54 protein-coding genes, 1 tRNA gene and 1 pseudogene (1 of these 56 running past the window's edge) are annotated in these 57,671 nt (G+C 33.4%); 47 read left to right on the forward strand and 9 right to left on the reverse strand.

Features of this window, described 5'->3' with window-relative positions:
- From ACTG3Y_RS04685 to ACTG3Y_RS04720, 8 genes are all read left to right on the forward strand, one after another.
- Positions 1–118 (forward strand): Maf family protein (locus tag ACTG3Y_RS04685; RefSeq protein ID WP_439151826.1); only part of this gene is annotated, 118 nt, incomplete at its 5' end.
- Between the two features lie 28 nt (positions 119–146).
- Positions 147–1,079 (forward strand): septum formation inhibitor Maf, encoded by a 933-nt coding sequence (locus tag ACTG3Y_RS04690; protein WP_439151764.1) that lies wholly within the window; start codon positions 147–149, stop codon positions 1,077–1,079.
- A gap of 45 nt (positions 1,080–1,124) precedes the next feature.
- A complete protein-coding gene (locus tag ACTG3Y_RS04695) occupies positions 1,125–1,658 on the forward strand; it encodes a mechanosensitive ion channel domain-containing protein (protein WP_439151765.1) in 534 nt (177 codons plus the stop codon).
- 2 nt (positions 1,659–1,660) lie between these two features.
- The gene (corA, locus tag ACTG3Y_RS04700; RefSeq protein WP_439151766.1) at positions 1,661–2,740 is read left to right on the forward strand and encodes a magnesium/cobalt transporter CorA; all 1,080 of its coding nucleotides are present in this window, start codon (positions 1,661–1,663) and stop codon (positions 2,738–2,740) included.
- A 28-nt stretch (positions 2,741–2,768) separates the two neighbouring features.
- Positions 2,769–3,443, forward strand: a complete 675-nt coding sequence (locus ACTG3Y_RS04705; protein WP_439151767.1) for a hypothetical protein — start codon at positions 2,769–2,771, stop codon at positions 3,441–3,443.
- Between the two features lie 93 nt (positions 3,444–3,536).
- Complete coding sequence (locus tag ACTG3Y_RS04710) at positions 3,537–6,062, forward strand: PIG-L family deacetylase (protein WP_439151768.1); 2,526 nt, start codon at positions 3,537–3,539, stop codon at positions 6,060–6,062.
- A gap of 128 nt (positions 6,063–6,190) precedes the next feature.
- On the forward strand, positions 6,191–8,029 hold the full coding sequence (locus ACTG3Y_RS04715) for a sodium:solute symporter (RefSeq protein WP_439151769.1): 1,839 nt from the start codon (positions 6,191–6,193) through the stop codon (positions 8,027–8,029).
- The gene (locus ACTG3Y_RS04720) at positions 8,019–8,993 is read left to right on the forward strand and encodes a Gfo/Idh/MocA family protein (protein WP_439151770.1); all 975 of its coding nucleotides are present in this window, start codon (positions 8,019–8,021) and stop codon (positions 8,991–8,993) included. Before ACTG3Y_RS04715 ends, ACTG3Y_RS04720 begins: the two co-directional genes overlap by 11 nt.
- 54 nt (positions 8,994–9,047) lie before the next feature.
- Here the strand turns inward: ACTG3Y_RS04720 and ACTG3Y_RS04725 are convergent, their stop codons facing one another.
- Complete coding sequence (locus tag ACTG3Y_RS04725; protein ID WP_439151771.1) at positions 9,048–9,893, reverse strand: DUF2911 domain-containing protein; 846 nt, start codon at positions 9,891–9,893, stop codon at positions 9,048–9,050.
- Positions 9,894–10,064: 171 nt separating this feature from the next.
- Between ACTG3Y_RS04725 and ACTG3Y_RS04730 the strand changes: the two genes are divergently transcribed.
- The 23 genes from ACTG3Y_RS04730 to ACTG3Y_RS04840 all read left to right on the forward strand — a co-directional run bounded on the left by ACTG3Y_RS04730 (position 10,065) and on the right by ACTG3Y_RS04840 (position 28,158).
- On the forward strand, positions 10,065–10,394 hold the full coding sequence (locus ACTG3Y_RS04730) for an ArsR/SmtB family transcription factor (RefSeq protein ID WP_439151772.1): 330 nt from the start codon (positions 10,065–10,067) through the stop codon (positions 10,392–10,394).
- A 35-nt stretch (positions 10,395–10,429) separates the two neighbouring features.
- Positions 10,430–11,317: an arsenite methyltransferase gene (locus ACTG3Y_RS04735; RefSeq protein WP_439151773.1), complete on the forward strand. Its 888-nt coding sequence runs from the start codon at positions 10,430–10,432 to the stop codon at positions 11,315–11,317.
- Positions 11,318–11,336: 19 nt separating this feature from the next.
- Positions 11,337–11,954 carry a low molecular weight phosphatase family protein gene (locus tag ACTG3Y_RS04740; protein WP_439151774.1) on the forward strand — a complete coding sequence of 206 codons (618 nt, stop codon included), beginning with the start codon at positions 11,337–11,339 and terminating at the stop codon, positions 11,952–11,954.
- A gap of 86 nt (positions 11,955–12,040) precedes the next feature.
- The gene (gene arsB / locus ACTG3Y_RS04745; RefSeq protein WP_439151775.1) at positions 12,041–13,069 is read left to right on the forward strand and encodes an ACR3 family arsenite efflux transporter; all 1,029 of its coding nucleotides are present in this window, start codon (positions 12,041–12,043) and stop codon (positions 13,067–13,069) included.
- Positions 13,070–13,161: 92 nt separating this feature from the next.
- Complete coding sequence (locus ACTG3Y_RS04750) at positions 13,162–13,818, forward strand: TetR family transcriptional regulator C-terminal domain-containing protein (protein WP_439151776.1); 657 nt, start codon at positions 13,162–13,164, stop codon at positions 13,816–13,818.
- Positions 13,819–15,138, forward strand: a complete 1,320-nt coding sequence (locus ACTG3Y_RS04755; RefSeq protein WP_439151777.1) for an ABC1 kinase family protein — start codon at positions 13,819–13,821, stop codon at positions 15,136–15,138.
- Positions 15,131–15,763, forward strand: coding sequence for a flavin reductase family protein (locus tag ACTG3Y_RS04760; protein ID WP_439151778.1), 633 nt, complete (start codon positions 15,131–15,133; stop codon positions 15,761–15,763). The genes ACTG3Y_RS04755 and ACTG3Y_RS04760 overlap by 8 nt, the downstream gene beginning before the upstream one ends.
- A gap of 97 nt (positions 15,764–15,860) precedes the next feature.
- The gene (locus ACTG3Y_RS04765; protein ID WP_439151779.1) at positions 15,861–17,282 is read left to right on the forward strand and encodes an SDR family oxidoreductase; all 1,422 of its coding nucleotides are present in this window, start codon (positions 15,861–15,863) and stop codon (positions 17,280–17,282) included.
- A complete protein-coding gene (locus ACTG3Y_RS04770; protein ID WP_439151780.1) occupies positions 17,279–17,416 on the forward strand; it encodes a DUF2256 domain-containing protein in 138 nt (45 codons plus the stop codon). Before ACTG3Y_RS04765 ends, ACTG3Y_RS04770 begins: the two co-directional genes overlap by 4 nt.
- On the forward strand, positions 17,398–18,702 hold the full coding sequence (locus ACTG3Y_RS04775; RefSeq protein ID WP_439151781.1) for a DASH family cryptochrome: 1,305 nt from the start codon (positions 17,398–17,400) through the stop codon (positions 18,700–18,702). The genes ACTG3Y_RS04770 and ACTG3Y_RS04775 overlap by 19 nt, the downstream gene beginning before the upstream one ends.
- Before the next feature lie 600 nt (positions 18,703–19,302).
- Positions 19,303–19,662, forward strand: a complete 360-nt coding sequence (locus ACTG3Y_RS04780; RefSeq protein WP_439151782.1) for a hypothetical protein — start codon at positions 19,303–19,305, stop codon at positions 19,660–19,662.
- A gap of 2 nt (positions 19,663–19,664) precedes the next feature.
- Positions 19,665–21,137, forward strand: coding sequence for a cryptochrome/photolyase family protein (locus ACTG3Y_RS04785; RefSeq protein WP_439151783.1), 1,473 nt, complete (start codon positions 19,665–19,667; stop codon positions 21,135–21,137).
- Positions 21,138–22,628, forward strand: a complete 1,491-nt coding sequence (locus ACTG3Y_RS04790; RefSeq protein WP_439151784.1) for a deoxyribodipyrimidine photo-lyase/cryptochrome family protein — start codon at positions 21,138–21,140, stop codon at positions 22,626–22,628.
- Positions 22,629–22,730: 102 nt separating this feature from the next.
- Positions 22,731–23,162 carry a hypothetical protein gene (locus ACTG3Y_RS04795; RefSeq protein WP_439151785.1) on the forward strand — a complete coding sequence of 144 codons (432 nt, stop codon included), beginning with the start codon at positions 22,731–22,733 and terminating at the stop codon, positions 23,160–23,162.
- Positions 23,159–23,431: a TIGR03643 family protein gene (locus tag ACTG3Y_RS04800; RefSeq protein ID WP_439151786.1), complete on the forward strand. Its 273-nt coding sequence runs from the start codon at positions 23,159–23,161 to the stop codon at positions 23,429–23,431. The genes ACTG3Y_RS04795 and ACTG3Y_RS04800 overlap by 4 nt, the downstream gene beginning before the upstream one ends.
- 55 nt (positions 23,432–23,486) lie before the next feature.
- On the forward strand, positions 23,487–24,179 hold the full coding sequence (gene folE, locus ACTG3Y_RS04805) for a GTP cyclohydrolase I FolE (RefSeq protein ID WP_439151787.1): 693 nt from the start codon (positions 23,487–23,489) through the stop codon (positions 24,177–24,179).
- A 10-nt stretch (positions 24,180–24,189) separates the two neighbouring features.
- On the forward strand, positions 24,190–24,420 hold the full coding sequence (locus tag ACTG3Y_RS04810) for a hypothetical protein (RefSeq protein WP_439151788.1): 231 nt from the start codon (positions 24,190–24,192) through the stop codon (positions 24,418–24,420).
- Between the two features lie 43 nt (positions 24,421–24,463).
- On the forward strand, positions 24,464–25,147 hold the full coding sequence (locus tag ACTG3Y_RS04815) for an SDR family NAD(P)-dependent oxidoreductase (protein WP_439151789.1): 684 nt from the start codon (positions 24,464–24,466) through the stop codon (positions 25,145–25,147).
- 5 nt (positions 25,148–25,152) lie between these two features.
- Entirely contained in the window at positions 25,153–25,692 is a 540-nt protein-coding gene (locus ACTG3Y_RS04820; protein ID WP_439151790.1) for a glutathione peroxidase, read from the forward strand.
- A gap of 6 nt (positions 25,693–25,698) precedes the next feature.
- A complete protein-coding gene (locus ACTG3Y_RS04825) occupies positions 25,699–25,866 on the forward strand; it encodes a Lacal_2735 family protein (protein ID WP_439151791.1) in 168 nt (55 codons plus the stop codon).
- A 24-nt stretch (positions 25,867–25,890) separates the two neighbouring features.
- Entirely contained in the window at positions 25,891–26,337 is a 447-nt protein-coding gene (locus tag ACTG3Y_RS04830; RefSeq protein ID WP_439151792.1) for a TspO/MBR family protein, read from the forward strand.
- 9 nt (positions 26,338–26,346) lie between these two features.
- Positions 26,347–26,820, forward strand: a complete 474-nt coding sequence (locus tag ACTG3Y_RS04835) for an SRPBCC family protein (protein ID WP_439151793.1) — start codon at positions 26,347–26,349, stop codon at positions 26,818–26,820.
- 33 nt (positions 26,821–26,853) lie between these two features.
- The gene (locus tag ACTG3Y_RS04840; RefSeq protein WP_439151794.1) at positions 26,854–28,158 is read left to right on the forward strand and encodes a cryptochrome/photolyase family protein; all 1,305 of its coding nucleotides are present in this window, start codon (positions 26,854–26,856) and stop codon (positions 28,156–28,158) included.
- Between the two features lie 220 nt (positions 28,159–28,378).
- Here ACTG3Y_RS04840 and murA read toward each other — a convergent pair whose 3' ends face one another.
- The 3 genes from murA to ACTG3Y_RS04855 all read right to left on the reverse strand — a co-directional run bounded on the left by murA (position 28,379) and on the right by ACTG3Y_RS04855 (position 30,730).
- Positions 28,379–29,695 carry a UDP-N-acetylglucosamine 1-carboxyvinyltransferase gene (murA, locus tag ACTG3Y_RS04845; protein ID WP_439151795.1) on the reverse strand — a complete coding sequence of 439 codons (1,317 nt, stop codon included), beginning with the start codon at positions 29,693–29,695 and terminating at the stop codon, positions 28,379–28,381.
- A 6-nt stretch (positions 29,696–29,701) separates the two neighbouring features.
- Positions 29,702–30,346, reverse strand: coding sequence for a DUF4290 domain-containing protein (locus ACTG3Y_RS04850; RefSeq protein ID WP_439151796.1), 645 nt, complete (start codon positions 30,344–30,346; stop codon positions 29,702–29,704).
- A gap of 90 nt (positions 30,347–30,436) precedes the next feature.
- Positions 30,437–30,730 carry a DUF493 family protein gene (locus ACTG3Y_RS04855; RefSeq protein ID WP_439151797.1) on the reverse strand — a complete coding sequence of 98 codons (294 nt, stop codon included), beginning with the start codon at positions 30,728–30,730 and terminating at the stop codon, positions 30,437–30,439.
- A gap of 91 nt (positions 30,731–30,821) precedes the next feature.
- Here ACTG3Y_RS04855 and ACTG3Y_RS04860 point away from each other — a divergent pair, with 91 nt between their 5' ends.
- The 5 genes from ACTG3Y_RS04860 (at position 30,822) to ACTG3Y_RS04880 (ending at position 35,371) form a co-directional block, all read left to right on the forward strand.
- Positions 30,822–31,361: an AAA family ATPase gene (locus ACTG3Y_RS04860; protein WP_439151798.1), complete on the forward strand. Its 540-nt coding sequence runs from the start codon at positions 30,822–30,824 to the stop codon at positions 31,359–31,361.
- Between the two features lie 2 nt (positions 31,362–31,363).
- Positions 31,364–33,259, forward strand: coding sequence for a RecQ family ATP-dependent DNA helicase (locus ACTG3Y_RS04865; RefSeq protein WP_439151799.1), 1,896 nt, complete (start codon positions 31,364–31,366; stop codon positions 33,257–33,259).
- Positions 33,256–34,215, forward strand: a complete 960-nt coding sequence (gene fmt / locus ACTG3Y_RS04870) for a methionyl-tRNA formyltransferase (RefSeq protein ID WP_439151800.1) — start codon at positions 33,256–33,258, stop codon at positions 34,213–34,215. Before ACTG3Y_RS04865 ends, fmt begins: the two co-directional genes overlap by 4 nt.
- Positions 34,216–34,413: 198 nt before the next feature.
- Positions 34,414–34,686 carry an HU family DNA-binding protein gene (locus ACTG3Y_RS04875; RefSeq protein WP_155089579.1) on the forward strand — a complete coding sequence of 91 codons (273 nt, stop codon included), beginning with the start codon at positions 34,414–34,416 and terminating at the stop codon, positions 34,684–34,686.
- Positions 34,687–34,816: 130 nt separating this feature from the next.
- Complete coding sequence (locus tag ACTG3Y_RS04880; protein ID WP_439151801.1) at positions 34,817–35,371, forward strand: YqgE/AlgH family protein; 555 nt, start codon at positions 34,817–34,819, stop codon at positions 35,369–35,371.
- Here ACTG3Y_RS04880 and ACTG3Y_RS04885 read toward each other — a convergent pair.
- A complete protein-coding gene (locus ACTG3Y_RS04885; protein WP_439151802.1) occupies positions 35,362–36,219 on the reverse strand; it encodes an aminotransferase class IV in 858 nt (285 codons plus the stop codon). The genes ACTG3Y_RS04880 and ACTG3Y_RS04885 overlap by 10 nt on opposite strands.
- A 66-nt stretch (positions 36,220–36,285) precedes the next feature.
- Positions 36,286–36,678 (reverse strand): START-like domain-containing protein, encoded by a 393-nt coding sequence (locus ACTG3Y_RS04890; protein ID WP_439151803.1) that lies wholly within the window; start codon positions 36,676–36,678, stop codon positions 36,286–36,288.
- A 130-nt stretch (positions 36,679–36,808) separates the two neighbouring features.
- On the opposite strand from ACTG3Y_RS04890, the gene ACTG3Y_RS04895 reads away from it, so the two are divergent.
- Positions 36,809–36,882, forward strand: a tRNA-Met gene (locus ACTG3Y_RS04895).
- 258 nt (positions 36,883–37,140) lie between these two features.
- Here ACTG3Y_RS04895 and ACTG3Y_RS04900 read toward each other — a convergent pair.
- Positions 37,141–38,580, reverse strand: coding sequence for an OmpP1/FadL family transporter (locus ACTG3Y_RS04900; protein WP_439151804.1), 1,440 nt, complete (start codon positions 38,578–38,580; stop codon positions 37,141–37,143).
- A 331-nt stretch (positions 38,581–38,911) separates the two neighbouring features.
- Here ACTG3Y_RS04900 and sqr point away from each other — a divergent pair, with 331 nt between their 5' ends.
- From sqr to ACTG3Y_RS04945, 9 genes and pseudogenes are all read left to right on the forward strand, one after another.
- Positions 38,912–40,156, forward strand: coding sequence for a type III sulfide quinone reductase, selenoprotein subtype (sqr, locus tag ACTG3Y_RS04905; RefSeq protein WP_439151805.1), 1,245 nt, complete (start codon positions 38,912–38,914; stop codon positions 40,154–40,156).
- A gap of 19 nt (positions 40,157–40,175) precedes the next feature.
- Positions 40,176–40,484, forward strand: coding sequence for a TusE/DsrC/DsvC family sulfur relay protein (locus tag ACTG3Y_RS04910; protein ID WP_439151806.1), 309 nt, complete (start codon positions 40,176–40,178; stop codon positions 40,482–40,484).
- Between the two features lie 36 nt (positions 40,485–40,520).
- Positions 40,521–40,994 carry a DsrE/DsrF/DrsH-like family protein gene (locus ACTG3Y_RS04915; RefSeq protein ID WP_439151807.1) on the forward strand — a complete coding sequence of 158 codons (474 nt, stop codon included), beginning with the start codon at positions 40,521–40,523 and terminating at the stop codon, positions 40,992–40,994.
- Between the two features lie 177 nt (positions 40,995–41,171).
- Positions 41,172–44,567, forward strand: coding sequence for an amidohydrolase family protein (locus tag ACTG3Y_RS04920; protein ID WP_439151808.1), 3,396 nt, complete (start codon positions 41,172–41,174; stop codon positions 44,565–44,567).
- Positions 44,568–44,672: 105 nt separating this feature from the next.
- Positions 44,673–45,074 carry a DUF2452 domain-containing protein gene (locus ACTG3Y_RS04925; RefSeq protein WP_439151809.1) on the forward strand — a complete coding sequence of 134 codons (402 nt, stop codon included), beginning with the start codon at positions 44,673–44,675 and terminating at the stop codon, positions 45,072–45,074.
- A gap of 261 nt (positions 45,075–45,335) precedes the next feature.
- The gene (locus tag ACTG3Y_RS04930) at positions 45,336–46,154 is read left to right on the forward strand and encodes a GEVED domain-containing protein (protein ID WP_439151810.1); all 819 of its coding nucleotides are present in this window, start codon (positions 45,336–45,338) and stop codon (positions 46,152–46,154) included.
- A 528-nt stretch (positions 46,155–46,682) separates the two neighbouring features.
- A pseudogene (locus tag ACTG3Y_RS04935) lies at positions 46,683–47,534 on the forward strand (M14 family zinc carboxypeptidase); the annotation flags it as partial.
- Positions 47,535–47,858: 324 nt separating this feature from the next.
- Positions 47,859–48,833 carry a GEVED domain-containing protein gene (locus ACTG3Y_RS04940; protein WP_439151827.1) on the forward strand — a complete coding sequence of 325 codons (975 nt, stop codon included), beginning with the start codon at positions 47,859–47,861 and terminating at the stop codon, positions 48,831–48,833.
- Between the two features lie 199 nt (positions 48,834–49,032).
- A complete protein-coding gene (locus tag ACTG3Y_RS04945) occupies positions 49,033–54,519 on the forward strand; it encodes a LamG-like jellyroll fold domain-containing protein (protein WP_439151811.1) in 5,487 nt (1,828 codons plus the stop codon).
- An 84-nt stretch (positions 54,520–54,603) separates the two neighbouring features.
- On the opposite strand, the gene hisS is transcribed toward ACTG3Y_RS04945, so the two are convergent.
- Positions 54,604–55,986: a histidine--tRNA ligase gene (gene hisS, locus ACTG3Y_RS04950; protein WP_439151812.1), complete on the reverse strand. Its 1,383-nt coding sequence runs from the start codon at positions 55,984–55,986 to the stop codon at positions 54,604–54,606.
- A 131-nt stretch (positions 55,987–56,117) separates the two neighbouring features.
- Here hisS and ACTG3Y_RS04955 point away from each other — a divergent pair, with 131 nt between their 5' ends.
- Positions 56,118–57,359, forward strand: coding sequence for an ABC transporter permease (locus ACTG3Y_RS04955; protein ID WP_439151813.1), 1,242 nt, complete (start codon positions 56,118–56,120; stop codon positions 57,357–57,359).
- 1 nt (position 57,360) lies between these two features.
- Here ACTG3Y_RS04955 and ACTG3Y_RS04960 read toward each other — a convergent pair whose 3' ends face one another.
- Positions 57,361–57,671, reverse strand: partial view of a DUF6495 family protein gene (locus ACTG3Y_RS04960; protein ID WP_439151814.1) — the 3' portion only. The gene runs 166 nt beyond the window's last position; only the last 311 of its 477 coding nucleotides appear in the window; its start codon lies off the right edge, out of view; it ends in the stop codon at positions 57,361–57,363.

Raw genomic sequence — 57,671 nt, forward strand, 5'->3', positions numbered from 1 at the left:
ACAAGAATGGATAGGCGCCATTGGTATTACAAACATAGAAGGGTCTTACAATACTGTCGTTGGTTTACCAACGCATTTACTTTACGAAACGTTAAATGCCATTGCAGAAGAATCATAGCAATGTAACTTTGTAAAAATGACCTTTTATGAAGACCCTACAATTCACTTCAATCCTTTTAATTTTTGTTTTTTTTAATTCTTGTAAAGAAGTTGTCTCTGAAACCTCTGAAACCGCAGCATTAGTAACAGAAACTAAGAAAACAGAATATAACCAATCCGCTCAAACATTATCAAAAGAATTTAAGGACTACTGGTACGCTGGTAAAGCCGAAATTACCTCTTATAAATTAAAGCAAGCACGTTATGGTGAAATTAGAAATGGTAAATCCGTTTTAGTATTTGTAACAGAAGATTTTCTTCCTGAAAAGCAAGTAAAAGCTAACAATTCTAATGAATACAATATACCTGTTTTAAAACTGAATGCCACTAAAAATTTCAATACAGGTATATATCCATATTCTATAATGCAAAGCACGTTCTATCCCGTTGCAAATAATAAACATGCATTAAAAGTCTCTTCTTCTATTCAAGAATGGTGTGGACATGTTTACACACAATTAAATAATCGTGACACTTTCGAAATTAAGTCACATTCATATTTTCAGGGAGAAGCCGATCAATCATTTAAATTAGACAAAACGTGGACAGAAAATGAATTATGGAATAAGCTAAGAATAGATCCAAAACGTCTTCCGCAAGGAGAAATAGAAATTATACCATCGCTAGAATATCTCAACTTAAGGCATAAATCTAAAAAAGCCTATAAAGCCTATGCAACTTTAGAAAATGGTTCTTATACACTATCTTATTCAAAATTGAATAGAATTTTAAAAATAGACTTTAAGACTGAATTCCCATATGTTATTCAGGGTTGGGAAGAAACAACTACAAGTGGTTTTGGCGATTCTGCAGAAACACTAACCACCAAAGCGAGTTTACTTAAAACTATAAAGTCATCATATTGGAATAAAAACACAAATTCCGACGAAGTTCTGCGACAAACTTTAGAATTAGAATAAACTTAGAAGAATCTGGCTATATTTGTTAGAGACAAATAACTTATAATGTCAGGATTTTTTAAAACTTATCAAACCGAAATCGTTTATTCGATTATTCTACTGGTTGTATTATTTATAATTAGAACCATTATTGTCATTACCGTAAAAAAAACAGGAAAGAAAAGTGGTACTACAGTAGCTAGAGCAGCACTAATAGGTCGTTACGTTACAGTAATATTTGTTTTAATTGCATTACTCATAGAAGCTTTTATACTTGGTGCAAATACACAAGACGTTACCTTAGTATTTTCTTCTGTGTTTGCTGTTATAGGTATCGCTTTGTTCGCTATTTGGTCAATATTAAGCAATGTTACTTCCGGAGTTATTATGTTTTTCTCCTTTCCTTATAAAGTTGGTGATAAAATAAAGATTCATGACAAAGATTACCCAGTAGAAGCTATAATAGAAGATATTAGAGCGTTCCAGTTAATTTTGAGAGAAGATGGTGGTGATCTAGTAACCTACCCGAATAATCTTATTCTTCAAAAAGCAGTAACTTTAATTGAAAAAGACGCTTTAGATGATAGCAGTATCCTTTAATCATGATAAAGAAAAGAGCTAAAAAACGTACGCAAGAATACAAGAAACATGTCGGACAAGTTCCTGGTACATTAGTCTATACAGGAAAAAAGTCTGATAAAGAATTTCAAGTAGAGTGTTTTGACTACACCAAGGAATCTGCAGAAGAAACCATTCTCCTCAATATCGAAGAAGCAGCAAGTTACAAAGAAACAGACTCAGTGACATGGATTAATATTGATGGTTTAAAACATACTAAAAAAATTGAATCTATTGGTAAACAATATGATTTACACCCACTTGTTTTAGAAGATATCGTAAACACATCGCAACGCCCTAAAATTGATGAATACGAAGATTATCTATTTGTGGTATTAAAAATGCTCTATTACGATAAGGATGAAAAAATAGTTGTTGAGCAAGTAAGTATTGTACTAGGTAAAAATTATGTGCTTACATTTCAAGAATCAGAAGATGATGTCTTTAGTATTATTAGAGAACGTATTCGGCTGGGCAATGGCAGAATTAGAGGGCTAAAATCTGATTATTTAATGTATGCCCTTATAGATGCTGTAGTAGATCACTATTTTCATATTATTGAAACTTTAGGAAACAAAATTGAAGATTTAGAAACCGAATTATTTGCCGGAAATGCTAGAGACAATATCAATATAGAAGTACAACAGCTAAAACGAGAAATTTTAAAAGTACGTCGTGCTATATTTCCATTACGAGAAATAATAAATAGAATAGAAAAAGGTGAACACCAATTAATATTTAAACGCACAATAACCTATTATAGAGATATTTATGATCATTTAATTCAAGTATCAGAAAACATAGATATTTATCGTGAAATGATCTGGAGTTTAATGGATATGTATATGACTACCATTAGTAATAGAATGAATGAAGTAATGAAAGTTCTCACTATTATGTCTTCAATTTTTATACCCTTATCCTTCTTAGCAGGACTCTATGGTATGAATTTTAAATACATGCCAGAACTAGAATATCGCTATGGCTATTTTGTGCTATTAGGAGTGATGCTAATTCTATTCATTAGCCTCTTATTTTATTTTAAAAGAAAAAAATGGATTTAGACCAAACAACTAATATTATAATTTATCTATGACTAGACAAGAACACCTAAAACTCTGCAAATCCTGCATCAACAGAGATATGGATTTAAAAGCAGGATTAGTATGTAAGCTAACTGGAAAAATTGCAGATTTTGACACCGAGTGTCCTTCATATAAACTAGACGAAAACCACGTTGCGCAATTAGACAATGAAAATGCAATAGAACGTCATCAAATAGTAGGTAGATTATCTAAAAAAAATCTAGAAAAACTCAAAACAGAACAAAGTTTACCCGCAGCTATTTTTGCTGGTTCTTTTATCGGTGTAGTCGCTGCAGCAATTTGGGCAGCAGTAACTGTTTCTACTAACATGAAAATAGGTTTAGTTGCTATTGCCATAGGTGCATTAGTTGGGTTAGGTATGCGATTTATCGGTAAAGGCATCGACCCAATTTTTGGAATTTGCGGTGGTATTATTGCCTTTTTGAGTTGCGTTTTGGGAGACTTTTTTAGTATTATAGGTTTTGTAGCAGAAGCAGAGAATCTAAACTATTTCGAAACTTTTCTTTATTTCGATTATTCTCTAACATTTGAGATTTTAAAGGAAACTGCAAGTCCAATGGATTTAATTTTTTACGCTATTGCGGCAGCCGAAGGTTATAAGTTCTCATTTAGAAAATTAACTGAAAAAGAATTGTACAATTTAGAGCATAAAAAAGACTAATTCGGCTAAATTTAAAGCGTTAAACAAAACCTAAAACCAAGGTCGCAAGGCGCTAACTTTTATATATTTGATAAGCAACTAACTAATAACCTCATGCGCCAGATTAAACTCTGCCTATTACTAATTATAGGCACCATAGTCTCATTAAATGCTCAGCAACCTAAAAAACTCAATTCTTCAGAAATTTATGAAGCCGTTCAAAAACTCAATGTTTTAGGATCTGTACTTTATATTGCTGCACACCCAGATGATGAAAATACCAGATTAATTTCTTATATGTCTAACCACGTAAAGGCACGTACAGCTTACTTATCCTTAACTCGTGGTGATGGTGGTCAGAATTTAATTGGGCCAGAAATTAGAGAATTATTAGGTGTTATTAGAACACAAGAGCTTCTCGCTGCAAGAAGAATTGATGGAGGCGAACAACGCTTTACAAGAGCAAATGACTTTGGCTACTCTAAACATCCTGATGAAACTCTGAAAATCTGGAATAAAGATGAAGTTTTATCTGATGTGGTATGGGCAATTCGTGAATTTAAACCAGATGTTATCATTAATCGATTTGATCATAGAAGAGGTGGTCAAACCCATGGTCATCATACAAGTTCAGCGCTATTAAGTATGGAGGCTTTTGATTTAGCTAATGACGCCTCTAAATACACGTCTCAATTAGACTTTACAGAAACTTGGCAGCCAAAACGCTTATTTTACAATACATCTTGGTGGCGCTATGGTAGCCGTGAAGCATTTGATAAGATAGATAAAAGTAATATGCTTAAATTTGATATTGGAGTGTATTATCCAACAAAAGGTTTATCTAATAATGAAGTTGCTTCGTTGGCAAGTAGCCAACATTTATGCCAGGGATTTGGTAGATTAACCTCAAGGGGAACACAAGACGAATATATAGAATTTTTAAAAGGTGAACCTTTAGATGGTAGCGATAATGTCTTCGCAGGTATAGATACGTCATGGAACCGTGTTGAAGGTGGGTCTGCAATTGGAAATATCTTAGATGACTTAGAAGGTAATTTCAATTTTGTTAATCCTGCTACTCATCTACCTCAACTCTTAGAAGCTTACAAGTTAATTCAAAATATAAAAGATGAACATTGGAGAACTATAAAAACAAAAGAGATCAAATCTATAATTGAATCTTGTGCCGGCTTATATCTAGAAGTATCATCAAATACACCAAATGCCTCACCAAACTCAACTGTGTCACTAAGAATAGAAGCCTTAAACCGTAGTAATGCTCAAATAGATTTAGTATCTTATAATCTCTCTACCCTTAAAGTAGGAACTTCTAAGACTATGGAGATGCCGGAAAATCAACGTTTAAATTTTGAAGAGGGCATTACAATACCTATTGATATAAATTATACAACTCCTTATTGGTTGAATACACAAAGTACATTAGGCATGTACCATGTAGATAATCAAGAACTCATAGGTTTACCTGAAACTCCAAGAGCAGTATTTGTAGATTTCAATTTAATAATAGCAGGTACTCCAATTACAATAACTAAACCTGTAGTGTATCGTTACTCAAAACCAGATAAAGGTGAATTATACAGACCATTTGAAATCATTCCTGAAGTTTCAGCAAGTTTAGAAGATAAGGTCTACATTTTTGAAAATAATCAACAAAAAGAAATTGAAGTCTTAGTAAAGGCAGGTCGTGATGCTATTGAAGGCTATGTAAGAATGGCCTATCCAAATGATTGGAGTGTCTATCCGCAAAAACAAAAAATTGAAATAGCAAATAAGGGAGACATTCAAAAAGTAGTCTTTACAGTAGTTCCGCCTAAAGGTCAAAGTGAAGGCTTAATTACTCCGATAGTTAATATAAATGATGAATATTACACAAATGAGTTAATTGAAATAGATTATGCACATATTCCATTTCAAACCGTATTGATGCCAAGTGTAAGTAAAGTGGTTAGATTAGATATTAAAAAGAAAGGTGAAAATATTGGATATATCGAAGGTGCTGGTGATGTAGTTCCTGAAAGTTTAAGACAGATTGGTTATAATGTCACTATAATTAAACCAGAACAAATCGCACCAGAAAACCTTGCAAATTTTGATGCCATTGTCGTAGGAATAAGAGCCTATAATATTTTAGATGCAATGAAATTTAAGCAGAAATTTCTACTTGATTATGTAAAGGTAGGCGGCAATTTAATTGTACAATATAATACGAGTAGGCGCTTAAAAACAGATAATTTAGCACCTTATACTCTCAAACTTTCAAGAGACCGTGTTACGGATGAAAACGCGCTGGTAAGAATATTAGATCCTAATCATCCAGTTCTTAATTTTCCTAATAAAATTACAATTAAAGATTTTGATGGTTGGGTTCAGGAACGTGGTTTATATTTTCCAGATGAATGGTCAGAAGAATTTACTCCACTACTAGCCATGAATGATAAGGGTGAATCTTCAAAAGAAGGAAGTTTACTAGTTGCCCAATACGGAAAAGGGAATTATATCTATACAGGTCTAAGTTTCTTTAGAGAATTTCCCGCAGGAGTATCTGGTGCCTACAAACTATTTGTTAACTTGTTATCGGCAGGAAAAGAAAGCCAATCGACACAAAAAACTAACAACTAACCATAATGAACGACCAAAACCAACCACAACCTAAACAAAAATGGGACAAAATGTATACGATTGTATTAATAGCTAATGCTTTATACATCGTTCTCTTCTACTTTATAACGGCTTCATTCGCTTAAGATATGCAGCAAACTTTAGATTGGATTGACTGGACAGTTTTAATCGCCACTTTAGTCACCATTGTTGGCTATGGTACATGGAAAACTAGAGGCAGTAAAAATGTACAGGATTATGTAAAAGGTGGAAATACATCAAAATGGTGGACCATAGGTTTGTCTGTAATGGCAACTCAAGCTAGTGCTATCACTTTTCTTTCTACTACTGGCCAGGCTTTTTCCGATGGTATGGGCTTCGTTCAGTTTTATTTTGGACTTCCCATTGCCATGGTGATTATTTGCCTGGTTTTTATTCCACTCTATCACCGACTAAAAGTTTACACCGCTTATGAATTCCTAGAGAATCGATTCGATTTAAAAACTAGAAGTCTTACTGCAATTCTATTTCTTATACAACGTGGTCTTGCTGCTGGTATCACCATATTTGCACCAGCCATAATATTGTCTGTGGTCTTAGGATGGAATATAGTAACACTAAATATCATTATCGGAGTATTAGTAATCATATATACAGTTTCTGGTGGTACCAAGGCGGTAACTGTAACACAAAAACAACAAATGTTTGTCATTTTTGCTGGTATGTTAGCTGCACTTTTTGTGGTTATTGATTTAATACCAGATGAAGTCTCATTTGTAGAAGCCATTGATATTGCTGGTGCGACAGGAAAAATGCAAGTACTAGACTTTTCATTTGACTTAGAAAACCGTTATACCGTTTGGACAGGATTAATTGGTGGAACCTTTTTAATGCTTTCTTATTTTGGGACAGACCAAAGTCAAGTACAGCGATATCTTTCCGGTAAATCTATGAAAGAAATGCAAATGGGTTTATTGTTTAATGGCTTACTAAAAGTACCAATGCAATTCTTTATACTTCTTGTTGGCGTTATGGTATTTGTATTTTATCAATTTAATCCCTCACCACTTAACTTTATAGACGCCTCTACAGAAACTGTCTTAGCATCAGAGTACGGAAATGAATACCGTCAACTTCAAGAACAACAAGAAGATCTTTTTGAGTTAAAACAAAAAGTGTCTTTAGAATTAGCGAATAACCCAACGGACAATGAGGCTTCAAGAAAAAAGCTTGCAGCGCTTGATATTGTAGAAAAATCATATCGTTCACAATCTAAATTTCTTATAAAAAAAGCTGTAGATCCTGAATACACAAAAGAATATAATGCCTTAAAAAATAAAGTTAATCTATTAACTTCTAATCCTGAAAGTCCAGAATATATTGAGAAATCTAACGCCCTAGAAAACTTATATAAAGAAGCCGCAAGAGATACACAGACCAATGATAGGGATTACATGTTTATCCGATTTATCCTTAACCATTTACCAACTGGTTTAATAGGTCTTTTACTTGCTGTAATTTTATCGGCTGCTATGTCTTCTACCGCATCAGAAATTAATGCACTTGCAACGATAACATCAATTGATCTATACGGTAGAAATCTTAAGGAGAACAAAGATGAAGAACACATGGTAAAAATGACCAAATGGTTCACATTTGGTTGGGGAATAGTAGCAATAATTATTGCTTGTTTTGCGGATTTAGCTGAAAATCTCATTCAATTAGTAAACATCATTGGATCTATTTTTTACGGTAATGTTTTAGGTATATTCCTGTTAGCTTTCTTTTTTAAACATATTAAAGGAAACGCAGTTTTTATTGGAGCGTTGATAACACAAATTATCATCATCACATTATACCTGTTAGATAATGAAGGAATTATAAATTTACCGTATTTATGGTTAAATCTAATTGGTTGTGTTATCGTAATTATAATTGCTAATATCCTACAGGCAAGTGCAAAAAACAAGTCTTTGAGTGAAGCCTAAAGTTATTAATTGGGGAATTATTGGCGCTGGCAAAATAGCCAGTGAATTTGCTAAAGATATTCTTGAAGTGCCAAACTCAAAATTAAGTGCTATCGCATCAAGAAACCCTGATAAAGCTGAAAGATTTGCAATAAAATATAATTTCAAAAAAGCATACGGTAGCTATAATGAACTTGTTTTAGATGATAATTTAGACGCTATTTATATTGCCACTCCCCATGCATACCACAAGGAACATACACTTCTTTGTTTAAAAAATAGAAAGCCTGTCCTTTGCGAAAAACCATTGGCTATGAACTTAGAAGAAGTTGACGAAATGATTCGACTTGCTAAAACAAAAAACGTTTTATTAATGGAAGCGTTATGGACCGCATTTCTGCCACATTTTGTATATGTACGAGACTTAATTCAAAATGAAAAATTCGGAAAAATAATTCAATTAGAAGCTGATTTTGGATTTCAGCCTCCATATAATGAAAACTCTAGACTATTTAACAAATCACTTGGTGGTGGTAGCTTATTAGACATTGGCATATATCCAATATTTTTAGCACTTTCAACGCTTGGTAAACCAAATTCAATTAAAGCAGATGCAAAATTCTTTGAAACGGGAGTTGATTCAGAATGTTTAATTGAATTCAATTATGAAAATTCTAAAGCATTATTAAAAAGCACCTTTAAAGAAGAAACAAAAACTGAAGCTATTTTTAAATGTGAACATGGAGATATCATAATCAACGGCAGGTTTCATCAACCAACATCGGTAACATTAATTAATACATTAGGTGAGCGAACATTAAAGCAATTTGATTACACCACGATTGGCTATAATTATGAAATTGAACACTTCAATAATCTATTAATAAATGGCATAACAGAAAGTAATATTATGTCTTTTGAATTTAGTAGAACTCTAATCACGACACTCGATAGCATAAGAACTAAAATAAATTTAACGTATTAAAAAACGCAACCTAAAAGGCTGCGTTCTTTATATAAGTTAGTATGAGTGCACCTATTACATTGCGCCCCACTCCTTTAGTGAATCTTTATTCATTTTAACGTAATCAGCATTTCCTGCTTTTTCTGCACCTTCTAAAGATTTTTTTGCTGTTGCTATGGCATTTTTCTTATCGCCCATTTTAGCATATAATAAAGACTGTTGCCTTAATTGCCAGTACCTAGGATTTTCAACCATAGACATTGCTTTATCCATCCATTCTTTGGCTTGTTTTAAATCTTTTCCTTCAGATAAATTATAAACAGCTGCAGCATAGTAATCATTTGCAGACGGTCCGGCCATAGTCCTTTCGATAGCTGATGATACTTTTTGATCAGTTGGCACTTCAATATTAACGCCCACATATGTGTTCTCCCACATAAAACCAATTTCAGCAGAATTACTTGTTAAATTGTAAAAACCTATTGTCCAAGTTTCTATATCCATCGGTAATTCCATAGTATCAGCAGTTACTTTAGCTACTACTTTAGCCTCATCCCACTCTGCTGGTGTTCCCCAATTTTCAGTATCTGTGTAAAATACGACATCCCATGACTTCTCATTTGGCGTGATAAAAATTGAATAAGATCCAGACTTTAATGTATTACCATCAATAACAACATCATCACTGAATGTTACCATAGTGTTTTTATTTGCTCCTGCTCGCCACATTTTACCGTAAGGCACAAGGTTACCAAAAACTTCACGACCTTTCATACTTGGTCTAGAATATTCTAGTGTAACATCTGTTAATCCTACTTTCTGTTCTAGTTTACTAAACGGACTTGGTTGCGGAGTTTCAATTTGTGCATTTACTGAAAACATTAATGTTAAAGCAAATGCAAAAAGTACTAATTTTTTCATTTTGTATGGTGTTAAGTGTTTATTTTATAGAGTTGTAAAGTTACTACTAAACAAAAAGGTTAATTGTTAAGGAATACTTAAAAAGATAATCTAAGTATTTCTATTATTGAATAATTGTTTGTTCAGTTATTTTATTAATCGTAATATTGCAATATAAAAATATTACTGATTATGGGTTTAACTAAAAGTGAGATTTTTACTGATAAACAAAATGAAATTGCTAGTATCGCAAAGGTCTTTGGACATCCTGCCAGAGTGGCTATACTTCAACAATTATTTAAGGCTAACGCATGTATTTGTGGAGATCTCGTAGATGAAATCGGATTAGCACAACCCACAATTTCACAGCACCTTAAGGAACTTAAAAATATCGGAATAATAAAAGGTAACATAGAAGGTACCAGTGTATGTTATTGCATCAACGAAGACAAATGGAATATTATAAAAGATCTTTTCAATCAATTTCTAGATTATAAATTTCAAAAAACAGAGTGCTGCTAAAAAATTAGATTATTACAACATTAAAAAATATTTAAATGAAAACTGAACAGGAATTAAAAGAGATCGTAAAAACAAGATACGCCAAAATTGCAGAACAGGGTAAAGCGGAAAATGCCTCGTCTTGTTGTGGCGCTACTGCACCATCAAATAAAGTCTATAATATTATGATGGATGACTACTCAGACACAGAAGGTTATGTGAGCGATGCCGATTTAGGTTTAGGTTGCGGATTGCCCACAGAATTTGCGCAAATTCAAAAAGGAGATACGGTTATTGACTTAGGCTCCGGCGCCGGAAACGATTGTTTTGTTGCCAGACATGAAACTGGTGTAGAAGGAAAAGTTATTGGTATTGACTTTACGCCAATAATGGTAAAAAAAGCCCGCATTAATGCCGAAAAACTTGGGTTCAACAACGTTGAATTTAGAGAAGGAGATATTGACAATATGCCTGTAAGTGATGATGTTGCTGATGTCATTGTAAGTAATTGCGTCCTTAACCTAGTACCAAACAAACAAAAAGTTATCAAAGAAATTTACAGAGTATTAAAACCTGGTGGGCATTTTAGTATTTCAGATATTGTTTTAGTCGGTAATTTACCTGAGGCTTTAAGAGAAGATGCAGAAATGTATGCTGGTTGTGTTGCTGGAGCCATCCAAAAAACGGATTACCTTCAACATATTTCGGATACTGGATTTAGAAATGTAACCATTCAGAAAGAAAAGCCAATTACCATTCCAGATGATATTCTCATTAAATATTTAAGTGAAGAAAAAATCAACAAATTTAATTCTGGTGACATCGGTATTTTCAGTATTACAGTTTATGCAGAAAAACCTGGAACAAAACTTACAAAACCCAAACTCAAACTAGAAAACATCTCTGACGAACCTTGCTGCACACCTGACGGAAATTGTTGCTAAATAAACCACAACACTACACATGTTATATTATCAAATTAAAGCACAAGTAGAACAATTAGATGTTAATTCTATTTCTGCTGACCGTAAAGAGATTTTGCAACCATTGATAGACTTTATTCAAGAGAAAGTGACTCAAAATCAAATTATCAACCTTAATTTTATTTGCACGCACAATTCACGTCGTAGTCATTTATCTCAGGTTTGGGCACAGACTCTAGCCAGTTATTTTAATATCAAAAATGTGTTTTGCTATTCTGGAGGAACTGAAGCCACTGCCCTATTTCCCTCAGCTGCTCAGGCATTACAAAGCTCTGGTTTTAAAATTTCAAAATTATCAGTAGAATCGAATCCGGTTTATGCTATAAAATATTCAGAAACTGTACATCCAGTGATTGGATTTTCTAAAACCTTTGATAACGATTTTAATCCGACTTCAGAGTTTGCCGCCATAATGACTTGTTCTAGTGCAGATAAAGGCTGTCCGTTTATTGCTGGTGCAGAAAAACGTATTCCTATGACTTATGAAGATCCAAAGGCATTTGACAATACACCTCAACAGGCTGAAAAGTATAAAGAACGTAGTTTACAAATTGCGAATGAATTAAAATATGTGTTTTCAAATATTAAAGTAAAATGAAACATCCATTATTAGTTTTTAATAACACAGCGAAAATGATAATTAGGATGTTCCATGTGACCTTTAAAAACAATAAATAATACCACATGAAAAAGAAGTTAAGCTTTCTAGATAGCTATTTAACCTTATGGATATTCATAGCCATGGCAATTGGTGTTGGTATTGGCTATTTTATCCCAAACTTTCCAAAGTACTTAGATACTTTTAGTAGCGGAACCACAAATATTCCAATAGCTATAGGTTTAATATTAATGATGTATCCACCTCTGGCAAAAGTTAATTATGCGTTGTTACCAAAGGTGTTTAAAAATATAAAAATACTGTCTATCTCTTTAGTTTTAAACTGGATTATAGGACCTGTGTTAATGTTCGTTTTAGCCCTGTCTTTTTTACAAGAATATCCAGAATATATGGTAGGCCTAATACTTATAGGTTTAGCACGATGCATTGCCATGGTCTTAGTATGGAATGATTTGGCGGAAGGTAGCAGCGAATACGGTGCTGGTTTGGTGGCTCTGAATAGTGTTTTTCAGGTGTTCGCATATAGTTTTTACGCTTGGTTATTTATAACCGTACTTCCTCCCTATTTCGGTTTTGAAGGTGCTATTGTAGATATTTCTATTGCAACAATAGCCGAAAGCGTGATGATTTATTTAGGTATTCCGTTTTTATTAGGAATATTAAGTCGTTTAATTTTAGTGAAATTAAAGGGTGAAGAATGGTATACTAAGACATTTATTCCCAAAATTTCTCCCATCACACTAATTGCATTATTATTCACAATTATTGTAATGTTCTCTTTAAAAGGTGAGTTAATTGTTGAAATACCTATGGATGTTTTGATAATTGCTGTGCCCTTATTAATATATTTTGCTCTAATGTTTTTAATCGGATTTTTTGTGAGTAAAGCTATGGGAGCTACTTACGATAAAAATGCAGCGATTGCCTTTACAGCTGCTGGTAATAATTTTGAATTGGCTATTGCTGTAGCCATTGCTGTATTTGGTTTAAACTCAGGTCAGGCATTTGCTGGTGTTATTGGTCCCTTAGTAGAAGTTCCTGCGTTAATTTTATTAGTAAGAGTGGCGTTTTGGCTTCGAAAAAAATATTACTAAAAAGTATATTTCTATAATCCATGTTAAACTTTGTTTAACTTTTATAACAAATAGTTAGACATTCTGTATCTTTACATTGTAAATCAAGTACAATGGCAAAGAAAAAATCAATCACTGAATCAAACATCATCGAGTTTTACATGGATTATGTGTTAACTCACAATGAACAACCCAAATCTGTATATGCCTTCGCAAAGCATAATAAATTTGAAGAACAAAAATTCTATGAATTTTTCGGCACGTTTGATGCCTTAGAACAAAGTATCTTTAAAGTCTTTTTCGAAAATGCGCATTCAGTATTAGAAAAAAGTGAAGACTATACACATTTTGATGCAAGAAATAAGTTATTAAGTTTCTACTATACCTTCTTTGAGATTTTAACGGCTAATAGAAGTTATGTGGTACATGCGCTAGAGCATAACAAAAATCAATTAAAGTCTCTTAAAACCCTAGCCAAATTAAAGCAACAATTCTCTAATTACATAGAGCATCTTAATATTCAGACATTAGATTTAAAACAAGAGCAATTAGAAAGATTGCAAAAAAGAGGTTTAAAAGAGACAGCTTGGTTACAATTACTTGTTACCATGAAGTTCTGGCTAGATGACAGTTCATCTTCTTTTGAAAAAACAGATTTGTTTATTGAGAAATCGGTAAGGGCAAGTTTTGATCTTATTGACACAACACCATTAAAGAGTTTAATAGATCTTGGTAAATTCTTATATAAAGAAAAAATGCACACTAACTAGATGAAAACAATCGATAGTATACCAATGACCAAGATTTCCAGAGCAAGTAAATTAGTTTCTACCGGTGCTAAAGTAGGTGTAAACTACTTGAAATATTATGGTGATAAAATGGTAAATTCTAAAGACGATGCCAAAGAGCGTCTTAATCAGAATAACGCAGACGATATTTACGATAGTCTTAAAAAATTAAAAGGTAGTGCGCTAAAAGTAGCTCAAATGCTGAGTATGGAAAAAAGCATATTACCACAGGCATATGTTGAGAAATTCTCTTTATCACAGTTTTCTGTACCACCACTATCTCCACCATTAGTTATAAAAACATTTAAAAAATATTTCGGTAAACATCCTGAAGAACTATTTGATACTTTCAACGCAACTTCAGTCAATGCTGCCAGTATAGGACAAGTCCATATTGCAGAAAAGGATGGGAAAAAATTTGCTGTGAAAATCCAATATCCTGGAGTTGCTGAGAGTATCGCTTCTGATTTGGCCCTGGTAAAACCAATAGCCATTAAGATGTTTAATATAAAAGGCAAAGATTCGGATAAATACTTCAAGGAAGTAGAAAATAAGCTTACAGAAGAAACCAATTACAATCTTGAGATTGCACAAAGTAAAGCGGTTGTAGAAGCTTGTAAGCATATACCACATTTAAAATTTCCGAATTATTATGAGGAATTTTCTTCAGAGCGTATTATAGCCATGGATTATATGGAAGGTGAACATCTTTCTGAATTCGTGGCTTATAATACAGACCAAAATAAATCAAATCAATTAGGACAGGCACTTTGGGATTTTTACATGTATCAAATCCATATATTGAAAAAGGTACACGCAGACCCACATCCTGGTAATTTTTTAATTTCAAAGGAAAATGAGCTAATCGCATTAGATTTTGGGTGTATGAAAGTAATTCCTGAAGAATTCTACGTACCTTATTTTGAATTAGCTAAGAAAGAAAGTCTTGAAGACCCAAAGATATTCATGGAAAAGATGTACCAACTTGAGATTTTAAGAAAGGACGATTCGGAACAAGAAATAGAATTCTTTTCAGCCATGTTTCATGAACTTCTAAGCTTGTTTACACAACCATTTCAAAATGAATTATTCGATTTTTCAGATCCTTCGTTCTTTAATCAAGTCGCCGAAATGGGTCAGAAATATGCAAAAAGTACAGAACTAAGAAAGGTTAATGGTAATAGAGGTTCTAAACATTTCATTTACATTAATAGAACCTTTTTTGGCCTTTATAATTTAATGTTCGATCTGAAAGCAGAAAATATTAAAATAAACAATTTTACAAATTTAAAAGATGTCTGAATTTAGTTTAGAAGACATTAATCAAATGCACCATCTTTACCGCATCAACTTAATTAATAGTTGTTCTGGTTATAAATCCGCAAATCTTATTGGCACTAAAGATGAAACTGGAACTAGTAACGTTGCTGTATTTAGTTCTATTACACATTTGGGTTCTAATCCAGGTTTGTTAGGTTTCTTTTTACGTCCAACAACGGTAATTAGAAATACCTACGACAACATTAAAAATTCTGGAAAATATACCTTAAATCATATTCATGATGGTATTTTAGAAGATGCTCATCATACGTCTGCCAAGTACGATCCGGCGATATCAGAGTTCGACGCCACATCATTAGAGGAAGAATATAAAGACGATTTTCTGGCACCCTTTGTAAAAGGATGTCCAATTCAACTCGCAATGAGTTATGTTGAAGAGTATCCCATTAAAGCAAATAACACTATCTTACTAATTGGTAAAATTGAAAAACTCTACGTCCCAGATGAATTATTAGAAAAGGACGGGTTTATAAATCTATCTAAAGGAAAAGTAGCCACTATAAACGGATTAGATGGTTATGCTGTACCAGAGTTAAAGAAACGCTTAGACTACCAACGACCAAAGGCTGAGTTTGTCAAACAATAATATGCTATGTCATTTCGAACGTAGGAGAGAAAATCTTAATAAATATATTGATGATTTATTACATTCAAAATGACAATAAATAAATTTAAAATATCACGTGAAAATACTCATAACAGGCACAACTGGCTATATTGCCAAAAGACTAGCACTTCAGCTGCTAGAAGATAAGCACGAGCTTATTTGTTGTGTACGTGATATGAATCGAATTCCGGATGAAATTGAAGAACATCCATTGTGTTCCTTCATTAAAATGGATTTTTTAAATCCAGAGCCCAATAAAATTCCTAAAAATATTGATGTCGCTTATTACCTCATCCACTCAATGGCAACAGATGCTGATGATTTTGAAGACCTGGAGCGCCAATGTGCTCATAACTTCAAAAATCTGGTTGAAGCCACACAATGTAAACAAGTTATTTATCTCAGTGGTATTGTCAATGATGACTCTTTATCCAAGCATTTAAAATCACGTTTACAAGTTGAAGAAACTTTGAAGTCAGAAAAATATGCCTTAACCACCTTTAGAGCAGGCATTATTGTCGGTAGTGGTAGTGCCTCATTTGAAATCATTAGAGACATAGTGGAAAAATTACCGCTTATGGTGACACCTAAGTGGTTAAATACAAAAACACAACCACTAGGCATTAGAGATGTACTCACTTATTTATCTGGTGCATTAGGAAAAGAGGCGCTTTTTAATAAATCTTATGACATATTTGGACCAGAAATTCTCACCTATAAAGAAATGCTTTTACAATTTGCAGAAGTACGCGGTCTAAAACGTCATATACGGACATTACCTATATTGTCACCTAAACTATCCTCATATTGGTTATATTTTGTAACCTCAACATCATTTCAACTAGCACAAGCCTTAGTAAATAGCATGAAAGTCGAAGTCATTGGCAGACCCAGTGATATTAATGATCACATTAAGATTGAGCCAATGAGTTATAAAACCGCTGTTGAGTTAGCCTTTCAGCGTATTGAACAAAATTCTGTAATCTCCAGCTGGAAAGATGCTGTAAGCAGTGGCCGATTCAAAGATCAACTATCAAAACATATTGAGTTACCACAATTCGGTTGTTTTAAAGATGTTCGTTCAAAAACTATTATAGATGAAGAATTTACACTCAATCAAATTTGGGGTATTGGCGGACGCAACGGTTGGTACAGTTTTAATGGTTTATGGAAACTAAGAGGCTATGTAGATAAATTGTTTGGTGGTGTTGGCTTGCGCAGAGGACGCACACATGACACGTATTTAGAACCAGGTGATCCCTTAGATTTTTGGCGTGTTTTATTTGCTGATAAAAAAGAAAAAAGACTTTTGTTATTTGCTGAAATGAAATTACCAGGAGAAGCTTGGTTAGAATTTAAGATTGTAAAAGATAAATTATATCAACGCGCAGTTTTTAGACCAAAAGGCGTTTGGGGAAGATTGTACTGGTATATGGTTTTACCCTTTCATGCTTTTGTTTTTAAAGGAATGATTAATGCCCTTGTAGAACCAAAATGAAAGGTGTGAAAAAACAACATTTACCAGAAAAAATATGTCTGGTCTGTGGCCGTCCTTTCAAATGGCGCAAAAAATGGGCAAAAGATTGGGAAAATGTAAAGTATTGTAGCGAAAAATGCAAAAGACAGAAATGAAAAACTTAGTTTGGTTTAGAAATGATCTCAGAACAACGGATAATACCGTTTTACATGAAGCGTGTAAAACCGGTAATAAGATTATTGGAGTTTATTGTTTTGACCCAAGACATTTTGAAATTGATAAATTCGGTTTTAAAAAGACTGAAAAGTTCAGAGCCAAATTCTTTATTGAAACTATTCACGATTTAAAAGAGCAACTACACCAACTAAATATTGATCTTTTAGTATTTCAAGATTTACCAGAAACCGTTATTCCTAAAATTTGTGAAGAACACCATATAACTGACATTTACCTTCAAAAGGAATGGACGAAGGAAGAGGTAGACAGCGAAAAATTAGTTAAGTCAAAAACAGAGCATTTAAACTGGCATCACATTAATAACCAATTATTATTTCATCCTGAGGATATCAACTTTGAGATTGCAAAAACACCACAGGTTTTTACGATGTTTAGAAAGAAATTAGAGAAATATGTTGATGTAAGACAAGAGTTAATAACCGAAAAGCAGGTAGAGGATAATAGAATTGAGAATAATACAATAATACCAAAATTAGCAGATTTAGGTTTTAAAGATTTTGAAATGCATCCGCATTCAGCGTTCCCTTTTAAAGGTGGTGAAACTGAAGGTTTGAGTCGATTGAATGATTATTTCTTCAATACTAAGAAACTTGGTTTTTACAAAAAAACACGAAATGGTTTAATAGGTGTAGATTACAGTTCTAAATTCTCTCCTTGGCTGGCGAATGGCAGTATTTCTTCCAGAACGATTTATTGGAATGTCAAAAAATTTGAAAAAGAACATTTTAAAAATCAATCGACCTATTGGTTGGTTTTTGAGCTTATTTGGCGCGATTATTTTAAATATGTGTCCATGAAACATGGTAACCAGATATTTAAGTTAGAAGGTATCCTTCAAAAAGATTATGACTGGTCCACTAGTCAAACCAAAATTGATAAATGGATTAATGGAGAGACACAATCCGACTTTGTGAATGCTAACATGAATGAGCTAAAAGAAACAGGGTGGATGAGTAATAGAGGACGACAAAATGTAGCCTCCTACTTTGCCAAAGAATTAGAATTAGATTGGCGTATTGGTGCCTCATACTTTGAATCTCTTTTATTGGATTATGATGTGCATAGCAATTATGGTAATTGGATGTACGTGGCTGGTGTTGGTAACGATCCTAGAGACAGAAAATTTAATGTCCAACTACAAGCCGAGCGTTATGATGCTACTGGTAAATTTAGAAGTATTTGGTTACAACCAAGTTTATTTTAATGATAAATAAAAGAGATAAACACTGTATAAGAGGAGTTGAAAAACAAAGAGAATATGACTATATTAAATAAGCTTTATCCCATTTTTTTATCTGAGATCACTAAAAAAAAGATCGAAAAAGTGATATTGTATGTGGCTCTTTTTGGTTTTTTTATTCATTTAATCCTCATTTACCTCTCTAAATTCAATATTCTTAATTTTCAATTAGAATCGGAATTATTCAAAAATCCAATATCAGCAATTTATACACCGTTCTCTTTTATATTGATATATGAGGTTTACCTACTAATCTATTATTTACCAAAGTCTTTCACAACCTACATAACCAAGCAATACGAAATTATAACACTCATAATAATTAGAAAATTATTTAAAGATCTAGCTGAAATTAAACTTACATCAAATTGGTTCGATATTAAAGATGATCTACAATTCACCTATGATATTCTTGCTTCCATTATACTATTCTACCTGATTTTCCAATTTCAAAAACAAGGCAGAAAAAAAGCGAAAAAACAAAATAAGTATGAATCAAAAATTGGGCGATTCATTAAGCGAAAACAAATTATAGCAGTCATTTTAGTCCCAATATTTTTTATAATGGCTGTAGTAACTTTGTTTAACTGGACTTCTGATATTTCTTTAGCAACAAACAGTTTACCTGATTTTGAAATAATTAACAATCTATTTTTTGATGAATTCTTTACTGTTCTAATTTTAGTCGATGTCGTTCTGCTTCTAATTTCATTTTTTTACACAGATAAATTTCATAAAATCATCAGAAACTCTGGATTTGTAGTCTCTACCATCTTAATACGTATGTCTTTCGGTGTAAGCGGTTTGGTAAGTACCGTCTTAATCATATCGGCTGTTTTGTTTGGACTAGCCATTATCCTAATTCATAATAAATACGAAAAAAACTCTTTTACCAATAATTCATCTACAATTACTTTTAAGTAACTATGACAAAAGAAACAAGTCTTATATTTCCTCATCAAATATTTAAAACATCAGAAGTTTTAAACCAAACAGATAGTATTTATCTAGTCGAAGAATTTCTGTTCTTTAAGCATTATAAATTCCATAAACAAAAGATCGCATTCCATCGCGCGTCAATGAAAGCTTATCAGAAGTATTTGGAAGGGCAAGGTAAAACCATTAATTATATTGAATCCAATTCAGACCTATCTGATATAAGACAACTTATACCAAAGCTTGTTGATGAAGGGATTGAGAGGCTTCATATTACAGATCCAACCGACAATTGGCTTAAAAAGCATATTAATTCAGTTACTGAGGACTTAGATATTGAATGGTATGAAAATCCACTTTTTATTAATACCAGAGAAGAGCTGAGCTCGTTTTTTAAATCGGACAAAAAGAAGTTTTTTCAAACTACATTTTACAAGCAACAGCGAAAAGACCGTGATATTTTAATGGTTGATGATGAACCAGAAGGTGGAAAACTCACATACGACAAAGAAAACCGAAAGAAATACCCTAAAGATAAAACACCGCCACATATTCAGTTTCCAGATAAAACCGATTTTCTTAAAGAGGCTGAGGATTATGTAAAGTCCAATTTCAGCAATCATTATGGTGAATTGAATGACTTTGTTGTTTATCCAATCGATTTTAAATCGTCAGAAGAATGGTTACAGCAGTTTTTTGACCAGCGTTTCCACGAGTTTGGACCTTATGAAGATGCTATCGTAAAGGAAGAGCATTTTTTAAATCATAGCCTTCTTTCACCACTTATTAATGTTGGATTACTAAAGCCTGCTGAAGTGATTGAAAAAGCGATTGAATACGCCAAATCTAATGATGTGCCTTTAAATTCCTTAGAAGGATTTGTACGCCAAATTTTAGGATGGCGTGAATTTATTCGAGGTGTTTATGAAGTGAAAGGTACTGAAGAACGCACCAAGAATTTTTGGAACTTCGATAAAAAAATACCAGCATCGTTTTATGATGGTTCTACAGGCATTCAACCTATTGATGACGTCATCAAAAAGATTTTAAAAACAGGGTATGCCCATCACATAGAACGCTTAATGATCTTAGGTAATTTCATGGTCCTCTGCGAATTTGACCCAGACGAAGTTTATAAATGGTTTATGGAACTATTTATCGATGCCTACGATTGGGTGATGGTACCTAACGTTTATGGCATGAGTTTGTATGCTGATGGTGGCCTTATGTCTACCAAACCGTATATAAGTAGCAGTAATTATATTAAGAAAATGAGCAACTACTCTAAAGGTGATTGGCAAGACACATGGGACGGTCTGTTCTGGACCTTTATGGACAAACATCGTGACTTCTTTTCAGGGAATCCAAGATTAGGTATGCTTCTTGGCAATTTAGATAGAATGAAGAAAGAAACTTTAGAAAATCACTTTAATAACGCAGAACAATTTTTAGAAAAACTTTAAATGACAGAAAGAGAACACATCAACGTGGTTTGGTTAAAGCGCGATTTGAGACTTCAGGATAATGAAGCAATTTCTAATGCCTTAAAGTCTGGCAAACGTACGCTTTTACTATATGCTTTTGAGTTTATACTATTAAATGATGAGCATTATAGTGAACGTCATTTTAATTTTATAAGAGAATCTATTCGAGATTTAAACCGTCAACTTTTGGAACACAATACCAAAATACTTGCCGTAGATTGCGATATACAAAGTACCTTTAATTTAATACAGGAATTTTACAAGATCGATGCAATATACTCACATGTCGAGACTGGAATTTTAGTGACCTATAATAGAGATAAAGAATTTAAACGTTACTGTAGGAATAACTTTATTCAATGGAAAGAAAGTAAGAATAATGGTGTAGAACGTGGTTTGGTCAATAGAGATAATTGGTTTGAAAGCTGGGAAAATTATATGAATGCAGAATTAGAAGTTTTTCAACCAGATGACGGTCAACTACTTGCCATTGATGACATCAAAACCTTGGAAAAGGTATTTACAGTCGCTGATTTAGAGACACCGTCGGACACCCCTTTTCAAAAAGGTGGAAGCTCGATGGGCTGGAAATATGCTAATTCATTCTTTGACAACAGGCATGAGGCCTATATGACCAACATTTCTAAACCTGAAGCATCACGAAGTAGTTGTAGCAGACTATCACCTTATATTTCTTGGGGAAACGTGTCCATTCGACAAGTCTTTCAAAAGGGAAAAGCAGTTAAAGCAAAAAGTAAAAACAAAAAGCATATTTCAGCATTTTTATCACGACTACGATGGCAAGCTCATTTTATTCAAAAGTTTGAAATGGAACACACCATGGAGCAAGCGAGTGTAAATAAAGGCTATCATAAATTAAAGAAAAGCATCTCTGAAGACTATCAAAAAGTATGGCGCGAAGGACAAACAGGTTTTCCGCTGGTAGATGCCAGTATGCGTTGTCTTGTGGAAACAGGTTATGTAAACTTTAGAATGCGTGCTATGCTAGTGTCATTTTTTACTCATATCTTATGGCAACCATGGCAAGCAGCATCAACCCACTTGTCTCAACAATTTTTGGACTTTGAACCTGGTATTCATTTTCCACAATTACAAATGCAAGCGGGTGAGACAGGAATTAATAATCTTAGAATTTATAATCCCATTACAAATAGCTTAAAACACGATCCGGATTCAGTATTTATTAAGAAATGGGTCCCAGAATTAGCGCATCTCGATACACCATTTATTCACGAACCTTATCTAATGACTGAGTTAGAGCAAGGCCTTTACAACTTTAGATTGGGTGAAGATTATCCGCATCCAATTGTAGATATAAAAGAGAATCGCAAACGAGCAAGTGAAATTCTCTGGAACATGAAAGACGATCCGGAAGTAGTTAAAGAAAGTTTTCGCATTCTAAAAAGACATACACTAAGTAACAGAAATCGATTACTTAAAAGTGATTAGATTATCTTAATTTTGACTTACTTTTCCTACAATCATAATTCTCTGTTAATTTTTGTTTAACTATTTATTCAAAAGGTTATACATTTGTATATTTACCTTGTAATGATAATAAATACAACATATCACAATCCTGAACATAAACAAATTATCGCTGATTTAGTCGGTGATTCATTTAGTTTGGTACAGAAATTGAAAATGAAAGGTATTGGTTCTAAACGCATGATTATTGACGACGTTAGTCCCAACATGAAAAGCATGATGAACCTGGTATCTGACATTAATTACGGTAGTATCGAGTTACGTCCTAAAGGCATCTTAGTAAGAATTACAAAAGGATTAAAAAATTTTACATGGATTATTCCTTATTACCAATTAGTTATTTATAAGACAAACGGATCGAGCTTACATGCTCAAGGTCGTTTCGTTCATTTTAGAAATAGTAAAACCTTCAAAGAAAACAAAAAGTTCTTTGACAAGTTACTAGATGAAAAAGTAGAATATGATATACAATACGCAATGCCCTCTGATTTATGAAGTTAGATGAAAGAGACATAGACCGTGTCATTGAAATGGCTTGGGAAGATAGAACACCTTTTGAAGCTATTACATTTCAATTTGATTTAAAAGAACAAGACGTCATAGAACTAATGCGTAGAGAAATGAAACCCAGTAGTTTCAGAATGTGGAGAAAACGAGTACAAGGAAGGGCGACAAAACATATTAAAAAAAGAACGTTTGATAAAGGCAGATTTAAATGCTCTCGTCAAAGAACAATAACAAATAACTCTATTTCAAAACGATAACACGTGCTTTGATCTAAGTTTGGAGTACTTAGAGACAGCACATTAAAAAGATTCTATGAAAACAGAAACATTATCCCAAAAAAACGGTCATCAACTAAACGGATTTAGTATTGAAGACATCGGAGATGATCATTTATTTACAAGCTTAGACACACCAATGAAGTCAAATGCTTTTGAGATGTCTAACGAAGAAAAGAAAAATCGTATTTCTATATTATTTTCAGAAATAATGGATGTATTAGGTTTAGATCTAACAGACGATTCATTAAAGGGTACACCAAATCGTGTAGCAAAAATGTATATTGAAGAAATATTTTCTGGTCTAGACCCTGAGAATAAACCAAAGATTGCGTTGTTTGATAATAAATATCAGTACAATCAAATGCTTGTTGAAAAGAATATTACTTTCTATTCAAATTGTGAACATCACTTTGTGCCAATTATAGGAAAAGCACACATAGCTTATAAATCGTCTGGTAAAGTCATTGGACTATCTAAATTAAACAGAATTGTACAGTATTACGCAAAGCGTCCTCAAGTTCAAGAACGTTTAACTAATCAAATAGCTAATGAATTAAAAACAGTTTTAGAAACTGAAGATGTAGCCGTAATTATTGACGCTAAGCATCTCTGTGTATCTTCTAGAGGTGTTAAAGATGATACATCAGCAACAGTAACAACGTATTATGGTGGTGAATTTAATACATCAGAAAAAATCGTAGAGTTACAAAATTATATTAATAGTTAAAAAAAATGTTATGGATTTAATCGAAAGAGCTCTAGAATTTGAGCAAGAAAAACGAAAGTCGCTATCAACAAGCGACCGTGTCAAGATTTCGAGAGAAGCTAAATCGTTGATTTTAGGTTTAAACGAAATCTACAAAGAAAATAAAGATCAAAAAATCATGGACATCATGAAACGTCTAACTGCTATAAAGCGCAAGATTGAAAAGCGTTTAAAAGGCAGACCATTAAGAGAATTAGTTTAATGAGAAATGCCATCTTGTGATGGCATTTTTTTATATATAATACATGAAAAATATAATAGTTATTGGTGGTAGTAAAGGAATTGGCAAGGCAATTGTCTCATCGTTGCTATCTTCCCATAAAGTTACAAACATTAGTAGAACAGCACCTGAGGAGTCTCACGAAAACTTAACACATTACAATTGTGATGTGATAAATGACGAGTTACCAGACTTGGAATCTGCCGACGGTTTAGTGTACTGTCCAGGCAGTATCAACTTAAAACCAATCAACAGGTTGAGTATTGATGATTTTAAAAATGATTTTGAAATCAATGTTTTAGGAGCTGTAAAAGCAGTACAGAAGTATTTGAATATTTTAAAAAATGGTGATAAGCCAGCTATATTGTTATTTAGTACAGTTGCAACAAAATTAGGTATGCCATTTCATGCCAGCGTTGCCGCCTCTAAATCTGCAATAGAGGGTTTAACAAAATCTCTTGGTGCTGAGTTAGCACCAACCGTTAGAGTAAACGCTATTGCACCAACGGTAACAGATACAGAACTGGCGTCAAAATTATTACGTAATGATAGGATGATAGAAAAGATGAACGAACGTCATCCACTTAACAAATACTTACAACCAGAAGAAGTAGCAGATATGGCAACCTTTTTATTATCAGACAAAGCTGCTTCATTATCAGGTCAAATTTTTGAAATGGACTGTGGTATTGTAAGTTTTAAAATCTAAAAAATATGAACCCATTAAAAGCATTTGTAGGGACGTTGGCAACAACGGATAAGGATATTGTGTATAATACCTCTAAGCCAATATATAATATTGAAATAAATAGCTTACAAGGAAACCCTATAGACCTGTCAGAATTTAAAGGCAAAAAAATGTTGTTTGTTAATGTTGCGTCTAAATGTGGTTTTACACCTCAGTATCGAGAATTACAAGAACTCTATGATACTTATAAAGACAACCTCGTTGTAATCGGAGTACCCTGTAACCAATTTGGAAAACAAGAACCTGGAACATCAGAGGATATCGAGGAGTTTTGCCAAGTTAATTACGGTGTGACATTCCCAATTACGGAAAAAATTGATGTTAATGGCAGTAACCAGCATCCACTTTACACATGGTTAACTAAAAAGTTTATTAATGGTAAACAAAATTCTTCAGTGAAATGGAATTTTCAAAAATATCTCGTTGATGAGCAAGGGGAATTTATAGACTATTTCTACTCTATTACAAAACCATTAAATACCAGAATTACTAAGTACTTAAAATAATAAAACATGTTCGGATTATTCAAAAAAACATCAGAATTAGAAAAGTTGCAAAAGCAATATGAAAAGTTGATGGCGGATTGGCATAAACTTTCTACCACTAACCGTGCAGAAAGCGATAAAAAATATGCAGAAGCTCAAAAAATTAGTGAGCATATAGAAGATTTAAAACAATAAAACGTTTTGAATAAGATTTACCTATTGATACTCTTTCTTGTTCTCAATTTTGGAGGTTTGGCAATAGGTAATTATTTTATGGGAGATGCAGTTAACGGAAAATGGTATGCAAATCTAAATAAAGCACCATGGACGCCACCTGGATGGGTATTTGGTGCTGCATGGACAACCATAATGATTTGTTTCTCTATCTATCTAACTTATTTATTTTCTCTAAGAGGTTCTAAATACGTCATAGCCATTTATTGTATCGCCTTTATTTTAAATGTGAGTTGGAACTATTTGTTTTTCAATCAGCAATTTACGAGCATTGCATTATTTGTACTTATTTCACTAACCTTAGTTATAGCCTATTTCTTTATTAGTTTTGGAGATGAAGAACTGAGTAAGATGAAATATTTATTACTTCCTTATATAGTTTGGTTATGTATTGCAATCTCGTTAAATGGGTATGTAGTTTTAAAAAATTAAATCAATTTAATGAAGATATATACATTACACCAAAAACAAAAGTTACCTATAACTATGGATAAAGCGTGGGAATTTCTGTGCAATCCGGCTAATTTATCTAAGTTAACTCCTCCGGAAATGAATATGAAAATCATTTCTGGTGCAGACCGACCGATGTATGCAGGGCAAGTATTGCAATATTCCGTGACACCGCTTCCCGGTTTTAAAACTAAATGGGTTAGTGAGATTACACAGTATGAAGATAAAAAATACTTCGTAGACCTTCAACTTTACGGACCATATGCCTTTTGGCATCATAAACATTTTGTGCATGAGATTCAGGGAGGTGTAGAAATGGAAGATATTATTGATTATAAAGTGCCTTTGGGTATTTTAGGACAATTGGTTCACCCATTTTTAGTAAAGCCAAAACTTGATTCTATTTTTAATTATAGAAAAGAAAAAATGGAAGGACTTTTTGGTCGTTATGAAACAAAATCATAAGTTCTATCAAACCATCCAAATAGTATTGATAAAATGAGTAAAAAAGTAAATATATTCTGGTTCAGAAGAGACTTAAGACTAGATGACAATGTAGGTTTTTACCAAGCCTTAAAAGGAGAACATCCTGTTCTGCCAATTTTTATTTTTGATACCGAAATTTTAGATAAACTTCCAAAAGATGATGCTCGCGTTACTTTTATTTTTGAAACACTACAGGGCATGAGACAAACGCTTCAAGATGAACATAGTAGCAGTATAGCCATGTATAACGGTAAACCTATTGATGTTTTCAAGGATTTGGTTAAGGAGTTTGATATTAATACCATTTACACAAATCATGATTATGAGCCATATGCAACTGAACGTGATGAAGAAATAAAGTCATTTTTAGATAAGAAAGACATTACATTTAATACATTCAAAGATCAGGTCATTTTTGAGAAAGATGAAGTGGTAAAAAAAGATGGCGACCCTTATGTGGTTTACACACCATACATGCGCACCTGGAAAGAGAAATTTAAGACGATTGATTTAGAAATTTTTTACACTAACTCATACTTAGACAACCTTATAGAACATAGCAGACTAACTAATCTCTCACTTTCTGATATTGGATTTGAAAAATCTTCTCAAGAGATAACACCATATGAAGTGACACCAACCTTAATTCAAGAATATGAAGATACACGCAACTTCCCAGCTAAAGATGCCACTTCTAGACTAGGACCTCATCTTAGATTCGGGACTGTAAGTGTGCGTAAAATGATGAAAAAAGCCATAGCTGAAAAAAATGAAATATTTTGGCAAGAATTAATTTGGCGCGAATTCTTTATGCAAATCTTATGGCACTTCCCACATACTAAAGACAAAGCTTTTAAGGCTAAATATGATAGAATTGATTGGCGTAATGATGAAGACGAGTTTAAAAAATGGTGCGAAGGTAAAACAGGCTATCCACTAGTAGATGCAGGTATGCGTCAATTGAATGAAACTGGTTTTATGCACAATCGCGTGCGTATGTTGGTTGGTAGTTTTTTATGCAAGCACCTCTTAATAGATTGGCGTTGGGGAGAAGCATACTTTGCAGAAAAACTTCACGATTACGAAATGGCCAGTAATGTTGGTAATTGGCAATGGGTTGCTGGCTCTGGTGTGGATGCTGCGCCTTATTTTAGAATTTTTAATCCTACGTCACAGATTCAGAAATTCGATAAAGATTTAAAATACATTAAAAAATGGGTTCCCGAGTTTCAAGAACTTACTTATCCTGAAAAAATGGTCGATCATAAAAAAGCAAGAGAACGTTGTTTAGAAACTTATAAATCTGCTTTAAATTAACAAATGATTTGAAATATTATTAATTTTTTAGTGTTTTTTATACTAATTATAAAATAATGTCGTTATGTTATCTAAGACGTATATGTCTTAACCGAAATAACCATTTCAATAAACAATTTTAAAAAAGCTCTGATTGGTCTCAGAGCTTTTACTTTTTATAAATAAAAAAGCCTCAAATTAACTCTGAGGCAGTTCTTATAATTCTTATTCTAAAAAGGAATTAATTACCTTCCAATCGTTCAATTTTTGCACCAATAGCTCTTAAACGTTCATCTATATTCTCATAGCCTCTATCTATTTGTTCAATATTATGAATTGTAGAAGTTCCTTTTGCTGATAAGGCAGCGATTAACAATGAAATACCAGCTCTAATATCTGGAGATGTCATTGTAGTTGCTTTTAATTTCGACTTAAAATCATGACCAATAACTGTTGCTCTGTGAGGATCACAAAGAATAATTTTGGCACCCATATCTATTAATTTATCAACAAAGAACAGACGACTTTCAAACATCTTTTGATGTACTAAAACCTCACCTCTAGCCTGTGTAGCAATTACTAAGACAATACTGAGTAAATCTGGTGTAAATCCAGGCCAAGGAGCATCTGCGATAGTTAAAATTGAACCATCTATATAATTCTGTATTTGATATCCATCTTTATGAGCCGGAATATGAATATCATCTCCCTGTTGTTCTACAGTAATTCCCAACTTTCTAAACACGTTAGGTATCTGACCTAAATCATCCCAACTAACATCTTTTATGGTTAATTCACTTTTAGTCATAGCCGCAAGACCTATCCAACTTCCAATCTCAATCATATCTGGCAACATGGTATGTTCAGTACCACCTAAACTTTCAACGCCGTCAATAATTAGCATATTCGAACCAATACCAGAAATATTTGCTCCCATTCTATTCAACATCTTACAAAGTTGCTGTAGATATGGTTCACACGCGGCATTATAAATAGTGGTTCTACCTTCTGCTAAGACAGCTGCCATCACAATGTTGGCTGTACCAGTAACAGAGGCTTCATCTAAAAGCATAAATGTACCTTTTAGCTTTTCTGCTTCAACACCGTAAAAATGATCTTCTCTATTATATCTAAAATTTGCACCAAGATTAATAAATCCTTCAAAATGTGTATCTAATCGCCTTCGTCCTATTTTATCACCACCTGGTTTAGGAATGTATCCTTTACCAAATCTAGCTAATAATGGACCTACTATCATAATAGATCCTCTCAACCCACGACCTTCTATCTTAAAGGCATCAGATTCTAAATAGTCTAAGTTGATTTTATCCGCTTTAAACGCATATGTATTATTTCCAAGTTTTTTGACTTCTACACCTAAATTTCCTAAAAGTGTAATGAGTTTATTTACATCAACAATATCAGGAATGTTATTAATAACAACTTTTTCTGGCGTGAGTAAAACAGCACATAAGATTTGTAATGCCTCATTCTTTGCTCCTTGTGGTTTAATAGAACCTTTTAATTGGTGACCACCTTCGATTTTAAATGTACTCATACGTTGTTAGTAACGTTTTCTGTTTTTGGAATAATTCTTTTTAGATTTTTTTGAACCACCTTTATTGCTGTACTTAGATTTTGTACGCATTAAGCTAGAAGAATCACTTAACTCCTCTTTGCTGTTCTTTAAATTTATCTTGCCGTTAGATAATTCAAACAGATGATCGAAAATCACTGCATCCTCTACCGTGTCTTTATTCCAATTCAAGAAGCATTTTTTCATGTGATTGGCAATGGTGTATGTTAAAGCATCTTTTAAATCACCTTCTTCCCAACTTACGGCAACATCTATCATCGTTTTAATATTATTTCCGTAAAAACGGTATTTCGGATGATTTTGAGGATATTTTAGTGGTTCTGGTCTAGATTTTAACTCTTCTTCTGAGGGTTTTTCATACGGAGAATCCGCATCTAATTCAAAATTAGACATTATAAAAAGCTGATCCCATAGCTTATGCTGAAAATCGGGCACATCTCGCAAATGAGGTTGTAAATTTCCCATTACAGAAATGATAGCCTTTGCGACTTTATTTCTTTCTTCCTTTGTTTCGCGTGTTTTAGCATAATTAATCATCTTTTGCAGATGACGTCCATATTCTGGAATAATTAAATGCTCGCGTTCTGTGTTGTATTCTAAATCGTCAATCAAAATTGTAAATTGTGTAGTAAATAAATATAAAACCCGAAGTCTCTAGGTTTTGTTGCAAAGTACAAAAAAATAGCTAGCTTAAAAGAAATTTTAAAGGGAAATTACACCTTCAACTTTTTCTGCAACTTCTTTATATTTTACAATAACTGCGTCTGGGTTTTTCATTCTTACGTTAACAGAAACACTTGTGTACTTTCCATTCTTTGAAGGTCGTGTCTTAATAACAGCACCTAAATGGTTAAATAACGCTTTAATTTCATCGATTTTAGAGGTCTCTGAAATTACAATAAACTTATATAAATATTCCGTTGGCCAAAGTGCAGTATCTTGCAACTGTGCCTTTAGTTTTACATAAAATTCTTCTGTCTTTTTTGAACTATCCATTTTCTTTTTTATAAGATGCAAAGATACGTTTAACTTTGCATTTTTCGTTTTAATTATTTATCACGAATTTTACCGCAAAAACACTGCCAATTTGAATACAAAGAAGATAGTTATTACTGGAGGTCCTGGAACCGGAAAGTCATCAATAATAAATAAATTAAAGTCTAGAGGCTTTGTTTGCTATGATGAAATTTCTAGAGAGATAACCTTACAAGCAAGAAAGGACGGTATAGAACAACTATTCTTAACTGAGCCACTTCTCTTTAGTGAAAAATTGCTAAAAGGTAGAACCCAACAGTTTAAAGACGCCATAAAGGAAGATAAGAACTTGGTATTTTTAGATAGAGGATTACCTGACGTTTTGGCTTATATGGACTATATCGGTGACAACTATCCTGATAGGTTTATAGAAACATGCAAATTATATGCTTATGATTATGTATTTGTATTAGCTCCTTGGCAAGAAATTTTTACAAGCGATAGTGAACGTTATGAAAATTTTGAGCAAGCTATAGAGATTCATCATCATTTGTTAGAAACATATATGCGTTTTGGGTATCAATTAATTGATGTTCCTTTTGAAACTATAGAAAAACGTACCGATTTTGTTCTAGAGGTCTTAAATTTGTAGTAATGCATCCTTTAGAAGTTTTAGAACGTTACTGGCATCATACTTCATTTAGACCATTACAAGAAGATATTATTACTTCTGTTTTAGAAAATGAAGACACTTTTGCTTTATTACCAACTGGTGGAGGTAAATCTGTTTGCTTTCAGATACCGGCTTTAATGAAAGATGGGATTTGTATTGTGGTTTCTCCTTTAATTGCATTAATGAAGGATCAGGTTAATACGCTAAAACAAAAAGGTATTAAAGCCATAGCATTAACGTCTGGAATGTCTTACAGCGATTTAGACACACAATTAGACAACTGTATATATGGTAATTATAAATTTTTATACCTCTCGCCAGAACGCTTACAACAGCCTTTAGTGCAAGAACGCATTCAATTAATGCAAGTCAATTTAATCGCTGTAGATGAAGCGCATTGTATAAGCCAATGGGGGAATGATTTTAGACCAGCGTATAAAAACATAAAAGTACTGCGAGAATTGCAGCCTCAAGTTAATTGTATAGCTCTTACAGCAACTGCAAAACTTAATATTATAGACGATATTACTAAAAATCTGGATTTTGTTAGTCCTAAAATATTTACTGCGTCTTTCAGAAGACCAAATATTGCGTATGGTGTTATTCACACTGAAGACAAATATTTTCAACTAGAACAAATATTAAAACAAAATGAAGGGTCTTCTATAATTTATGTTAGAAACAGAAGAGCAACCACAGAGATTAACAACTATCTTGCAAAAAAAGGGCTGTCGTCTACCTTTTATCATGGTGGGATTACTAACAAAGAAAAACAAGAACGCCTACAGCAATGGACCAATGATCAGAAAAAAATTATGGTGGCCACAACAGCTTTTGGAATGGGAATTGATAAAGCTAATGTAAAAACAGTAGTTCATTTCAATTTACCAGAAAGTTTAGAAAGTTATTACCAAGAAGCCGGAAGAGCTGGTCGCAATGGTCAGTTAGCCAAAGCCGTGATCTTAAAACAAAATATTGATGAAGATCACCTAAGAAGTCAATTTCTAGGTACACTTCCTTCAATTAATTATATTAAAATAGTTTATAATAAATTATGTAACTATTTTCAAGTATCATATGGAGAAGGCGAAAATACCACGTACCAGTTAGATTTTAGAACATTCTGTAGTACCTATAAATTAAAAGCTGGTCTTACCTATAATGCTTTAACAGTTTTAGATAGAAATGCGATCATTTCTTTAGTTCAAAATTTTAATTTTAGAACTAAAATTCAGTTTATTACTAGCAATACAGTATTGTTTAAATACTTAGAGACACATCTTAATCTTAATACAATTGTAAAGGTTTTACTAAGAACCTATGGTGGAATTTTTGAATACGAGACCAAGGTAAATCTTAATCTAGTCATAAAAAAAACAGAATTACCAGAAAAGGATGTTATTGAACAATTAATACAATTAGAAAAGGATGAAGTGATTAGTTTACAAATTGCGAATACAGATTCTGAGATTACATTTCTGAAACCACGCGAGGACGACATTACCATTAACCCTATTAGAAAAACTGTAGAACAACAACATCAACTCAAGCACCAACAAATTGAAGCAGTATTAGACTATATTGAAAACAATATAGAATGCAGGAGTATACAGTTACTGAGCTATTTTGGTGAAAAAAGTAAGCAAAAATGTGGTATCTGTTCAGTTTGTATTGAATCCGATTCAAAAAGTACGACAGAAAAATCAAAGCGTGTCACCTTAGAAATTATTGAACAGCTAAATAATAGAACGCTATCCTCAAGAGATCTGTTAGGACACATCAATTGCTCAGAACAGGAATTACTTCAAGGCTTATCTGAATTATTAGAAACAAATAAAATTAAATTAACTGAGGCTAATACCTATATATTAATATGACAAATAAAAGAGACATCCGAATTGTATTTATGGGTACACCAGATTTCGCGGTTGCAACATTAAAAGGGCTTATAGAACATAATTATAACGTTGTAGGTGTTATAACGGCACCAGATCGAAAAGCTGGTCGAGGCCAAAAATTAAAAGCTTCTGCTGTAAAACAATTTGCACAAAAACATAATTTAAAGGTATTACAGCCAAAAAACCTTAAATCTGAAACCTTTATAAAAGAATTAGAAAGTCTAAATGCCAATCTACAAATAGTCGTCGCCTTTAGAATGTTACCTAAAGTTGTTTGGCAAATGCCTGAATTTGGGACATTTAATTTACATGCGTCTTTGTTACCACAATATAGAGGTGCCGCACCAATTCATTGGGCTATTATAAATGGTGAAACTGTAACTGGTTTAACAACATTCTTTATTGATGAAAAAATAGACACAGGTGCAATTATTTTAAGTGAACGCACCAAAATAAATGATAATACTACAGTTGGCGAACTTCACGATAATCTAATGGCACTAGGTAGTCAACTTGTAATAAAGACCGTTAAGCTTATTGAGAATGATGAGGTGACGACAACAATTCAAACTAAAACAGGTGAATTGAAAACCGCCTATAAACTAAATAGAGATAACTGTAAGATTGATTGGTCACAGAACCTTAAAACTATATATAATAAAATTCGAGGTCTTAATCCGTTTCCTGTTGCATGGTGTTATTTAGATAATAATGAAGAAGAACTCTTACCAGTAAAGCTATATGGAGTGGAAAAAATAAAGTCGGATCATAACCATAATTCTGGTTCTATTATAAGTACTAAAGATGAACTTAAAGTATACTGTGAAGGAGGCTTTATAAATATTAAAGAATTACAATTACCTGGAAAACGAAAAATGGATATAAAATCACTCCTAAATGGATTTAATTTTTCTGATTCTGCTAAAATGCTCTAAAGCCTTATTATCATTGGTTTTATGAAAAAGTCATTGAAATGCATTCTCTTTATTAACAAATGCTATAAGTTATCAACAAAATCTCGTATTTCCCTTACTATTACTTGCGTAGCTGGATATTCCTAATAATTTTGTCTACGGATTTTTAATTACAGATATTTAAAAACCGAATTTTATAACAATTTAAATTTAATATTTATGAACAAAACAGATTTAATCAATGGTATGGCAGAGAATGCTGGAATTACAAAGGCAGCTGCAAAAAAAGCATTAGATTCTATGTTAATTGACATTGAAGGAGCATTACAAAAAGGAAACAGAGTTTCTTTAGTAGGTTTTGGATCTTGGTCAGTATCTAGAAGAGCTGCTAGAGACGGAAGAAACCCACAAACTGGTAAGACTATTAAGATTAAAGCTAAAAATGTAGTGAAATTTAAGGCAGGTTCTGACTTAAGTAGCGCAGTAAACTAAGACATTTTTTGTTTAAAATACAGAGCCTGCTCAGTGAGCAGGCTTTTTTATACCATATTTTCAAGCATTTAAGTTGCTTATTAATTAAAAATGCAATAGTTTTAGTAACCATAAAGCAGATGTTAACAAAATGAACAGACCCGAAAAAGGTAATTTATTAATTGCCGAACCATCCATAATCGGTGATTTATCATTTAATCGCGCAGTGATTCTTTTAGCAGATCATAACGCATTAGGATCTGTAGGGTTTATCCTTAATAAGCCATTAGACTATAATTTAAAAGATCTAATTGATGGGACAGATTCCGAATTTACGGTGTATAACGGTGGACCTGTAGAACAGGATAATTTATACTTTATACACAAATCACCAGATTTAATTCCAAATAGTATTGAGATCTCAAATGGTATATTTTGGGGAGGAGACTTTAATGTGGTCTTAGACCTTATTAATGCAAACAAAATTTCTAACGACGATATTAGATTTTTTCTGGGTTATTCTGGCTGGGCAGAGCAACAACTCGATGATGAGTTACAATCTAACGCATGGCTCGTTTCTGAAAACATATACGATAAAGATATTATATCTAAAATATGCAGTTCGTTTTGGAGAGATAAAATGCTTGAATTAGGCGGAGACTACAGCATATGGTCTAATGCGCCTGAAAATCCGAGCTATAATTGAACTAATCTTACTTTTGCATTTAATTTACCAATTAAGCTTTGTGCAAAATCAGTTCCATAACTCTTTTTACGATATTTTCTAATAGGCACAATACCCTTAATAACATTTGTTATAAATAATTCATCAGCTTTTTGAAGTTCAAAAGGACTAATTGATGTCTCTTCTACAAATAAATTAACGTCTTTAGATAAAATCTCTAATATTTGTTTTCGCATCACACCTTTGAGACAGCCATCTGATAGTGGTGGTGTTTTAATTTTATCACCCTTAATCAAAAACAAATTACCATTTAATGCCTCAATCACATTTTTATTAGTATTCAGTACCAAACAATTATCAAAATCATTCTCTTTGGCGTAAATACTACCAATCACCTGTATCGCTTTATTATTAGATTTTAATCCTGAAAGTAAACCAGGAGACATAAAATAGTCCTTGTATAAATCTACGGTATATAGAGTATCAGTATCGATGGTATAAAATGGATTGTTATGAGGCTCAGCCAAAATATTAAAACTAACATCAGCGTTTTTGTTTGGTAAATACTTACCACCTTCTCCTCTATCTACATTCAATCGCACTCTAGCAGATGTATTAATCAGTTCATTAGCCTCTAAAGTTTTTACAATTTCAGCTTCTAGATATTCCATAGTAAAATTCATAGGAATATCCATTCTCATAATACGCATAGATGCCATTAATCTAAAGTAGTGATCTTCCCAAAAAAATATCTTTCCGTTGACTACTTTTAATGTTTCAAATAAGGCATCTCCATACTTATAGCCTCTGTTATTAAAAGATAGAGATGCTTGCAAAGCAGACACCATATTACCGTTAAAATTTACCATAAAAAAAATCTCGATTTACATTAAATTAAATCGAGACAAAGATATAATAGAATAGTTAGTTACATGTTAAGCAGAACCTAAAACTTGCTTTAAGCTAGAGATTTGATTATCCCATAACATTTTAGATTCATCAACCTCATCTTCTTCTGCAAAATCTGTAATCATTAGAGATACATCTTTAGTGATTTCGTCTACCTGTATTCTTATTTCAAAATAACAAGAAGATCCTTCTTCATCATCTACAACCCATCTGAATTTTACACGCTCACCACTTTTCTTACTTAAAAGCTTAGCCTGCTCTTCAGAGCCATCCCAGATAAATGTAAATAATTCGCCACGAGAATTTACGTTGTCTGCAAACCACTCTGATAAGCCAGATGGTGTAGAAATATACTGATATATAAGTGAAGGAGATGCTTGTATTACAAACTCCATTTCATATTTTTCTTTATCGTCCATATATGCATATAATTATACGGTCAATATATACAATTATGGTACAATTCAAAACTTTAAACTAAAAATAATTTTTTTAGATTCTAATGTTTGTTGTCGAAGAATTTGTTTTTATATTTGCAGCCGCAATGATGGCGAGGTAGCTCAGTTGGTTAGAGCGTCGGATTCATAACCCGGAGGTCTCGAGTTCAAATCTCGATCTCGCTACAGCAGAAAAAGTCCAGTACGATAGTGCCGGACTTTTTTATGCTCTGTCTTGAAACACACCATTTAAAATGCAAGGGAAGAAAATAGGGCTTTAATAATACACAAATATTCCAGACTTTTGTCATTGCAATTCTTACTCAAAAAGTTTCTCTAAACCTCAATCATGCTTCATAATAAAAAACCCAACACTAAAGTGCTGGGTTTTTTAATTTAACATCATTTTATTCTCAGAACCAAAATAATAGAATAACCAATCTTTTAATTAACTTTTTTATTAAATGTATAGTTAATACCAAACATAGCCATAGATGTGGTCATATCATAGGAAACAGTAGTTCCTGGTATCTCACCTAACGGATTACTGGCTGAAATTTGCATCGGATCTAAAAGTCGTCCTTCCGTTGCATCTCCACTTGTACCATAATGATAAACGGCATCTATTCTCCAATTAGTATTAAGCTCATAACTTAAACCAAATTGATAAGCATTTTTTATAATTGCAGTAGCAGGGGCTGAGAAAAATGCTAAGTCATCATCTATTGGATTAGAGCTATAGGTATAACCAATCCGTAATGGTAACTTATTAATACCTTTATACTGAAGTCCTGCAGAAAGTATGGAAATATTCTGCCATCCAAATCCTTTAACTGCTCCTGTTGGGAATCCATTATCAGCTATTTCCCAACCACTGGCCTTAAATCCTTCGGTATCTTCATAAAATACGCGTCTAAAATCTAAAGCCAAATCAAAGTTTTTCATAGAATACCCTAATCCTAACGAAGCAATTGCTGGGTAATCCATTTGAAAATTAACTCCAGGTGCTTCAGACCCATCTAAGTAAGTATTATCAAATTCAAATTCACCAAAAGTTTGAACTGTTTTATATGATGCCCCTAATTTTAGTCCATTACCTGTATCATAAAACAGACCAAATTGCGCACCGTATCCAATTGCCGAAGCATTATCTGCTATAGGATAACCTCTATCAGATCCTCCCATCGAAACCGGGAAATCTGGGGATGCTAAAGGATTAGGTTCTAATTCTAAAGCAGCATAATTAATATTTGGCTGAACACCAAAAGACAAATTATCTGTTAACTCATATGCCCACGAAGCAGAAACTTGTAATAACATGTAATCTGATTCGATACGACCAAACCCTCTTAGGCCTTGAGGCCAAGTTATTGGATTAGAGTTATTAGGATTCCAGTTCATATTAGGATTACCACTCATATCTATAGGTAAGTTAGTTTCTTGTGGAAACGTTACACCAAATCCACTAATACCAAAAGCAGATACACCAAATGTGTGTTTACTTCCCTCCTTACCCCAAAGCATAGCTAATGCAGGCATATACGACATTCCTCTATCATCTTTAGTTGTTCCAAAAACTGGAGGAGATGCAGGTGATCCTGGTCCAAAGTCACCTTCCTGATAAAGTAATCCTCCAGGTAGACTAGAACTCAATTCTGGAGACGAGGAGAAGAAACCAAGATCAAACTTTATAATTTTATTATTAAAAACAGAGATTGATGCAGGATTCCAATGCATAGCACCAGAAATATCTAATGGCTGCGCAGTTGATGCACCACCCATTGACATGTTAATTGACCCAACTCCTTGCATTATATGACCTGTTTGACCATATAAACCAATAGAGAATAATAATAAAAGTACTTTTAGAAAATTTGTTTTCATGATTAGTAGTTTAAAACATTCAGCAAAAAAACAGGCGCTTTCATAAAAAATTTAGTGCTTTAAGAATGCTAATTAGTTATTGGCCTTTAACAAAATTACGCGGATAAATCACTAAGAATTATGACAAATATCATAAATGACGCTTCCTGAAATAAACTTTTTTAAAACCCACTAAAACACCAGTCATATAAAGGCTTAATAAACCCTACGGTTATGTAACAAATGTTACAATTAGACATGACAAATGTCATGAGAGTTGTAAACACATCATTGTAATTTTACTATCAGTAAATAGGTACTGTTTTACTAACATTACCAAAAAGCCAAAACGATGAAAAACTTAATAATCTTAGGAGCGGGTACGGCAGGTACTATGATGGCAAATCACTTAGTCAAGAAACTTCCAAAAAAGGAATGGCAAATTACTATAATAGACCAATATAAGACTCACTATTACCAGCCTGGCTTTTTGTTTTTGCCTTTTGATATATATACTGAAGAGCAAGTAAAGAAAACAGGTGAAAAATTTATTCCTAATGGTGTTAATTATATTCAGAAGAAGATTGAATTAATTGAACCAGACAACAATAAAGTAACTCTAGAAAATAATGAGCAAATTAACTATGACATTCTTATAGTTGCGACAGGATCTAAAATAGCACCAGATGAAATCGAAGGTATGGATGGACCAGAATGGCGCAAAAGCATTTTTGATTTCTACACTTATGAAGGTTCTAAAGCACTTAGAGATAAATTACGAACGTGGGACGGCGGTAAACTCGTAGTACATATTACTGAAATGCCAATAAAATGTCCTGTTGCACCTCTAGAGTTTGCATTTTTAGCAGACTCTTACTTTAAAAATAAAGGTATGCGTAATAAAGTAGACATTACCTATGTAACTCCTTTAGATGGTGCATTTACTAAACCAAAAGCTACCAAAGCCCTTCATCATTTGCTCGAAGAAAAAGAGATTTCAGAGGTAACTAGCTTCAATATTGAACGCGTAGATTACGAGAACAATAAGATTATTGACTACGCAGATACAGAAGTAGATTATGATTTATTGGTTACCGTTCCAACTAATATGGGCGATGAACTCATAGAGCGATCTGGTATGGGTGATGACCTCAACTTTATACCAACTCATAAAGAAACCTTACAATCTAAGTCACATGAAAATATCTTTGTAATTGGAGATGCGACAAACCTACCCACTTCTAAAGCAGGTTCGGTAGCACACTTTGAGGCTGAAATTCTAGAGGAAAACATTATAAAATATATTAATGGAGAACCATTAGAAGCCAAATTTGACGGTCATGCTAATTGTTTTGTTGAAACAGGAAATGGTAAAGCATTACTCATTGATTTTAATTACGAACAAGAACCTGTTGAAGGCACGTTCCCGATTGCTGGCTTAGGACCTATGCAACTTCTAAAAGAAAACCGAATGAACCACCTTGGTAAACTAGCCTTTAGATGGGTCTATTGGAATATGCTCTTAAAAGGAATTCCTATTCCTTTTGTATCTGTAAATATGTCTACAAAAGGTAAAAAAATAGAACAAACTGTATAATAAATAAATCCTAGAAAATATGAAAAAATTAATCGCAAATAAAGAAATAGATGTTAATGAAGAAGGCTATTTAACTGACTTTTCTCAATGGGACAAGGAGATAGGAAAATGCTTAGCTGATGAATGTGAAATTGAACTCTCTGATAAGCATTGGGAAGTTATTGATTTCCTTCAGGATAAGCACCATAAAGAGGAAGCATTATCTATTAGAGGTATAAAGAAAAGTGGCGTCATTAACATTAAAGAATTTTATGCGCTTTTCCCTGGTGGTCCTCTTAAAAAATCAACGCTTATTGCTGGTATTCCAAAACCTAAAAGCTGTATTTAAATCTATAGTATTAAACACTGTAAAAAACGAGAAATTATGAGCACAAAAGTTAAAAAAATGCTTTTTATATTATCCAAAGCTACGATTGAGAATGCTTATGCAGCATTTGTAATGGCGAATGGTGCACGTATGGAAGGTATAGAATCAGAGATATTTTTCACCTTTTTTGGCTTAGAAGCCATACAAAAGAAAAAATTAGAACATTTGCGCGTTGCAACGGTTGGAAATCCTGCAATGCACATACCAACAATGCTTGGTGGACTGCCAGGCATGGAGGCATTGGCAACAAAGATGATGAAGAAAGAAATGGAAAAACTAGATATGCCACCTGTTGGTGAATTTTTAGAAATTCTTTCAGATTCGGGTTGTAAACTATGGGCATGTAAATTGGCAGTAGATATGTTCCATCTTAAAGAGGAAGACTTTATAGATGAAATAGATGGAATTATAACAATAGGTGATTTTTATAGTCGAGCAGACCAGGAAGGCACTCAGCTGTTATTTATATAAAAACAGTAATATTTTCATATCAATAGTTAATAGCTTTAAGTATCTAACCAAGGTATTTAAAGCTTTTACTATTAACTTTTATTCAATATCAAATATCCTTACTTCTATAGAAAAAGATTGAAATCCATTTGAAATAAATTTGTTTATTTTTAGCTATTCTAATCAGCTACAATATTCATGAAAAATCACATTTATTTTAGTTTTGCCCTCCTTCTTACCTTAAGCCTAAATTTCGTAAATGCACAAGATGCTGAAAAAGACAAAGATTCTACGAAAAAAGCGACAAAAGAATTACCGCTTGAGCCTGAGCGTAAAATTAAATTCACAACAGATAAAGGTACATGGATGTCGGTAGATGTAAGTCCAGATGGTAGCACTATAATGTTCGACATGATGGGAGATTTATACACAATTCCTATATCAGGAGGTAAAGCTACAAGATTAACAAGTGGTATGCCTTACGACGTACATCCGCGTTACAGTCCAGATGGTAAATCTATTTTATTTATTTCTGATAAAAGTGGATCAGATAATCTCTGGACCATGGATTTAGAATCTAAAGGACAAACTCAGCTTACAAAAGACAAAAACAAATATCATGTTTCAGCAGTTTGGAGTCCTGATGGTGATTATATAGTAGGAACTCGCGGTAGAAGAAACATTAAACCTTTCATTATCCATAAAGACGGTGGATCTGGAGCTGATCTTTTATCAGAACAAAAGGCCATGAAATACATAGATCCAGCTTTTAGTGCCGATGGAAAACATATTTATTTTTCTGTTCGTCGAGGTGCATGGAATTATAATGCACAACTGCCACAATACCAAATTATGAGTTTTGATCGTGAAGATGCTGATGCAGAAACGGTTACATCGCGATATGGTTCAGCCTTTACACCTACACTTTCAAAAGACGGAAATTGGATGGTATATGGTAATCGATTTGAAGAACATACTGGTCTTGTAATACGTAACCTAACATCGGGCGAAGAAAAATGGTTGGCCTATCCTGTTCAAAGAGACGATCAAGAATCTATTGCTCCATTAGGTGTTTTACCTGCCATGGCATTTACACCAGATAGTAAAAATCTTATAACTTCTTATGGTGGGAAAATTTACAGAATTAATATTACTAGCGGTCAGGCTAAAGAGATACCTTTTTCAGTAGATGTAGAATTACATATGGGACCAATGGTTTCATTTAAATACCCAATAGAAGACGATCCTCAAGCTCAAGTAACCCAAATTAGAGACGCCAGACCTTCACCTAATGGAAAACGCTTAACATTTACGGCATTAAACAGATTGTATGTTATGGAGTTGCCTAATGGCACACCAAAACGATTAACAGATAATGATTTCACTGAAGCAATGCCTTCATGGTCACCAGATGGCAAACATATTGTATTTACAACATGGAAGCCTAGCGGAGGACACCTTTTCAAGGTTAATGCTTCTGGTAAAGGCAAACTTGTTCAGCTTACGAAAGAACGAGGAATTTATAGTTATCCATCGTGGTCATTTAATACTAATCGCATTGTATTTATTAAAGGAGCGGCTCAAACTTATGATGATGCTATCAATCCGTTTAATGGAAGAGTCTATGAAGAGATAGCATGGATTTCATCTGAAGGAGGAGATATCACTATTATAGATAGAGCTAAGGGACGAACTGCTCCACATTTTACTAAAATCAATAATAGAATTTATTTGAATCATGGCAGTAAAGGATTAATCTCTATTCGTTGGGATGGAACTGATGAAAAGGAACATTTGAAGTTAACAGGTATAAAAACTTATGGTTCATCAGATATTTTTGGTAAAGACCATGAGCATGCAGCAATGCCTAGTCATGAAGAGGGTTGGAGAGAAAATAATACGGCTTCGCGTCCTAGTGAAATAAAAATCTCACCAGATGGTAAACACGCCTTAGCAAAAATTAATAATGATATATACTCTGTGATTATTCCAATGATAGGAAAGACACCATCTATATCTTTAGCAAAGCCAGCAAGTGCATCATTTCCAGCAAATAAGCTTACGGTAATGGGTGGCGAATTCCCAGCTTGGTCAGACGACAGTAATAAAGTACATTGGTCATTAGGTGCTAGTCATTTTGCATACGACTTGGCTAAAGGAAAAGCTTTTGCTGATAGTTTAAAAATTGCTAAAAAGAAAGAAAAAGAACTTCAAGAAGTTAAAAAGAAGAAAGACTCAATAAAAACCGGCAAAGAAAAAGATAAAAAGAAGGATACTCCAACTTTTAAAGCAGATGAGTATAAGATTAAGGTAAACTACAAACGTGCTATTCCTAATGGTACTACGCTTCTAAAAGGAGGTAGAATTATTACCATGAATAGCAAACAAATCATAGAAAATGGTGATATTTTAATTGAGAATAATAGAATTAAAAATATCGGAGATTCAGGAAGTTTTACAGTGCCTGATGAAGCAAAAATTATTGATATAACTGGCAAAACAGTCACGCCTGGCTTTGTAGATACTCATGCACATATGTGGCCAAATTGGGGAATTCATAAAAATCAAGTTTGGATATATTCTGCAAATTTAGCTTATGGTGTTACAACAACAAGAGACCCACAAACAGCTACAACAGACGTACTCACCTATTCTGATATGGTTGAAGCCGGAATGATACACGGTCCAAGAGTATACAGTACAGGACCAGGTGTAGGTTATTGGTCTTATAATATTAAAAGTTTAGAACATGCTAAAGAAGTCCTTAAACAATACAGTGAATATTATAATACCAAAAGCATTAAAAGTTATTTGGTAGGAAATCGTCAACAAAGACAATGGGTAATAATGGCAGCTAAAGAGCTTAAATTAATGCCAACAACCGAAGGCGGATTGGATTTTAAGCAAAATATGGTCAATATGATGGATGGTTATCCTGGGCACGAACATTCATTTCCGATTTACCCAATTTATGACGATGTTATAACTGTAGCAGCACAGTCTCAAATGGCAATAACACCTACGCTACTTGTGAGCTATGGTGGTCCTTGGGCTGAGAATTACTTTTATTCCAGAGAAAACCCGTATGATGATAAAAAGCTTCAATATTTTACGCCTTATGAAGAACTAGCTCAAAAATCTAGACGTCGTCCGGGATGGTTTAAGGATGAAGAACATGTATTTAAAAAACACGCAGAATTCATGAAAGATCTTATTGAAGCAGACGGTATTGGTGGTATTGGAAGCCATGGACAATTGCAAGGACTAGGTTTTCATTGGGAACTTTGGGCAGTTGCTAGTGGTGGTATGACCAACTATGATGCACTTCGACTTGCAACTATTAAGGGTTGTGAAGCCTTAGGATTAGATAAAGATTTAGGTACTTTAGAAGTTGGTAAAGTAGCAGATCTTTTAATTCTAGACGAAAATCCTTTAGATGATTTGCGTAATACCAACACTTTAACACATGTTATTAAAAATGGTGTTGTTTATGATGCAAATAATTTAGATGAAATTGCACCTGTAGAAAAGAAAGCGGAAACATTCCACTGGCAAACTTTAAAACCAATCGGATTACCGGGAGTTAAGAATTAATTTTATTAATATTTAGTTAAAGCCACTATATAAACTGTAGTGGCTTTTTTCTTTGGTATAAGATATACGTAAATTTGTATTTAAAATGCACGAAGCTTGTTTACAATGAAAAAGACAAAGAAACCAGACCAAGTAGTATATAATACAGAAACAGAACGCTATGACGCTTCACTAAAGCCCTATGCAACAGATGTGTCTGCACCAGTTATTACTAAAACAGATACATTAGCCTGGAAAAACAGAAATATAAATAAGGTAAATAAGCATATACAAACAAAGTACAATGAGCTTAAAGAAGCTTATGATCAAATGATTGAACAATATGAGTACAATAATTTAGTTTATGGCGCATCTTTTAACTTTGAACCTGTAGTTGGAGATACATACCACTTATATATCCGAGAAGACGAATCTACATTCTTATCTATAATTGCTCCAGAAGAGTGTAATTTTAATCATGTTGGCAGTTTCTATTTAGATGCTGATGGCATTTGGCATAAAAAATAAAAAATTCGTTATTTTTAGATACTTGATTAATAGTAGTTTATCTTAATTCCTATTCGTATTTAGAAAATTCTTACAATTATCTTCCTTCATAAAATATATTTGAAAGAATAAACCTACTTTTTAAATAAATAGTAAATTATTTATTTATCTGTATTTCAATTATTTACATTTTACAAATTTCATTTCATCGATTTTTTATGCTTTTAATAGAGTTTTTTAAGGATTCATTCTATCTTAGCACCCTATTAAAACCCAAATCACATGAAAACAATTACTTATCACTTAATAGGCATAGTTTTATTAGCTAGTTTTAGCTCCAACTCCATTTTATCTGCACAAAACTTATGTGGAGCTCAAGGCAATAATATATCAGGAGAGTATATCGGCAAAGTAGACATTAATGCTATAGAAAATAACTCTATTAGTACAACGACATCTGGGTATACAGATTATAAAGCTGATGAGATTTTTGACGAGTTAGAAAAAGGAAGTACGGGTAATACCATATCGATAACTAAATATTGGCCAATTATTCCTTTTCCAGAGGCAGTTTCTGTTTGGATAGACTTTAATCAGAATGGTAGTTTTACAAGTGATGAAAAAGTACTAGAAGATAGCTCTAATGAAATAAATACAGTAAATGCAACTTTTGATGTACCGACAAACGCAGTTAGCGGTGATGTTGTAATGCGAGTAATCATGAAATACTATGGTACATTCGGAGTAGTTCAAGATGATCCATGTGAAACTTATACTCATGGTGAAACTGAAGATTACATGTTACGAATATCTAATCAGCTTAGCGTTGAAGATACAAGCCTAGAAAGCACTAATATTTACCCGAATCCATTTAATGATAGTGTTACTTTAAAATTACCCAATAATGTGGATGCAAGCACTATTAATTATACGATATACGATATCCAAGGAAGAATAGTATTGACATCTAACGAAAACACTATTAACGGTAATAGCATAATTATTACGATGATGGATGCTCTAAATCCTGGTCCCTACCTAATAAAAATTGAAAACACAACAAATAATCAATTTATAACCAAACGACTTATAAAACAATAAGTTATGAGTGAGTCTAAAAATCGATGAAAAATATTTTATGTATTTCATCGTTTTTTTTCGTTTTATAGATGTTTTTTAAATAAATAGCCATATTAGCCCAATAATTAATTTCATTTAACCCCAAATCTAATAAAGAAAACTACTTTAACCTTAGCATTAATTTGCTTCGCTTTAATGAATATTTTCTCTCAGACCTCAGAAAAAGAAAGAGCAGAGAATTACTTGTCAACAAAAGGTGAATTAACCTTTATATTTGAAGTTGAAGATGCTAGTCAGATACCTGATTACACAAAAAACTTATCACTTATCAATTATAACCCAGAAACCAAAACAGTTATAGCTTGGGCTAATGAAGAACAGTTTAGAAAGTTCGAATCAAAAAATATTCCTATCCAAGTTACTGTTGATGAAAATGATGTGAAAGAATCTATAATTTATGACGTAAGACCATTAGCGAGCCGAAATAGTATGACAACGCTTACATTTCCCGCGAGTCCTTACCCTACATATGCAGAATATGCGCAACAAATGCAAGATTTCGAAGATGATTATCTAGCTTCAGTTGATATGTCTAGTATAGGTAGTACAAGTCAGGGAGACAAAGAGCTATTATTTGTAAAAATATCAGATAATGTTGCAACAGATGAGAAAGAGCCTAAGCTTTTATTAACATCGTCTATGCACGGTGACGAAATCGCTGGTTATCCAATGATGCTTAGTTTAAGCATTTATATTTTTACTGTTTACGCAGACACTAATCATACAGATCATGCATGAGTGAAAAACTTAGTTGAAAATGCGGAAATCTGGATTAACCCAAGTGCAAATCCAGATGGAACATATCACAATAGTGCGTCTAATACTTCCGTAGTAAATGCACGAAGAGGTAATGGAAATAATGTAGATTTAAACAGAAACTACCCAGATAATAAGCAAGGTCCATATACAGATGGTAATGGTTATCAAACAGAAACATTACACTTTATGCAATTAGCAGATGATAATCATTTTGTGATTTCTGTAAATTTCCATGGTGGTACCAAGTTAGTAAACTACCCATTTGATAATGCTTACATTAGTGAGTATACACATCCAGATGGCGATTGGTATGAGAATATTTCTATGGAATACGCGACGCATTGCCAAACAGATGCAAACTCGGGTAATACATCTACTGCAACTTATAATAATAAGCCGTCATACATGACAGATGACGACGATAGCAATGTTTACCCAAGTCCTGGTGTTACACATGGTGCAGAATGGTATCGTGTTTATGGTGGTCGTCAAGATTTTATGAATTTTTACCATCAATGTATAGAAGTAACAATCGAATTATCTGATGTTAAAATATTACAAGAAAGTCTTTTAGACGATTATTGGTACTACAATAGAGATGCAGTATTAGATTTCTTAACTCAAGGAACCTATGGATTTACTGGAGTAGTAAAAGATATCAATGACAGCACACCTATTGAAGCTACAGTAACAGTTGTTGGACACGATGCTTACGGATCAAACACTGTAAGTGATGCACCTCATGGTGATTTTTACAGACCAATTAAGGCAGGAACGTATGACTTATTGTTTGAAGCTCCTTGTTACCAACCATTGACTATTTCTAGTCAGACAATTGCAAATTACCAAAAGTTAGACTTAGGCGATATTTTATTAACGCCTATAACTCCCGTTGAGCCAACAAGTTTGAATGCGACAAATATTGTCTCCTCTTCTGTAACACTAAATTGGTCTACAACGGCAGGTGCTACATTTGATTTGAGATACCGAGAAGTAGGTTCTGGCACTTGGATTGTAATAAACGATATAGATACAACAACATACGATTTAACAGGGTTAAACCCTGAAACAGATTATGAATATGAAGTTCGTTCACTATGTGGAACTAACTCATCTGTATATTCTACCACTGATAATTTTTCTACGGCAGTTGTATCATATTGTAATGCACAAGGAAATAATATCAGCGATGAATACATAAGTAGAGTAGAAATTGACGGTGTTATAAATGATACAGAAAGTTCAACTTCTTCTGGTTACTCGAACTTTAAAGGCATGTCTATATTCAATTCTATGGCTTTAAATTCTTCTAATCACAATATATCTGTGACAAAATTTTGGACTGGCACAAATTATAATGAAGCCGTTTCAGTATGGATAGATTTTGACCAAGATGGAATTTTTTCAGCTGCTGAAAAGATATTAGAATCTGGTTCATCAACAATTCAAACTGTATCGAATCCTAATTTCTCAATTCCTGTTGATGCGAAAACCGGAGACACTGTAATGCGTGTAATAATGAAATATTATGGTAACCCTACAGGTCAAATACAAAATGATCCTTGTGAGACATTTACATATGGTGAGGTAGAAGATTACACTGTAAATATATTTGATGAAACATTAAGTGTTAACACCCAAGACTTAGAAAGTATTGCCGTATACCCTAACCCATTTAAAGATACGATTGATATTAAAATACCCTCGGGTATGACCAATAATGATATTTCGTATAATGTAAATAATGTTTTAAGTAGATCTATTGCCTCTAATAATGTACAACTTAATGATAATACCATAAGAATATTAAATAATGTACAAAGCGGAACTTACTTTTTAGGGATACAAGATCAAAATACAAATCAATCTGTTGTAAAATAGATACTTAAACAAAAGAAGTAGTTTTTAATAAATAACAACGGAAAAAGCTCAATTACTGAAGTAATTGAGCTTTTTTTATAATATTGATTTTCAATACTTTATATTTACAAATTGCATTTCGTCGTATTTATTTGCATTTAGTAGATTTATATATTATATTTGACTTATAATTTTAGTCCCAAACTAAATTTAACCGCTTATGAATACTTTTACACTCACTCTAAAGGGGTGTACATTACTTTTATGTTCTCTTCTTTTTTCCTTAAAAACTAATGCTCAAACTTGTGGTACAACAATTACAAGTTATCCTTACGCAGAGAATTTTGAATCTGGAATAGGGTCATGGACCCAAGACACAGGTGATGATTTAAATTGGCTGAGAGATTCTGGAGGAACCCCTTCGAGTAATACAGGTCCTAGTTCTGGAAATGGAGATACTTGGTATATGTTTGTTGAAGCCTCGGGCAATGGTACTGGCTATCCGAATAAAGTAGCAAATTTTGAAAGTCCTTGTTTTGATCTTACATCAGTTTCTAATGCCTTTTTTAATTATAGCTATCACATGTATGGGAGTTCTATGGGTACTTTAAATATTGATGTTAGTACGGATAATGGAGCTACTTATCCAACAACTTTAAGAACGTATACTGGTGATCTGGGTAACCAATGGAATACCGATGTGATTGATTTATCTGCTTATATTGGATCAACAATCAAATTAAGATTTAATGCAACCACTGGATCAGATTGGGCAAGTGACTTTGCCATAGATAACATTAGTCTAACTGATACATTATCATATTGCGCAATTGCTGCTAATAATGATTATTTTGAATACATAGGAAATGTTACCCTAGGTACCATAAATAATAACTCAGGCCAGGGAACAACCTCAACTGGTTATTCTGATTTTACAGCGATTTCAACAAACTTAACTCAAGGTAGCGTAAATCCTATATCGATTACACCGATTTGGACAGGAACATTATATAACGAAGCTTTTGCCGTATACATTGACTTTAATCAAGATTTCGATTTTAACGACCCAGGCGAATTAGTATTTACAGCTGGTCCTAATACGGTTTCACCTCAATTAGGGACAGTAACCGTTCCTGGCGGAGCAGCTACTGGTAGCACACGTATGCGAGTCATAATGGATGATGTTAATCCTGTTTCTGGTCCATGTGTAAATCCAAACTTTGGTGAAGTTGAAGACTATACAGTGAATATTATTGCCGCATCACCTTTTGCGGAAATAGATGTTACTGGTAATGGTATATCGATTACCTCTGGAGATATTACTCCATCAATTACAGATGATACTGATTTTGGTTCTACTGATGTTGGTGTAGGAGTTGCAAATAATTTTACAATACATAATTACGGTGGCTCATTTAATTTAAATTTAACAGGTCCATTCCCATATATACAAATTGGTGGAGCTCATGCTGCAGATTTTTCTGTGTCCCTAAATCCTGGTTCATCCATAAATCCTGGAAATAGCACAGTATTTCAAATTACATTTAATCCGTCTGCTGCTGGTATTAGATCAGCAACAATTAGAATATTGAATGACGCCAGCGATGAAAATCCGTACATCTTTGATATTCAAGGATATGGTATTCCGCCATTAACTGAAGGTCCAGGTGGTGTCACTACAGATTTAGCGTTATGGCTAAAAGGCACAGATGGCTTAACCTATACAGATGGGCAATCTGTGAGTATATGGAGAGACCAAGGTCGTGGCGCAGATGCAACAGTAAATACTGCAGGACAAGAACCAACCTATAGAGATAACGTCTCACAAAATGTAAATTTTAATCCCGTTGTAGAATTTGATAATTCGTACGGTACCTTTACACTAGATGGAGATTTTTCATTTGATGATACTTCTACGCAATTCTTAGAAGGTACTTCTGGTTTATATACACAAGATATGTTCGTTGTAATCATACCTGATGAAACGCCTATTAATAATTCATTCGGTTTTATGGATGTCTTTTGTGGTGACGAAAACGTAGGCACCAATGAAACTGATGCTACAGGTATTGGTCTAGGTGACTATACTGGTCGTTTTACAGATGAAATTATAACCTACTGTGTTGGTACAACTAGTGGTGGTCTTGGTTATGGTGTGGCAGAAATTGGTACAGGTAGTTCCTATAATAATGTTGGTATTATTAATACAAGAAATAATTCTGGTGCTACTCAACAAGAACTATACTATAATGCTAACAATATTGAAACCACTCAAAATGACCTTCCAGATTTTTCTAATGTCAACGATTCTCCTTTTTGGATTGGACGAAGTGAAGGCTGGGAAGCGAGTTTAAATGGTAGAGTTGCAGAAATAATTACGTTTTCTGCTAGAAAAGATGATACCAACCTAACACAAGAACGGAATAGAGTGATGTCATATTTAGGAATTAAATATGGAATAACGCTTGGCATTAATGGTACATCTCAAGACTATGTAGACAGTGATGGAACTGTTATCTGGGACCAATCAGTTAATTCAGGATACAATTATGATATTGCAGGTATTGGTAGAGATGATGATTCAGACTTAAACCAAAAGCAATCTCGTAGTGTAAATAATGCCTCTGATGTCGATGGTAGAACTCAAGGAATTATAACTATGGGTTTATCAGATATCTACGATACTAATAACATAAATAAGGTTACTAACCCTACGACATTCAATGACAAAGAGTTTTTAATATGGGGAAATAATGGTATTAACCTTAATGCTGCCTCAACTACAGTCACTATTAATATGAGTTCAGGTATTTCACCAGCATTAACAACTGAGGTAACGTTTACAGCAATGCAACGTATTTGGAAGGTTGTGGAAAACGGTGGTGACATTCCTGAAATAAAGGTAAGAATACCACAAGCTGCAGTAAGAAATATTACACCGCCAGGAAGCTATTTAATGTTCATTTCTAATACAGGTATTTTTGACCCAACTGCAGATTACAGAGTAATGACATCTGATGGTACTGGAAACTTAGAAGCTGAATATGATTTTGATGGTACTAAGTATATTACTTTTGGATACGCACCAGAGGTTATAGTAGAGCGCTCAGTTTATTTTGATGGAGCTGTAGACTATATAGATATGGAAGACAATCTTAACTTAAATCCTGGTAGATTTACTGTTTCTGCATGGATAAAAAGAGATGCTGCTGATAGCGGCACCAAATCTATTCTATCGAAAAGGGATGCTGCATTTACAAGAGGTTATGATTTAACGATATTAAATGATAATAGAGTTGAAATGGATTGGATTAATGGATCGACGCAATCTATTATATCCAATACACGTATCCCAGACGATGAATGGCATCACGTAGCAGTAACTTACGATGGTACAACAGCATATTTATATATAGATGGTGTTGAAGACAGAAATCGCCCTTTATCTCCTCCTGTAGCAACAGATGAATCCTTCTATATCGCTGCAGCAGGTAAGAATACACCTGTACAACATTTTAGAGGGAATATTGACGAAGTACGTGTTTGGAACACTATGCTGTCACCAGATCAACTACGTTTTGTAATGAATCAGGAAATTGAAGCTAACGGATCTCAGGCAATGGGTATAGAATTACCAACATCAATTACTAAAAATGATATTAATGCTGTAGCTTGGAGTGATTTAGCAGGCTATTATCCAATGACCACATACACATATACCATTACATCTGACGCTTCAGGTAATGGTCATCAAGGGGCATTAAGAAACTTAAATACAGTTGACAGGCAAACCGCTCCGCTACCATATGAGTCTGCTCAAAATGGGGATTGGGACACCAATGCCACCTGGGCCAATGGAAATGTACAATACATACCTGGTTCAACATCAATTGTTGATAATAATGTAACTATAGATTGGAACATTGTTAGAACATCACATGATGTAACCTTAGACAATTCAAGTTTACCTGCTGTAAATCAAGATAACAGAAAGATTCTTGGGCTTTATGTAGATGCAAATGAATTAACAGTAAATGGCGATAATGCAACAAATGCCGGAAATGGTATTACAGTATCACATTATTTAAGCTTAACAGGTAAAATAGATCTTGAAGGCGAATCTCAATTAATTCAAGAAGAAGATAGTGATTTAGATGTTGCTGTTAATGGTGAATTAGAGCGTGACCAGCAAGGTACTGCTGACACCTATACGTATAACTATTGGTCTGCACCTGTCGGTGATACTGATACTGGTACAAATGACTATCGTTATACCGTACAAGATATTTTTTATGATGGTACAAACCCTGTAAACTTTCTTACATCAGGGTATGATGGGGCAACTACAAACCCTGTAGGCATAGCAGATTACTGGATATGGAAATATGCAAACCTACCTAGTGATGATTACTCAGCTTGGCAACATGTAAGACGTACAGGAACAATAATGGCTGGAGAAGGTTTCACCATGAAAGGACCTGGTACAGGTACCATTTTGACAGATCAAAACTATGTTTACAAAGGAAAACCTAATAACGGAGATATTAATTTAACCATTAATGCTGGTAATGATTATTTAGTTGGTAACCCTTATGCTTCAGCAATTGATGCTGATGAATTTATAAGAGATAATGGACCAGAGTTAGATTATGATGGTCCTCTGCCAGATGCAACACCAACAATTAGTGGTACGTTATACTTCTGGGAGCATTGGGGAGGTGGTTCTCATATTCTTTCGGAATATCAAGGTAGTTATGCCACTTACAACTTCTCAGGTGCTGTAGCTTCAGCATCAATGGGAACTAATGATCCAGATGTTGGAACAGGAGGAACACCTACCAAACTACCAAGTCGTTATATACCTGTTGGTCAAGGATTTTTCGTCGTTGGAGAAAACGCAGGTACCATTAACTTTAATAATGGACAACGCGTCTTCCAGAAAGAAGGTGGTGCAACTTCAGTATTTATGAGAAATAGTGAGGTAGCGTCATCTCAAAGTAGTGCAGATATAAATACTACTGACGAAAGAATGAAATTCAGAATTGGTTTTAATTCAGTCAATACAATACATCGTCAACTATTATTAACCATAGATGAAAACACGAGTTCTGATGTAGATTGGGCATATGATGCCAAATTAAACGAAGAACAAATGGATGATATGTTCTGGATGATAAATGATGACGCTTACGTTATACAAGCTAGTAATGAAGCAGAAGTTTCTACTGCTTATCCATTAGGTGTTATTACGGATGCTGATGGTATAAATACTATTACTATAGATGCATTAGAAAATGTACCAAGTGATATAGATATTTATTTACATGATATAGATTTAGACCTATACCACAATTTAAGAGCTAGCGATTACGAAATTTTCTTAAATGCTGGTGAATACTTAGAGCGTCTCGAAATTACATTTAGTCCTAATGGTGATGCCTTAAGTACTGATGACGAAACTATTAATGGTATAGATATACTATACTCTAACGACATTGAAAAAATCGTATTGATTAACCCTAACCAAATAGATGTAAAATCTATTGAAATGTTCAACATTTTGGGCCAATCAGTACATACTATAGAAAATATTTCAGATAGCGGTTATTCTGAATATGACGTTAAGAATTTAAGTACTGGAACATATATTATTAAGTTATTTACTGTAAGCGGTTCAGTAACGACTAAAAAAGTTTTAGTAAATTAATTTTGCCCCAAATCTTAAATCTTAACCACGAAAAAGCACTGATGTATGTCAGGGCTTTTTTATTTCATAAATATTAAATAGAAATTAGGATAGTGCCTCAATGAGCTCAGAGAGAGAAACATTTTTTTGTTCACCTGATGCCATATTCTTAATCGCAAAAGACTTATTTTTCAGTTCCTCCTCACCTACCAATACCACAAAAGGAATGTTCCGTTTGTTGGCATAATTCATTTGTTTTTTCATCTGTTTACCAGAACTTACAGCATCAGGATATAATTCTGCCTTTAGGCCATTTTCTCGTAAGTTGGTAACAGCGTTTAAGGATACCATAGCTTCTTGTTCACCAAAACTGATGAATATAACTTTAGTCGTCGCTTTTATTGCTTCCGGGAATAAATTCAATTCCTCTAAAACCAAATAGATACGGTCTAAACCAAAGCTAATACCTACTCCACTCATATCTTTAAGACCAAAGATACCTGTAAGATCATCGTAACGACCTCCACCACCTATAGACCCCATTTTAACGCCTTCTGGTCCTGACACTTCAAAAATAGCACCTGTATAGTAGTTAAGACCTCTGGCTAGTGTTACGTCTAGTTGTAATTTGGCTGTTTTTAAGCCTAGATTTGAAATTGCAGTATTTATAAATTCCAATTCTGCAATGCCTTTTATTCCAATGTCAGATTTACTTAAAATTGATTTTAGACTGGAAATCTGATTTCTAAAGTCACCAGATAATGAAAATAAGGGTTGAAGCTTGGCAATTCCAGTTTCAGAAATCCCTTTACTACGCATTTCTTCTTTTACCTTTTCCTCACCTATTTTATCAAGTTTGTCTAAAGCAACTGTGAAATCAATCAATTTATCTTGTGCACCAATAACCTCTGCAATCCCTGATAAAATTTTTCGATTATTAATCTTTATGGTGACTCCTTCTAATTTTAAAGCTGTAAACACAGCATCATATAATTGTACAAACTCTACTTCTTGTAGCAATGATTTTGAACCAACTACATCGGCATCACACTGATAAAACTCTCTAAATCGTCCTTTTTGTGGTCGGTCTGCACGCCAAACCGGTTGTATTTGATAACGTTTAAAAGGAAATTCAATATCGTTTTGGTGCTGTACCACGTAACGCGCGAAAGGGACTGTGAGGTCATAGCGAAGTGCTTTTTCAGAAATTTTTGGTGTTAAAATACTTTCTGATTTAGTATTTAAATCCTCATCTGATATTTTTTTTAAATATTCACCAGAATTCAAAATCTTAAAAATTAAACGATCACCTTCATCACCATACTTACCCATTAAGGTCTCAGAGTTTTCAAAACTTGGAGTTTCAATAGGTTGAAAGCCAAACAGCTTAAACTGTTCTTTAATCGTATCCATAATATAAGAACGTTTTGCAACCTCTTCTGCATTAAAATCTCTTGTGCCTTTTGGTATACTCGGTTTCTGAGCCATTACTTTGTTTAATTTTCACAAAAATATTATAAATTTTATAGGCAAACCTAAGATATTTCGATTTTATAGTAACTTTATAGTGTTTAATTAGTCTTATAGATTAAACACTCCAACTAACACTACATAATACTATGTTTTCATTAGCTAAAGAGAATATTAAAATTGCATTCGGCTCTATTAAAAGTCAATTACTCAGAACTATTTTAACCGTATTGATTATTGCAATAGGTATTATGGCTCTTGTTGGTATTTTAAGCGGTGTTTCTGCTTTAGAGAATACAATTTCTAGCGATTTTTCTTCTATGGGAGCCAACACATTCAACTTTCAGCGTTATGAGTTTACGGCACAGCGTCAAAGTAGTAGAGAACGCCAAAAAGTAAACCCTGTTATCAGTTATAGAAACGTAAAAGATTTTGAGGAAAGTTATAATTATCCTTTTACCAAAGTAGCTGTGTCCTTTTTTGGAACATTTGCCGCAGAGGTGAAATATGAAAATAAAAAAACAGACCCAGAAGTTTCGGTTATAGGTTCTAACGAGTTCTTTATAGAAAATTCTGGTTTAGAAATAGAAAACGGCCGCTCGCTTAATGTTTTTGATGTTAAAAACAGTAATGCAGTTTGCGTTATTGGTAGCGACTTGCAAAAGGCATTATTCCCTGAAGAAAATCCAGTTGGAAAAACGATAAGTGTTAGAGGTTCTAAGTTTAAAGTCATTGGTGTGCTAAAAGAAAAAGGTGCCACGTTTGGTAATAACCAGGATTTAAGAGTTATTATGCCAATACAAAAAGCGCGTTCCATTTTCACTAACCCGAATATCAACTACACACTTAGTGTTAAAGTAGATAAGAAAGACATGTTACAGGGAGCTCAAGACGATGCTATTTTAACCTTTAGAAATGTGAGAGGATTAAATCCTGTAGAAGACAACAACTTTGGTATAGAACGCAGTGAAGACCTCATTAATAGAATTGCTAATATTTCTGGTGTCCTATATACAGCAGCCTGGATTATTAGTATTATCACCATTTTTGGGTCTACAATAGCTCTGATGAATATTATGCTTGTTTCGGTTTCTGAGCGTACGCGTGAAATAGGTGTTAGAAAAGCGTTAGGTGCCAAGCGCAAAACCATTGCCTTTCAGTTTTTTATAGAAACTGTGATTATTGGTCAGCTTGGTGGTATTGTTGGTATTATTCTAGGTATTTTAATTGGCTGGGGAATTTCAAAAGGATTTGACCTCAACTTCTCTACACCATGGTTTGCGATGATATGGGCAACAAGTATAGCTTTTGTGGTTGCTGTTGTTTCAGGATTATATCCTGCGACTAAAGCTGCTAAATTAGATCCTATAGAGTCGTTACGCTACGAATAGACTATTGCTGCCTGATTAGCTTTTCAAAATATTGAAATAGATCTCCCTTAGTGATATTTGCACCTTGTTGAATCAGTTTGAAAATATCTAAATGCTTATCATCTGAATACTCTTTTTTAGCATTAAAAAATTCAATATCATCTGATAATAAATTGTCCCTTAACCATTGAAACCCTTCCTTTGTGGTTAAATCTACATTGTTGTGCTTTAACTTAAGTGCTATTAAATGCATATGGTTTGCTTTGCATTTAAACAAATAGACCTGCTGTGGTGATATATGTTCTAAATATTCAACCTTATCTAAAACACCAT

The organism is Winogradskyella sp., from assembly GCF_965656915.1.
GTDB lineage: Bacteria > Bacteroidota > Bacteroidia > Flavobacteriales > Flavobacteriaceae > Winogradskyella.

Coding starts and splice junctions, on each gene's coding strand:
- ACTG3Y_RS04715 (WP_439151769.1), top strand. CDS start 6,191: ATGCAGCAAACTTTAGATTGGATTGACTGGACAGTTTTAATCGCCACT.
- ACTG3Y_RS04750 (WP_439151776.1), top strand. CDS start 13,162: ATGGCAAAGAAAAAATCAATCACTGAATCAAACATCATCGAGTTTTAC.
- ACTG3Y_RS04735 (WP_439151773.1), top strand. CDS start 10,430: ATGAAAACTGAACAGGAATTAAAAGAGATCGTAAAAACAAGATACGCC.
- ACTG3Y_RS04800 (WP_439151786.1), top strand. CDS start 23,159: ATGAAGTTAGATGAAAGAGACATAGACCGTGTCATTGAAATGGCTTGG.
- ACTG3Y_RS04900 (WP_439151804.1), bottom strand. CDS start 38,580: ATGAAAACAAATTTTCTAAAAGTACTTTTATTATTATTCTCTATTGGT.
- ACTG3Y_RS04925 (WP_439151809.1), top strand. CDS start 44,673: ATGAAAAAGACAAAGAAACCAGACCAAGTAGTATATAATACAGAAACA.
- ACTG3Y_RS04695 (WP_439151765.1), top strand. CDS start 1,125: ATGTCAGGATTTTTTAAAACTTATCAAACCGAAATCGTTTATTCGATT.
- ACTG3Y_RS04910 (WP_439151806.1), top strand. CDS start 40,176: ATGAAAAAATTAATCGCAAATAAAGAAATAGATGTTAATGAAGAAGGC.
- ACTG3Y_RS04865 (WP_439151799.1), top strand. CDS start 31,364: ATGCATCCTTTAGAAGTTTTAGAACGTTACTGGCATCATACTTCATTT.
- ACTG3Y_RS04810 (WP_439151788.1), top strand. CDS start 24,190: ATGGATTTAATCGAAAGAGCTCTAGAATTTGAGCAAGAAAAACGAAAG.
- ACTG3Y_RS04725 (WP_439151771.1), bottom strand. CDS start 9,893: ATGAAAAAATTAGTACTTTTTGCATTTGCTTTAACATTAATGTTTTCA.
- ACTG3Y_RS04795 (WP_439151785.1), top strand. CDS start 22,731: ATGATAATAAATACAACATATCACAATCCTGAACATAAACAAATTATC.
- ACTG3Y_RS04815 (WP_439151789.1), top strand. CDS start 24,464: ATGAAAAATATAATAGTTATTGGTGGTAGTAAAGGAATTGGCAAGGCA.
- ACTG3Y_RS04875 (WP_155089579.1), top strand. CDS start 34,414: ATGAACAAAACAGATTTAATCAATGGTATGGCAGAGAATGCTGGAATT.
- folE (WP_439151787.1), top strand. CDS start 23,487: ATGAAAACAGAAACATTATCCCAAAAAAACGGTCATCAACTAAACGGA.
- fmt (WP_439151800.1), top strand. CDS start 33,256: ATGACAAATAAAAGAGACATCCGAATTGTATTTATGGGTACACCAGAT.
- ACTG3Y_RS04760 (WP_439151778.1), top strand. CDS start 15,131: ATGTCTGAATTTAGTTTAGAAGACATTAATCAAATGCACCATCTTTAC.
- ACTG3Y_RS04730 (WP_439151772.1), top strand. CDS start 10,065: ATGGGTTTAACTAAAAGTGAGATTTTTACTGATAAACAAAATGAAATT.
- ACTG3Y_RS04770 (WP_439151780.1), top strand. CDS start 17,279: ATGAAAGGTGTGAAAAAACAACATTTACCAGAAAAAATATGTCTGGTC.
- ACTG3Y_RS04920 (WP_439151808.1), top strand. CDS start 41,172: ATGAAAAATCACATTTATTTTAGTTTTGCCCTCCTTCTTACCTTAAGC.
- hisS (WP_439151812.1), bottom strand. CDS start 55,986: ATGGCTCAGAAACCGAGTATACCAAAAGGCACAAGAGATTTTAATGCA.
- ACTG3Y_RS04705 (WP_439151767.1), top strand. CDS start 2,769: ATGACTAGACAAGAACACCTAAAACTCTGCAAATCCTGCATCAACAGA.
- ACTG3Y_RS04930 (WP_439151810.1), top strand. CDS start 45,336: ATGAAAACAATTACTTATCACTTAATAGGCATAGTTTTATTAGCTAGT.
- ACTG3Y_RS04945 (WP_439151811.1), top strand. CDS start 49,033: ATGAATACTTTTACACTCACTCTAAAGGGGTGTACATTACTTTTATGT.
- ACTG3Y_RS04755 (WP_439151777.1), top strand. CDS start 13,819: ATGAAAACAATCGATAGTATACCAATGACCAAGATTTCCAGAGCAAGT.
- arsB (WP_439151775.1), top strand. CDS start 12,041: ATGAAAAAGAAGTTAAGCTTTCTAGATAGCTATTTAACCTTATGGATA.
- ACTG3Y_RS04690 (WP_439151764.1), top strand. CDS start 147: ATGAAGACCCTACAATTCACTTCAATCCTTTTAATTTTTGTTTTTTTT.
- ACTG3Y_RS04915 (WP_439151807.1), top strand. CDS start 40,521: ATGAGCACAAAAGTTAAAAAAATGCTTTTTATATTATCCAAAGCTACG.
- ACTG3Y_RS04955 (WP_439151813.1), top strand. CDS start 56,118: ATGTTTTCATTAGCTAAAGAGAATATTAAAATTGCATTCGGCTCTATT.
- ACTG3Y_RS04785 (WP_439151783.1), top strand. CDS start 19,665: ATGACAAAAGAAACAAGTCTTATATTTCCTCATCAAATATTTAAAACA.
- ACTG3Y_RS04835 (WP_439151793.1), top strand. CDS start 26,347: ATGAAGATATATACATTACACCAAAAACAAAAGTTACCTATAACTATG.
- ACTG3Y_RS04780 (WP_439151782.1), top strand. CDS start 19,303: ATGGCTGTAGTAACTTTGTTTAACTGGACTTCTGATATTTCTTTAGCA.
- ACTG3Y_RS04885 (WP_439151802.1), bottom strand. CDS start 36,219: ATGGTAAATTTTAACGGTAATATGGTGTCTGCTTTGCAAGCATCTCTA.
- corA (WP_439151766.1), top strand. CDS start 1,661: ATGATAAAGAAAAGAGCTAAAAAACGTACGCAAGAATACAAGAAACAT.
- ACTG3Y_RS04775 (WP_439151781.1), top strand. CDS start 17,398: ATGCAAAAGACAGAAATGAAAAACTTAGTTTGGTTTAGAAATGATCTC.
- ACTG3Y_RS04790 (WP_439151784.1), top strand. CDS start 21,138: ATGACAGAAAGAGAACACATCAACGTGGTTTGGTTAAAGCGCGATTTG.
- ACTG3Y_RS04740 (WP_439151774.1), top strand. CDS start 11,337: ATGTTATATTATCAAATTAAAGCACAAGTAGAACAATTAGATGTTAAT.
- ACTG3Y_RS04825 (WP_439151791.1), top strand. CDS start 25,699: ATGTTCGGATTATTCAAAAAAACATCAGAATTAGAAAAGTTGCAAAAG.
- sqr (WP_439151805.1), top strand. CDS start 38,912: ATGAAAAACTTAATAATCTTAGGAGCGGGTACGGCAGGTACTATGATG.
- ACTG3Y_RS04840 (WP_439151794.1), top strand. CDS start 26,854: ATGAGTAAAAAAGTAAATATATTCTGGTTCAGAAGAGACTTAAGACTA.
- ACTG3Y_RS04890 (WP_439151803.1), bottom strand. CDS start 36,678: ATGGACGATAAAGAAAAATATGAAATGGAGTTTGTAATACAAGCATCT.
- ACTG3Y_RS04880 (WP_439151801.1), top strand. CDS start 34,817: ATGAACAGACCCGAAAAAGGTAATTTATTAATTGCCGAACCATCCATA.
- ACTG3Y_RS04710 (WP_439151768.1), top strand. CDS start 3,537: ATGCGCCAGATTAAACTCTGCCTATTACTAATTATAGGCACCATAGTC.
- ACTG3Y_RS04820 (WP_439151790.1), top strand. CDS start 25,153: ATGAACCCATTAAAAGCATTTGTAGGGACGTTGGCAACAACGGATAAG.
- ACTG3Y_RS04855 (WP_439151797.1), bottom strand. CDS start 30,730: ATGGATAGTTCAAAAAAGACAGAAGAATTTTATGTAAAACTAAAGGCA.
- murA (WP_439151795.1), bottom strand. CDS start 29,695: ATGAGTACATTTAAAATCGAAGGTGGTCACCAATTAAAAGGTTCTATT.